This window comes from Streptomyces sp. NPDC040610 (assembly GCF_055594065.1).
The window spans coordinates 1-57671 of sequence record NZ_JBVIXA010000023.1 but is presented as its reverse complement, the minus strand read 5'-3'; the positions used below and the strand labels follow the sequence as shown (position 1 = coordinate 57671).

The following is a 57671-nucleotide window of genomic DNA, read 5'->3' as shown; positions in this document are numbered from 1 at the left end:
ATGGTGAACAGGCCGGGGATGACCAGGCCGAGGCGTACGCCGCGCAGGCCCAGCATCGGGTTCTGCTCGTGCAGCCGGTGCACGGCCTGGAGGAGGCGCAGGTCGTTCTCGTTGTGGTCCTTGCGGGACTCGGCGAGGGCGACGCGCACCGAAAGCTCGGTGATGTCGGGCAGGAACTCGTGCAGCGGCGGGTCGAGGAGGCGGACGGTGACCGGCAGGCCGTCCATCGCCTCGAACAGCTCGATGAAGTCCTTCTTCTGGAGCGGCAGGAGCTCCTTGAGGGCGTTCTCGCGCTCCTCGTCGGTGTCCGCGAGGATCAGGTGCTCGACCAGCTCGCGGCGCTCGCCGAGGAACATGTGCTCGGTGCGGCACAGGCCGATGCCCTGGGCGCCGAAGCGGCGGGCGCGCAGCGCGTCCTCGGCGTTGTCGGCGTTGGCGCGCACCCGCAGGCGGCGGACCCGGTCCGCGTACGCCATGATCCGGTGCACGGCCTTGACCAGCTCGTCGGCGTCGTCGGCGCCCGCGTGCATGCGGCCCTCGAAGTACTCCACGACCGGGGACGGGACGACCGGGACCTCGCCCAGGTAGACCTTGCCGGTGGAGCCGTCGATGGAGACGACGTCGCCCTCCTCGACGACGTGGCCGTTGACCGTCAGGCGGCGGCGCTTGGTGTCGACCTCCAGGTCCTCGGCGCCGCAGACACAGGTCTTGCCCATGCCGCGCGCCACGACGGCCGCGTGGGACGTCTTGCCGCCGCGGGAGGTCAGGATGCCCTCCGCGGCGATCATGCCGTCGAGGTCGTCGGGGTTGGTCTCGCGGCGGATCAGGATGACCTTCTCGCCGGAGCGCGACCACTTGATGGCGGTGTACGAGTCGAAGACGGCCTTGCCGACGGCGGCACCCGGCGACGCGGCGATGCCACGGCCGAGCTGCTCCACCTTCGCGTCCTCGTCGAAGCGCGGGAACATCAGCTGCGCGAGCTGCGCGCCGTTGACGCGCTGAAGGGCTTCGGCCTCGTCGATCAGGCCCTGGTCGACGAGCTGCGTGGCGATGCGGAAGGCCGCGCCCGCCGTGCGCTTGCCGACGCGGGTCTGGAGCATCCACAGCTGGCCGCGCTCGATGGTGAACTCGATGTCGCACAGGTCCTTGTAGTGCGTTTCGAGCGTTTCCATGATCTGCATGAGCTGGTCGTACGACTTCTTGTCGATCTGCTCCAGATCGGCGAGCGGAACCGTGTTGCGGATGCCCGCGACGACGTCCTCGCCCTGCGCGTTCTGCAGGTAGTCGCCGTACACGCCCTGCTGGCCGGAGGCCGGGTCGCGGGTGAAGGCGACGCCGGTGCCGGAGTCGGGGCCGAGGTTGCCGAAGACCATCGAACAGACGTTGACCGCGGTGCCGAGGTCGCCGGGGATGCGCTCCTGGCGGCGGTAGAGCTTGGCGCGGTCGGTGTTCCAGGAGTCGAAGACCGCGTGGATGGCGAGGTCCATCTGCTCGCGCGGGTCCTGCGGGAAGTCGCGCCCCGCCTCGGTCTTGACGATCTTCTTGAACTTGGTGACGAGCTTCTTCAGCTCGGCCGCGTCCAGGTCGGTGTCGACCGTGACCTTCTTGGCCTGCTTGGCCTTGTCCAGCGCGTCCTCGAAGAGTTCGCCGTCGACGCCGAGGACGGTCTTGCCGAACATCTGGATGAGACGGCGGTAGGAGTCCCACGCGAAGCGGTCGTCGCCGGACTGCTTGGCGAGGCCCTGCACGGACTTGTCGGAGAGCCCGATGTTCAGGACGGTGTCCATCATGCCGGGCATGGAGAACTTGGCGCCCGAGCGGACGGAGACGAGGAGCGGGTCGTCGGCCTGGCCGAGCTTCTTGCCCATCGCCGTCTCGAGGGCGGAGAGGTGCGCACTCACCTCGTCACGCAGTGCCGCGGGCTCGTCGCCGCTGTCGAGGTAGACCTTGCAGGCCTCGGTGGTGATGGTGAAGCCCGGAGGCACGGGGAGGCCCAGGTTGGTCATCTCGGCGAGGTTCGCGCCCTTGCCGCCGAGGAGGTCCTTGAGCTCCTTGTTGCCCTCGGTGAAGTCGTAGACGAACTTCACGCCCTGAGTTCCCTGAGGTACGTGGGGATCTTTGTTTTCCGACACGGGTCTCGACTCCTCGAGGACGCGGTGGCTGCCCTGACGGCGAGGAACATACCCAGATCGAAGGCGTCTGGGTACGTCCACTTGTGGGTCGCCCGGGCGTAACCACCCGTCCGCCGCTAGATCGAAAGTGACTCGGGAGTAGCGCAGGTGGCGCAATTGAGTTCAAGAGTTGAACGCACAGCTCTCGATCCACCGCCATTTCGCTCAGATGAGCGGAGTGAACTCAGATGTGAGTTCAGGTCATAAATGATCGAGCGATGGCACTCAGTGCCACCCCTTGGAGAAGTGCAGCCATCCGGAATGCGCTCATCTGAGCGCAAGGCCAATCAAGGGTGGCGAGAATCACGCCGTTTGAAGCGGCCGGATCCGGGCCCGGTCTCGGCATCCGGGCACCTCCGCACCCACCCGCCGACGACCCCGCGCATCCCCCGCGCGCCCCCTCACACCCCGAGCGCCGCGAGCCGCTCCTCCACCCGCTCCGGCGCGTACAGGTGCTCCACCACCAGCGCGCCCGCCCCGATGAGCCCCGCGCGCGAGCCGAGCCGCGAGGTGACGATCTCCAGGTGGGCCGTGGAGCGCGGCAGGGCCCGCTGGTAGAGCAGCTCGCGCACGCCGGTGAGGAAGGGGGTTCCGGCCAGATCTCCGGCGATCATGAGAACGCCGGGGTTGAGGAGCGTCACGACCGTGGCGAGGACCTCGCCGACCTGCCGCCCGGCGTCCCGCGCGAGCCCCACCGCCTCCGGGTGCCCCGCGGCGAGCAGCTCCCGCACGTCCGAGCCCGACGCGGCCGGCACCCCCGCCGCCGCGAGCCGGGCCGCCACCGCCCGCCCGCTCGCCACCGCGGCCAGGCAGCCGTACGAGCCGCACTTGCACAGCGCGGCGGCGCTCCCCGGCACCCCGGGCACCCGGATGTGCCCGATGTCGCCCGCGCCGCCGTCGATGCCCCGGTAGAGGGAGCCGTCGACGACGACGCCCGCACCGATCCCGGTGGAGACCTTGACCAGCGCGAACGCCGAGCAGTCGGGGTAGTGGGCGCGCTGTTCCGCGTACGCCATGAGGTTCGCGTCGTTGTCGACGAGCACCGGCACCGGGGCGGCCGCGTGCCCAAAGCGCTCCGTGGGCTCAGGGCGCTCTGCGCGTTCCGTGCGCTCCGTGTGTTCCGTGAAGGCGCGGCGCAGTCTGCCCCGTATGTCGTAGCCGTCCCAGCCGGGCATGATCGGCGGCTGCACCACCCGGCCGGTGCCGGAGTCGACCGGGCCCGGCACGGCCAGGCCGATGCCGCACACCGCGGCCGGGTCCCGGCCGCTCTCGCGCAGCAGCTCGCCGAAGACCGCGCCGAGCCGGTCGAGGACCCGCTCCGGGCCCTCCTCCACGCGCAGCGCACCGCCGCGCTCGGCGACGACCTCACCGGCGAGGGTCAGCAGGGCCGTGCGGGCGTGCCGGGTCTCCAGGTCGGCGGCGAGGACGAGGGCGTGCGCGTCGTCGAACTCCAGGCGCACCGAGGGGCGGCCGCCGAGCGGCGAGCTGACCGGGGTGCCCGCGCCCTCCCGCAGCCAGCCCGCGCGGAACAGCCGGTCCAGGCGCTGGCCGACGGTGGCCCGGGACAGACCGGTGACCCGTTGCAGCGCGCCGCGCGTGGTCGCGCGGCCGCTGCGGACCAGGTGCAGCAGGTCGCCCGCGCTCGCCTGGGCGGCGGCCGGACGTGCCGGAGTCCCGTTCCTCATGCCCACTCCCTGCTCATGCGCCGCCCCACTCCCCTGTACGCCCCGCGCGAGCCCCGGGCCCGCCTGCCGCCCGACCTGCGCCCGCGTCGTGCCCGTGCCGTGCCTGACCCTGCCTACCTCTTGGGTGCCCACGCACCAAGGCGGACAGCCTCTTGCGCTCGTCAACTCGGCGTTACATATTGAGTTTTGCGTGTTGCGCAGACGTAACTCTATGGTGGATGGATCCAAACTGACAGGCTGTCGGGCGCGACTTCGGTTCGCCGCTCCCCCAGCCCCGGGAGTGCCGCGTGGACCGTACGACCACGACGAGGGCCGCGATCCGGTCCCCTGCCGCCAGCACCGCCGGGCCATCGGCGCGGCGCGGCGCGGGCCCTGCGCCCCCACCGCACACCCCCCGGCCCCCAGGGGCCCCACCGGCCGCCCCCGCCGCGCTCCGCGAGCGCGCCGCCCGGGTCCTCGGCGCCAACTGGACCGGCACCTCCACCGTCCCCTCCCGCGCGCTGTACCCCCACCAGTGGTCCTGGGACTCCGCGTTCATCGCCATCGGGTTACGTCATCTCTCGCCGCTGCGCGCCCAGTTGGAACTGGAGACGCTCCTGGCCGCGCAGTGGGCCGACGGCCGCGTGCCGCACATCGTGTTCAACCCGGCCGTCCCCCTCGACGCCTACTTCCCGAGCCCCGACTTCTGGCGCTCCACCACCGCCGGGCGCGCGGCAGGCGCGCCGGACGCCGTGCAGACCTCCGGCATCGTGCAGCCCCCGGTGCACGCGCTCGCCGCCTGGCTGGTGCACCTGGCCGACCCCGGCCTCTCCCGGGCCCGCTCCTTCCTGCCCCGTCTGCACCCGCGCCTCGCCGCCTGGCACCGCCATCTGCTGCACCACCGCAACCTCGGCGGCGCGGGCCTCGCGGCCGTCGTCCACCCCTGGGAGCAGGGCATGGACAACAGCCCCTGCTGGGACGGCCCCCTGAGCCGCGTCCCACCCGCGCGCCCGCGCAGCTACCGCCGCGCCGACCTCGACCACGGCTCGCCCCAGGACCGGCCGACGGACCTCGACTACGGACGGTATGTGCGTCTGGCGACGGAGTACCGGGACGGGGGGTACGGGGCCGGGGCGAGGGTGGGCGCCGGAGCGTCCGGCAGCGGGCCCGGAGTGTCCGGCAGCGGGCCCGGTGGGTTCCGCTTCGCCGTCGAGGACCCCGCCTTCAACGCCCTCCTCATCGCCTCCGAACACGCCCTCGCCCGCATCACCCGCGAGCTGGGCGCGCCCGCGACGGCCCGCCACGACCGCGCGGAGCGGCTGACGCGGGTGCTCGTGGAGCGGCTGTGGGACGGGGAGGACGGGATCTTCCGGTGCCGGGATCTGCTGGCCGGGGGCCACGCTCCCGGGGCCGAGGGCCTCGCGCGGGGTGAGTCCGGCGCCGGGGGCGCGCTCGTGGGCGAGCGCGGGGTCACCGGGCTGATTCCCCTGGTCGTGCCCGGGCTGCCCCGGGGCGTCGTCGCCGATCTGGTGCGGACGGCCCGCGGACCGCACTTCGAGCTCGGCGGCCGGGCCCGCCTGGTGCCGAGCCACGATCTGCTCAGCCCCGCGTTCGACCCGCGGCGCTACTGGCGCGGACCCGCCTGGTTCAACACCAACTGGCTCCTGGAGCGCGGGCTGCGGCTGCACGGCGCGCGGGAGCACGCGGACGCGCTGCGCGCCGCGCTCCTCGACACCGCGGTGGCGTCGGACTTCGCCGAGTACGTCGATCCGTACACCGGAGACGGCTGCGGCGCCCGCGGCTTCAGCTGGAGCGCGGCGCTCGCCCTCGACCTGGGCGTGGCCGCGGCCCACGACCTCGACCCGGGCGCGACCGCGGCGCCCGGTCCCGACGTGAGCGGGATGACGACAGCGGGGCCTGGTTCGGACGAAGGGGCTCGGAATGACTGACCGGGAGCATCGACTGCTGGTGCGGGGTGCGACATTCGCCGCCGTCGGCGCGGGCGGCGACATCCGGGGCGTGCCCGGCGGCACCGCCCCCGACGGGCTGTTCGTGCGCGACGCCCGCCATCTGAGCCGCTGGCAGCTGACGGTGGACGGCGCCGTGCCCGAAGTGCTCACGCCCGCCACCGCGTACGGCCCCGCCGCCGACGACGCCGCCGATGTGGCGCGCTGCGTGCTCGTGCCGCGCGGCGGGCGCCAGGAGCCGCCCGCGTACACCCTCTTTCGCGAACAGGCCGTCGTGGACGGCTCGTTGGTGGAGGCGCTGCGGATCACCAGCAACCGGCCCGTGCCGACCACGCTGCTGCTCGCACTGACCGTCGACGCGGACTTCACCGACCAGTTCGAGCTGCGCGCGGACCACCGTACGTACGCGAAGACGGGGGCCGTGCGGTCGCGGCGGGTCCTGACGGCGCCGGACGACGGCGCGGCCGGGCCCGACCGGGGCACCGCCCAACCCGCCGTCCTCGGCGTGGAGTTCGGGTACCGCCGGGGCGACTGGCTGGCCCGTACCACCGTCACCACCGAGCCCGCCCCGGACACCGTCGAGGAGACCGGCACCGGCGCGCGCCGCATGGTGTGGACCCTGGAGCTGGCCGCGCACGGGTCGGCCGACATGGCGCTGACCGTCGCGGCGGGGCCGCACGGCGGGCCGCCGCTGCCCGCACCGCCCCGCTCGCCGGGCGCCGCGCTGCGCCAACTCACCGAAGCCCAGCACGAGTTGACGTCCTCCGTGACGCTTCCCGGAAGCTGGCCGGAGCTGGCCGCGGCCTGTACGCGCGGCCTCGCCGACCTCGCCTCGCTCCAGGTGCCCGCGCGCGGGCCCGACGGCGAGGAGCTGAGCGTGCCCGCCGCCGGAGTGCCGTGGTTCCTCACCCTGCTCGGCCGGGACGCGCTCCTGACCTCGCTGTTCGCGCTCCCCTACGTACCGCGTCTGGCCGCCGCGACGCTGCCCGCGCTCGCCGCCACCCAGGCCGGCGAGCACACCGAGGGCCGTGTCGCCCAGCCCGGCAAGATCGTGCACGAGGTGCGGCACGGGGAGCTGGCCCACTTCGGCCAGGTCCCCTTCCGGCGGTACTACGGCTCGGTCGACGCGACCCCGCTGTTCCTCGTGCTCCTCGGCGCGTACACCGAGCAGACCGGCGACACCGCCCTCGCCCGGCGCCTGGAGCCGCACGCGCGGGCCGCCGTCGGCTGGATGCTCGACCACGGCGGGCTCACCGCCCGCGGCTATCTGGTGTACCGCGCGGACGAGGGCGGGCTCGCCAACCAGAACTGGAAGGACTCCCCCGGCGCGATCTGCGACGCCGACGGGACCCGGACGCTCGGACCCGTGATGGCCGCGGGGGCGCAGGGGTACGCCTACGACGCGCTGCGGCGCACGGCGTGGCTAGCGCGGACCGTGTGGGACGACGAGGTGTACGCGGCGCTGCTCGCGCAGACGGCCGCGGATCTCCGTGACCGGTTCCAGCGGGACTTCTGGATGCCCGCGCGGTCGTTCCCCGCGCTGGCGCTGGACGGGAGCGGCGGGCAGGTCGACGCGCTCGCCTCCGACGCGGGGCATCTGCTGTGGTCGGGGCTCCTCGACAAGGAGTACGGGGAGGCGGTCGGCCGTCGCCTGCTCGAAGCGGACTTCTTCTCCGGCTGGGGCGTCCGTACGCTCGCGGCCGGGCAGGGCGCCTACCACCCGCTCTCCTACCACCGGGGCTCCGTCTGGCCCCACGACAACGCCCTCATCACCCTCGGCCTCGCCCGCTACGGCCTCCACGACGAGGCCCGCGCCGTCGCCCACGCCCTCGTCGACGCCGCCACCACGGCCTCGGGCCGCCTCCCCGAAGTCCTCGCGGGCTACGAACGCGGGGCGTACCCCGTGCCCGTCCCGTATCCCCACGCCTGCGTGCGCGAGTCGCGCTCGGCGGCGGCGCCGCTGGCGCTGCTGACGGCGGTGGGGGGCGCGTAGTCCGACGTGCCCGACCCTGGGGAGGGGCGGGTCAGCCGCCCGACGTGTCCAGTTCCGCGTCCGGGGAGATGCCCGCGCAGTCGTACGGGTCCTTCAGCCAGCCGTCCGGGAGGACCACGCGGTTGTTGCCGGAGGTGCGGCCGCGAGGGCCGTCGGCGCCGGTGGGCCACGGCTGGTCGAGGTCCAGCTCGCCGAGGCCGTCCTCGAGTTCGGCGAGCGAGGACGTGATCGCCAGGCGCTTGCGCATCTCGGAGCCGACCGCGAAGCCCTTCAGGTACCAGGCGACGTGCTTGCGGAAGTCGATGACGCCACGGGCCTCGTCGCCGATCCACTCGCCGAGGAGGGTGGCGTGCCGCAGCATCACGGCGGAGACCTCCCGCAGGGAGGGAGCCGCGGGCGCCCCCGTGCCCTCGAACGCGGCCACGAGATCACCGAAGAGCCAGGGGCGGCCGAGGCAGCCGCGGCCCACGACGACCCCGTCGCACCCGGTCTCCCGCATCATCCGTACCGCGTCGTCCGCCGACCAGATGTCGCCGTTGCCCAGCACGGGGATCTCCGGGACGTGCTCCTTGAGCCGGGCGATGGCGTCCCAGTCGGCCGTGCCGCCGTAGTGCTGGGCGGCGGTGCGGCCGTGCAGGGCGATGGCCGTCACGCCCTCCTCGACCGCGATGCGGCCCGCGTCCAGGAACGTGATGTGGTCGTCGTCGATGCCCTTGCGCATCTTCATGGTGACCGGCAGGTCCCCGGCGCCGCTCACGGCCTCCTTGAGGATGGCCCGCAGCAGCGGCCGCTTGTACGGCAGCGCCGAGCCGCCGCCCTTGCGCGTCACCTTCGGGACGGGGCAGCCGAAGTTCAGGTCGATGTGGTCGGCCAGGTCCTCCTCCGCGATCATGCGGACGGCCTTGCCGACGGTGGCGGGGTCGACCCCGTACAGCTGGATCGAGCGGGGCGTCTCGCTCGCGTCGAAGTGGATCAGCTGCATGGTCTTCTCGTTGCGCTCGACCAGGGCGCGGGTGGTGATCATCTCGCTGACGAAGAGGCCCTTGCCGCCGCTGAACTCCCGGCACAGCGTCCGGAACGGCGCGTTCGTGATCCCGGCCATGGGCGCGAGCACGACGGGCGGCCGCACCTCGTGGGGGCCAATCGACAGTGCCGACAGCGACTGCGTGAGCTGGGACATCGGGCGGCTCTCCGGGAACGTACGAGAAGGGGGCAAGCCTCCATTGTCCCTCACGCGCCGGACAGCTCCGCCAGCCGTCCCAGCCGCTGCTCCGTCTCCTCGTCGGCGGGGACGTACGCCACCAGGCGGTGCGCCCGCGGCTGCGGGGCCATCCAGAGGTTGCGGTGCTCCAGGCTCAGCAGCCCCACCTCGGGGTGCCGGTACCGCTTGACGTGCGGCGACATCGTCGCGACCTCGTGCCGCCCCCACAGCTCGCGGAACTCCGCGGACTCCGTGAGCAGCCCGTCGAGCCGCTCCTTCCAGGCGGGCTCGGCCCCGTGCTCGGCCATGCCCACGCGGTACTTGGCGATCAGGTCCCGCAACATCTCGTCCCGGTCGAGGAACGTCTCCCGCCAGCGCTTGCTGGTGGTGAGCAGCCACAGGCAGTTGCGCTCGCGCGGCGGCAGTTCGGTGAGCTCGCCGAAGACCTGGGCGAAGGGGCGGTTGTGGGCGAGGACGTCGTAGCGGGCGTTCTGCAGGGTGGCCGGGTAGGGCGCGATGGTGTGCATCAGGCGCAGCGCGGTCGGGGAGAGGAGCGGGCAGTCGTAGTCGGGGCGCCGGTCGACGACGCCCGCGAGGACGAAGAGGTGGCCGCGCTCGGTCGGGTCCATGAGGAGCGCGCGGGCGATGGCGTCCAGGACCTGCGCGGAGACGCGGATGTCCCGGCCCTGCTCCAGCCACGTGTACCAGGTGACGCCGACCGCGGAGAGCTGTGCGACCTCCTCGCGGCGCAGGCCCGGCGTGCGGCGCCGCGCCCCGCGCACGAGTCCCACCTGCTCCGGCGAGACGCGCTCGCGGCGGCTGCGCAGGAAGGCGGCCAGCTCCTGGCGGCGGATGTCGGGGGCCGTCGCGAGGGCTCCTGCGGGGGCCGCCGCGGCGACGGGCTCTGCGGTAACGGTCACACCCCCAGGCTGCCGCACCCCTCACCCCGTTGCCAGGTGCGCCCACTACCAGGATAAAGAGACTCTGGTACCCCCCTGGGGCGGCCATCCATCGTCGTACCCGTGACTCCCACGACCAACGGCACCCCGCCCCGTACGCGTACCGCTCCCCCGTCCCCGACCGCCCCGGAGACGCCGGCGCCCCCGAAGGGCGCGGCCCTCACCCCCCTGGGCCTGATCACCATCCTCCTCGGCGCCGCCCTGCCGATGATCGACTTCTTCGTCGTCAACGTGGCGCTGTCCGACATCGAGGCCGACCTGAACGCCCCCGCCGCCACCCTGGAGATGGTGGTCGCGGGCTACGCCGTCGCGTACGCCGTGCTGCTCGTGCTCGGCGGCAGGCTCGGCGACACGCACGGCCGCCGGAGGCTGTTCCTGTGGGGCGTCGCGGCCTTCGGGCTGACGTCGCTGGCCTGCGGGCTCGCGCCGACGGCCTGGTGGCTGGTGGCTGCGCGGGTGGCGCAGGGTGCGGCGTCCGCGCTGATGCTGCCGCAGGTCCTCGCCACCATCCACGCGACGACCGGCGGGGAGCGGCGCGCGCGTGCCGTCTCGCTGTACGGCTCCGTGGGCGGGGTCTCCATGGTGCTCGGGCAGATACTCGGCGGCGTCCTGGTCGCCGCCGACCTCGCGGGCACCGGCTGGCGCATGGTGTTCCTGGTGAACGTGCCGGTGGCCGCGCTTGCCCTGGTGTTCGCGGTCCGCGCGGTGCCGGACAGCCGGGCGGAGCGTCCGGCGCGCGGCGACCTCGCCGGGACGGTCCTGTTCGCCGCGGGCCTGACCGCGTTCCTGCTCCCGCTCACCGAGGGCCGGGCGGCGGGCTGGCCGCTCTGGTCGGTCCTCACCCTCGCCGCCGCGCCCTTCCTGATGTGGGCGTTCGCCGCCGTGGAGCGCCGCGCGGAGGCGAGCGGCGGCAGCCCGCTCCTGCCGCCGTCGCTGACGCGCGAGCCGGGCGTCCGCCGGGGCCTGCTCATCGGCCTGCCGATCTTCATCGGGTTCAGCGGCTGGATGTTCGTGAGCGCGGTGACCCTGCAGGAGGGCCTCGGGTACGGCGCCCTCAAGGCGGGCCTGACCCTGATCCCCATGGGCGTCGCCCAGTTCACCGCGTCCCTGCTCGCGCCCCGCCTGATGAACCGGCTCGGCAGCCGCGCCCTGACCCTGTGCGCGCTGGTCCACGGCGCGGGCGTCGCCGTCCTCGCCCTGACCGTCCTGTGGGCGCCGTGGTCCGCGCTCACCCCGCTCGCGCTCGCCCCGGGCCTGGCCCTGTGCGGCTTCGGCCAGGGCCTCCAGCTCCCGCTGTACTTCCGCGTCCTCCTGTCGGCCGTACCCGCCGCGCGTGCGGGGGCGGGCAGCGGCCTCGCGGCGACGGCCCAGCAGTCGTGCCTGGCCGTGGGCGTGGCGACCCTCGGCTCCCTGTTCCTGGCCCTGCACTCCGGCGTCGGCCTGCGGGCGGCGTTCTCCACGGTCCTCGCCGTCCAGCTCACCGGCCTCCTCGCCCTCGCCGCCCTGAGCCTGCGCCTGCCGCGCGACCTCGGGTGAGGCGGGGGTGTGCTCCTGGGGGCCGGAGCCCGGCCGAGGCGGCGCGCACCGCCTGGGGATACCGTCGACCGTATGCCCGAGCTGAGTCACCGGCGCCGGATGCTCGTGCTCGCGATCTGCTGCATGAGCCTGCTGATCGTGAGCCTCGACAACACCGTCCTGAACGTGGCGCTGCCCACCATGCGCCGCGAGTTCGACGCCGGGGTGTCGGGGATGCAGTGGACGATCGACGCCTACACCCTCGTCCTCGCCTCCCTCCTGATGCTCGCGGGGTCGACCGCCGACCGCATCGGCCGCCGCAAGGTGTTCCAGGCGGGCCTGCTGGTGTTCACGCTCGGCTCGGTCCTGTGCTCCCTCGCGCCCAATCTGGAGTGCCTGGTGGCGTTCCGCATGGTCCAGGCCGTCGGCGGCTCGATGCTGAACCCCGTCGCCATGTCGATCATCACGAACACGTTCACCGAACCGCGCGAGCGGGCCCGCGCCATCGGGGTGTGGGGCGGCGTCGTCGGCATCTCCATGGCGGCGGGCCCGCTGGTCGGCGGGCTGCTGGTGGACTCGGTGGGCTGGCGGGCGATCTTCTGGGTCAATCTGCCGGTGGGTCTCGCGGCCCTCTTCCTCACCGCCCGCCACGTCCCCGAGTCGCGCGCACCGAAGCCCCGCCGCCCCGACCCCGTCGGGCAGCTCCTGGTCATCGGCGTGCTCGGTGCCCTGACGTACGCGATCATCGAGGCGCCCACGGCGGGCTGGACCTCGCCGCTGATCATGACGTTCGCGGCCGTCGCGGCCACCGCCTTCGCGGGTCTGCTCCTGTACGAGCCCCGCCGCGCCGAACCCCTCATCGACCTGCGGTTCTTCCGCTCGGCCCCGTTCAGCGGGGCCACCGTGATCGCCATCGCGGCGTTCGCGTCCCTCGGCGGCTTCCTGTTCCTGGCCACCCTCTACCTCCAGGACGTACGCGGCCTCGACGCGCTGCACGCCGGGCTGTGGATGCTGCCGATGGCGGCCATGACGCTGGTGTGCGCGCCGCTGTCGGGGCGGCTGGTCGGCGCCCGGGGGCCGCGCCCTTCGCTGCTGATCGCGGGCGTGGCGATGACGGCGTCCGGGGTGCTCTTCGCGGCCTTCGAGGCGGAGAACGCGGTCCCGAGCCGCGTCCTCGCCTACGTCCTGTTCGGCCTCGGCTTCGGCTTCGTCAACGCGCCCATCACCAACACGGCCGTCGCGGGGATGCCCCGCGCCCAGGCGGGCGTCGCCGCCGCCGTCGCCTCCACCAGCCGCCAGATCGGCCAGACCCTCGGCATCGCGGTGATCGGCGCGGTCCTCGCCTCGGGCGTCGCGGCGGCCCACACGGATTCGTACGCGGCCGACTTCACCGAGGCGAGCCGCCCCGCGTGGTGGATCATCGCGGGCTGCGGTGCCGCGGTCCTGGCCGTCGGGGCCCTGACCAGCGGGGCGTGGGCGCGCGGGACGGCGCGGCGGACGGCGGAGCGGCTGACCACGGAGGAGCCCACCGCGTGGGTTTCAAGTGACAAATAACAGATGACAGATTTCAAAACTTGAAATCTGTCAGTCGAGGGTGCATGGTGGAGACACGGCGCGGTCGCGCCGTGGTCGCGGCGACCGCTCGCCGCCCCCTACCCAGCACACGCCCAGGAGCCCTCATGCGCACCCTGAAGCTCGGCACCACCGGCCCCACCACCTCCGCCCTCGGCCTCGGCTGCATGGGCATGTCCGCGCTGTACGGCGAGGCCGACCGCGCGGAGTCCGTCGCGACGATCCACGCCGCTCTCGAAGCGGGCGTCACACTCCTCGACACCGGCGACTTCTACGCGATGGGCCACAACGAGCTCCTCATCGGCGAGGCCCTGCGCAGCGCCCCCGCCGCGCACCGCGAACAGGCCCTGACCAGCGTGAAGTTCGGCGCCCTCCGCGACCCGGACGGCGGCTGGTCCGGCTACGACGGCCGCCCGGCGGCGGTGAAGAACTTCGCCGCGTACTCGCTGCAGCGCCTCGGCGTCGACCACATCGACGTCTACCGCATCGCCCGCCTGGACCCGGACGTCCCCGTCGAGGAGACCGTCGGAGCGATCGCCGAGCTGGTCGAGAAGGGCCATGTCCGCCACATCGGCCTCTCGGAGGTCAGCGCCGAGTCCCTGCGCCGCGCGGCGGCCGTCGCCCCCATCTCCGACCTGCAGATCGAGTACTCCCTGATCTCCCGCGGCATCGAGGCCGAGATCCTGCCCACGGCCGCCGAACTCGGCATCGGCGTCACCGCGTACGGCGTGCTGTCCCGCGGCCTGATCTCCGGGCACTTCGAGCGCGACCGGCAGCTCGCCGCGAACGACTTCCGCGGCATGAGCCCCCGCTTCCAGGGCGACAACCTGCAGCGCAACCTCGACCTCGTCGACGCCCTGCGCAAGATCGCCGAGAGCAAGGGCGTGAGCGTCGCGCAGACCGCGATCGCCTGGGTCCTCGCGCAGGGCCCGCGGTCCGGCGCCGCGATCGTGCCGCTGGTCGGCGCCCGCCGCCGGGACCGGCTCACCGAGGCGCTCGGCGCCCTGGACGTCACGCTCGACGACGCCGACCTCGCCGCGATCGAGCAGGCCGTCCCCACCGACGCCGTCGCGGGCGCCCGCTACCCCGAGTCGCAGATGGCGCACCTCGACAGCGAGCACTGACATGACCGGGCACCGGCGCCGCCCGCACTGCCCGCACTGCCGGGGTTGGCAGGGCCGGCAGGGTTGTCAGTGGCGACAGGTACCTTCTTGACCATGGCTACGACCGAGACTCTGACCGCCGAGCGCATCCTCGCCGCGACCGAGGAGGTGCTGCGCCGGCACGGCGCCGCCAAGGCGACCGTGGTGGACGTGGCCCGTGTGCTCGGCGTCAGCCACGCCAGTGTGTACCGCCACTTCCGCACCAAGGCCGCGCTGCGCGAGGCGGTCACCAAGCGGTGGCTGGACCGGACGTCCGACGCCCTGTCCGGCGTGGTCGACGCCGACGGGCCCGCCGAGGACCGGCTGCGGCGCTGGCTGGCCGGGCTCTTCGAGGCCAAGCAGCACAAGGCGGGCGACGACCCCGAGCTGTTCGGGACGTACACGGTCCTGGTCGGCGAGGCCAGCGAGGTCGTCGACGAACACATCGCCGACCTCACCGGACAACTCGCCGCGATCGTCCGACAGGGCGTCGAGGGCGGCGAGTTCGCCCCCTGCGACACCGACGTCACGGCCCGCGCCCTGTTCGAGGCCACGGCCCGGTACCACGACCCGGTGTACGCGCCGGACTGGTCGCGCGCGGACGCGAAGGACGCCTTCGACTCGCTGCTCGACCTGCTCGTCCGGGGCCTGCGCCCCTGACCGCGCGTTCGAAAGGGCGCCCGATTCCCCTGTTCCGCTGACTCGCCCCCGCCCCTCCTGATTCCCTGAACCCCGGCACACCCGTGGGACACAGGAGGCGTGAAGTGGCTTCAGAGACAAGCGAGTTGGCGGGGTCCGGGCGGGTCGGAGCCGAGGTCGAGGCCGACTACATCGTCGTCGGCGCCGGGTCGGCCGGATGCGCCGTCGCCGCACGGCTCAGCGAGGACCGGGGCGACGGGTCCGGGGCCCGCAGCGTGCTGCTGCTCGAAGCGGGTCCCCGCGAGACGAAGGCGGACCTCGCGACGCCCTCCGCGTGGCCCTCGCTGTTCGGCTCGGACGTGGACCACGGCTACGCGTCGGTGCCCCAGGGCGGGCTCGGCGGGGTCGCGCCGCCCTGCCCGCGCGGCCGCGCCCTCGGCGGCTCCAGCGCCATCAACGCCATGGTGTTCCTGCGCGGCCACCGCGCCGACTACGACGCGTGGGCGGCGGCGGGGTGCGACGGCTGGGGGTTCGACGACCTGCTGCCGTACTTCCGGCGGATGGAGTCCGTGCCGGGTGCGGGTGCGGGCGCCCGGGCGGGTTCTGGTGCGGGTGCGGGGTCCGGTGCCGGTACGGGTGCGGGGTCCGGTGCGAACTCGGGTGCGGGCACCGGCTTTCGCGGCGACTCCGGCCCCCTGCGCCCCTCCCCCGTCCCCGCCGCCGACGTCAACCCGCTCTCGCGGACGTTCGTCGCCGCCGCGGCCGCCGCGGGCCACCCCCTCACCGACGACTTCAACGGCCCCCACCAGGAAGGCGCGGGCCTGCACGACCTGTCGGTCCTCGACGGGATCCGGCAGAGCGCGGCCGACGCCTATCTGCACCCCGTCACCGCACACCGCCCGCACCTGACGGTCTCGACCGACTCCCGCGCGCACCGGCTGCTCTTCGACGGCGACCGCTGCACCGGCGTGGAGTTCACCCGCGACGGCGGCACGGTACGGGCGTACGCGCGCGCCGAAGTGATCGTCAGCGCGGGAGCCGTCGACTCGCCCCGGCTCCTCATGCTGTCCGGCATCGGCCCGGCCGACGAGCTGCGCCGGGCCGGGGTGGCGGTGCGCCACGACCTGCCGGGCGTGGGCCGGAACCTCCAGGACCATCCGCTGTGCGGGCTCGTGTACGCGGCCGAGAAGCCGATACCGGCGGGCCGCGCCAACCTCTCGGAGGCGTCCCTGGCCTGGCGCAGCGACGCGTCCCTGCCGGGCCCGGACATGCAGCTGATGTTCATCCACGTGCCGTACCACCCGCCGACGATGACGGCGCCGGAGAACGGCTTCACCCTCGGCGTGGCCACGGTCCCGCGCGCCCGGGGCTCGGTGCGGCTCCCCGACGCCGACCCGGAATCGGCGCCGCTGATCGACCCCGGTTATCTCGGCGACGAGTCGGACGTGCGGCGGATGCTGCACGGCCTTGAGGTGGCGCGGGAGATCGCGGCCGCGGACCCGTTCGCGGAGTGGGGGGTGCGGGAGGTGCTGCCGGGCGCCGGGGTGACCGACGCGGCGGGGCTGCGGGGGTTTCTCGCTGCGGCGACCGGGCCGTACTTCCATCTGGCGGGCAGTTGCGCGATGGGGAAGGGTCCGGATGCGGTGGTGACGCCTGACCTCAGGGTGCGGGGGGTCAGGGGTCTCAGGGTTGCGGACGCGTCGGTGATGCCGTCGATCGTGTCGGTCAACACGAATGCCGCTGCGCTGGTGATCGGGGAGAAGGCGGCCGACTTGGTCCGCGGCGCCGAGTAGTGCTTCTTCCTCGCGCCGTGCCGGTGTGGTTGCGGATTCGGGGGCGGGTGCCTTGTGGCTGGTCGCGCAGTTCCCTGTGCCCCTAGGGGGCTCGGGGCTTGCCTATGAGCCCGCGGAACCCGACGGATCCACCGTCGCCTGATGCTCCTGCGCCAGATGTTCCTCCGCCTTGAGCCACGGCAGGAACTGGGCCTTGCGGCTCCAGCCGCAGGTGTCGCAGGTCAACTGCCGCTGCACGCCCGCCTTTTGCACATGGACGACATGTTCGCGCCCGTGCTGGTCCCATCTGCTGACCTTGCTCGTGGTCGTCGAAGGCATGGCGCCCAGTGTGCAGCAAAGGCCCCCGGTTCCGTGGCCGGAACCGGGGGCCTTCGTGCCAAGAAAGCGTGAACGTCAGCAGCCGACGAGACGCGTCGCCAGGTAGCCCTCGATCTGGTCGAGGGACACCCGCTCCTGCTTCATGGTGTCGCGCTCGCGCACGGTCACCGCGTTGTCCTCCAGGGTGTCGAAGTCGACCGTCACGCAGTACGGCGTGCCGATCTCGTCCTGGCGGCGGTAGCGGCGGCCGATGGCGCCCGCGTCGTCGAACTCGATGTTCCAGTTCTGCCGGAGCGCCGTCGCGAGGCCCTTGGCCTTCGGGGACAGCTCCGGGTTGCGGGACAGCGGCAGGACGGCGACCTTCACCGGGGCGATGCGGTGGTCGAAGCGCATGACCGTGCGCTTCTCCAGCTTGCCCTTGGCGTTGGGGGCCTCGTCCTCGACGTAGGAGTCGAGCATGAAGGCGAGCATCGTGCGGCCGACACCGGCGGCGGGCTCGATGACGTACGGAGTCCAGCGCTCGCCGGCCTCCTGGTCGAAGTAGGAGAGGTCCTGGCCGGAGGCCTTGGCGTGCGCCGACAGGTCGTAGTCGGTGCGGTTGGCGACGCCCTCCAGCTCACCCCACTCGGAGCCGCCGAACTGGAAGCGGTACTCGATGTCGGCGGTGCGCTTGGAGTAGTGGGAGAGCTTCTCCTTCGGGTGCTCGTACCACCGCATGTTCTCCTCGCGCAGGCCCAGGCCGGTGTACCAGTTCCAGCGCTGCTCCATCCAGTACTCCTGCCACTTCTCGTCCTCGCCCGGCTTGACGAAGAACTCCATCTCCATCTGCTCGAACTCGCGGGTGCGGAAGATGAAGTTGCCGGGCGTGATCTCGTTGCGGAAGGACTTGCCCATCTGGGCGATGCCGAACGGGGGCTTGCGCCGGGAGGTGGTCTGGACCTGGGCGAAGTTGGTGAAGATGCCCTGGGCGGTCTCGGGCCGCAGGTAGGCGACGGAGCCGCTGTCCTGGGTGGGGCCGAGGTGCGTGGACAGCAGACCCGAGAACTGCTTGGGCTCGGTGAACTGGCCCTTGGTGCCGCAGTTGGGGCAGTTGATGTCCGCGAGGCTCTCCGGGGCGCGGCCCTTCTTCTCCTCGAAGGCCTCCTCCAGGTGGTCCGCGCGGAAGCGCTTGTGGCAGGAGGTGCACTCGGTGAGCGGGTCGGTGAAGGTCGCGACGTGGCCGGAGGCCTGCCAGACGTCGGTGGCCAGGATCACGGACGAGTCGATACCGACGACGTCTTCCCGCGAGGTGACCATGTAGCGCCACCACTGGCGCTTGAGGTTCTCCTTCAGCTCGACGCCCAGGGGTCCGTAGTCCCAGGCGGCGCGCTGGCCGCCGTAGATCTCACTGCACGGAAAGACGAAGCCTCGGCGCTTGCTCAGGCTGACGATGGTGTCGATCTTGTCGGCGGCCACGGTGCTCTCTTCATTACGACGACGGCGAAGCCACGCTTCGGGGCTGACGAAGCGCATGCCTCAGGAGCGAATGCTTCAGATTACCGGCGGCCGTACCCCTCGGATCAAATCGGTTGTGCTCGCGACGGGTTCCGGCCGTGCGGGGCGGGGCGCGGCGGCGATGGGTGGGTCGTACAGCCATCGCTCAGCGCGAGCGGTTGTGTACAGATCGGCACTTTGTTGACAACGGTTTCCAATTTTGTTGAAAATGACTGTCATGAACGTACGACGCCTCATACCCACCGCCGCCCTCGCGACCGCCACGGTCCTGGGCGTCACCGCCCTGTCCGGCTGCTCCTCCGACGCCGCGGACAAGAACAACGAGGGCAAGCTGGACGTGGTGGCGTCGTTCTACCCCATGGAGTTCCTGGCCAAGGAGATCGGCGGCGACGACGTCGAGGTGACGACGCTGACCGAGCCCGGCCAGGAGCCGCACGACCTGGAGATCAGCGCCAAGCAGACGGCGCAGCTGGAGAACGCGGACGCCGCGCTCTTCCTGAAGGGACTGCAGCCCTCCGTCGACGAGGCCATCGGCCAGTCCGGCATCAAGACCAAGATCGACGCCGCCTCGCTGACCAGCATGGAGAAGCACGGCAACGAGGTCGGCGGACACCCCGACAAGCACGAGGAGCACGACGAGCACGGCTCCGAGGAGGAGCACGGCGAAGAGGGCCACGAGGGCCACAGCCACGAGACCCCCGGCGGCAAGGACCCCCACATCTGGCTGGACCCGGTGCGCTACGCCGAGGTCGCCGAGGGCGTCGGCAAGGCCTTCGCGAAGGCCGACCCGGACCACAGGGCCACGTACGAGAAGAACACCGCCGCCCTGGTGAAGCGGCTCAAGGGCCTGGACACGGACTTCAAGAACGGCCTGAAGAACACCGCGTCCAAGTCGAAGGTCTTCATCACCACGCACGCCGCCTTCGGCTACCTCGCCGAGCGCTACGGCCTCACCGAGGAGGCCATCTCCGGCCTGGACCCGGAGAGCGAGCCCAGCGCGAACCGCGTCAAGGACCTCCAGGAGATGGCGAAGGCCGACGGCGTCACGACCGTGTTCTACGAGACGCTGGTCAGCGACAAGACCGCGAAGACCCTCGCGAAGGACGCGAAGCTCAAGACGGCCGTGCTCGACCCGATCGAGGGCATCACGGACAAGTCGAAGGGCGACGACTACATCGAGGTGATGCGGTCCAACCTCGCCGCCCTCCAGAAGTCCCTCGGCGCCAAGTGACCCCCGCCACCAGCCCGTCACCGTCACGGAAGGCATCCGCCATGGCCGACGCCAAGAGTGAGCCCGTCATATCCCTGCGCGCGGTGACGGCGGAGCTGGGCGGCCGCCCGGTGCTCCGCGGCATCGACCTCACCGTGGCGCGCGGCGAGGTGGTCGCGCTGCTCGGCGCGAACGGCTCCGGCAAGTCCACGGCCGTGCGCACGGTCATCGGGCAGGTCCCGGTCACCGGCGGCGCGGTCGAGATCTTCGGTACGCCGCGGCGGCGGTTCCGGGACTGGGCGCGGGTCGGCTACGTCCCGCAGCGCACCACGGCCGCGGGCGGCGTCCCGGCCACGGTCACCGAGGTCGTCACGTCCGGGCGGCTCTCGCGGGCCCGCTTCGGCGTGCTGCGCAGGGCCGACCGCGAGGCCGTGGCGCACGCCCTGGAGCAGGTCGGCATGGCGGACCGCGCCAAGGACTCCGTGAGCGCCCTCTCCGGCGGCCAGCACCAGCGGGTCCTGATCGCCCGCGCCCTGGTCTCCGAGCCCGAGCTGCTGATCATGGACGAGCCGATGGCGGGCGTCGACCTGGCCAGCCAGGAGGTCCTCGCGGCCACCCTGCGCCGCCAGGTCGAGCAGGGCGCGTCGGTCCTGCTCGTGCTGCACGAGCTGGGCCCCCTGGAGCCGCTCATCGACCGCGCGGTCGTCCTGCGCGACGGCTGCGTGCTGCACGACGGCCCGCCGCCCAAGGCCGTCGGCCAGCACGCGCTGCCCGGCCACGACCACGTCCACCCGCACGACGCCGACGCGGCCCCGGTCCGCACCGGCCTGCTCACCTGAGGACCCGGCGATGGAATTCCTGAACTACGAATTCATGCAGCGGGCGCTGCTCGCCGCCGCCCTCGTCGGCGTCACGGCGCCCGCGGTCGGCATCTATCTGATGCAGCGCCGCCAGGCCCTCATGGGTGACGGAATCGGCCATGTCGCGATGACGGGCGTCGGCCTCGGCTTCCTGCTCTCCACATCCCCGGTGTGGATGGCGACGGCGGTCGCGGTGGTCGGAGCTGTCGCGATGGAGCTGATCCGCTGGTACGGCAAGACGCGCGGCGACATCGCCCTCGCGATGCTGTTCTACGGCGGCATGGCGGGCGGCGTGATGCTGATCAACCTCGCGCCGGGCGGCTCGAACGCCAACCTGAGCTCCTACCTCTTCGGCTCGCTGTCGACGGTCTCGGAGGAGGACGTGACGGCGATCTGTCTGCTCGCCGCGTTCGTGGTCCTCGTCACGGTCGGTCTGCGCCGCCAGTTGTTCGCGGTGAGCCAGGACGAGGAGTTCGCTCGTGTGACGGGTCTGCCGGTGCGGGCCCTGAACCTCCTGACGGCCGTCACGGCGGCGGTCACGGTCACCGTCGCCATGCGGGTCGTGGGCCTGCTGCTTGTGTCGGCGCTCATGGTGGTGCCGGTGGCGGCGGCGCAGCAGCTCACCCGGAGCTTCGCGGCGACGTTCGCGATCGCGGTGGCCATCGGGATCTCCGTGACGCTCGGCGGCACGGTCACCTCGTACTACCAGGACGTGCCGCCCGGAGCGACGATCGTGCTCCTGACGATCGGGGTGTTCATCGTGCTCACGCTGCTCGCGACGCCGCTGGCGCGCAGACGGGCACGGGCCTCCGCGGCACGCGACGCGGCCTGCACGGCGGATGTGCCGGGTGCGCGGGGGGCGTCGGACGAGGTCACTGTCTGAGATCACTCTGGTCACCGTCCGGCAGCGACCTGGCACAATGGCCGGGCGAGAGACGACGCACCACGAAGTGCGGACGAGTCCTTACGAGTGCTAGGAGGCACCTGTGACGACCGCTGCGGGACCCCCCGTACGAGGCCGGTCCACCCGGCAGCGCGCCGCTGTGGCGGCCGCGCTCGACGAGGTGGACGAGTTCCGCAGTGCGCAGGAGCTCCACGACATGCTCAAGCACCGCGGTGACTCCGTGGGCCTGACGACGGTCTACCGCACGCTCCAGTCCCTCGCCGACGCCGGCGAGGTCGACGTGCTGCGCACCAACGAGGGCGAGTCGGTCTACCGCCGCTGCTCGACCGGCGAGCACCACCACCACCTGGTCTGCCGTGTCTGCGGCAAGGCCGTGGAGGTCGAGGGCCCCGCGGTGGAGAAGTGGGCGGAGGCGATCGCCGCGGAGCACGGCTTCGTGAACGTGGCGCACACGGTGGAGGTCTTCGGTACGTGCGAGGACTGCGCGGCGCAGGCCTGAACAGCCCGCCCGTGGTGGGCCCGCACTCCCCACCCGCCCGCCCTTTCAGGTGATGGGGGGGCACTTCGTGCCCCCCCATACCCCCTGATCAGCTGTTGGCGATCTGCTCCTCGTTCGGGATGGCCCCGCCGAAGCGGCGGTCGCGGGAGGCGTACTCCAGGCAGGCGCGCCACAGGTCGCGGCGGTCGAAGTCGGGCCACAGGACGTCCTGGAAGACCATCTCGGCGTAGCTGGACTGCCAGATCAGGTAGTTGGACGTGCGCTGCTCGCCGCTGGGGCGCAGGAAGAGGTCCACGTCCGGCATGTCCGGGTAGTACATGTACTTCGCGAAGGTCTTCTCGTTGACCTTGCCCGGGTCGAGCCTGCCCGCCGCGACGTCCCGCGCGATGGCCTGGGCGGCGTCCGCGATCTCCGCACGCCCCCCGTAGTTGACGCAGAAGTACAGCGTCATGGCGTCGTTCTTGACGGTCTGCTCCTGGGCGACCTGGAGCTCCTGGACGACGGACTTCCACATCTTGGGCATACGGCCCACCCAGCGGATGCGGATGCCCAGCTCGTCCATCTCGTCCCGGCGGCGCCGGATGACGTCCCGGTTGAAGTTCATGAGGAAGCGGACCTCTTCGGGCGACCGCTTCCAGTTCTCGGTGGAGAAGGCGTACAGGGAGAGGTTCTTGACGCCCATCTCCAGGCAGCCCTTGAGGACGTCGAGGACGACGCCCTCGCCGACCTTGTGGCCCTCGGTGCGCGGCAGGCCGCGGTCCTTGGCCCACCGGCCGTTGCCGTCCATGACGACGGCGACGTGCTTGGGGACCAGCTCGCCGGGGATCTTCGGCGGGCGCGCGCCGGAGGGGTGCGGCTCGGGCGCCTTGTACTCACGGCGGCTCCGTCCGAGGATTCCGCGTCGTGCCACTGCCATCGGGGGCTCTCACTCCTAGCTGAGCTCGGTCAGTTCTTCTCTACGTACCGCGTACCGCGTCAGTTCTTCTCCACGTACCGCAGCGAGCGCAGGCCGCGCTCCATGTGCCAGTGCAGATAGGCCGATACGAGCCCGCTGCCCTCGCGGGCGTGCCGGGCCTCGCAGGAGTCGGCCGTCGCCCAGTCTCCGGTGAGCAGCGCGCCGAGGTGCGTCAGGGTCTCCGCCGACGGCACGACGCTGCCCGGCACCCGGCAGTCGGCGCAAATCGAGCCGCCCGCGGCGACGGAGAAGAAGCGGTTGGGGCCGGGCAGGCCGCACTTCGCGCAGTCGTTGAACGTGGGCGCGTAGCCGTTCACGGCGAGGGAGCGGAGCAGGAACGCGTCGAGGACGAGGTGCGGTTCGTGCTCGCCGCGGGCGAGGGTGCGCAGGCCGCCGACGAGCAGCAGATACTGCTGCACCGCGGGCTCGCCCTCGTGGTCGGTGAACCGCTCCGCCGTCTCCAGCATGGCCGTCCCGGCGGTGTACCGGGCGTAGTCCGTGACGATCCCGCTACCGTACGGAGCGATCGTCTCACTCTGCGTACACAACGGGAGCCCGCGGCCGACCAGTTCGCTGCCCCGCGCGAAGAACTGCACGTCCACGTGCGAGAAGGGTTCCAGGCGCGCCCCGAACTTGGACTTCGTCCGCCGCACCCCCCGGGCCACGGCCCGCACGCGTCCGTGCCCGCGCGTGAGCAGCGTGATGATGCGGTCCGCCTCACCCAGCTTCTGGGTGCGCAGCACCACACCGTCGTCACGGAACAGGCTCATGGGCCCATTCTCCCGTACGCCGCCCCCGCGACGGCCCCGGGTTCAGGGCGGGGCGCCCGCCCCCCTGCCGAGCGGGCGCCGACCGCCCTCCGTCAAGGCACCTCGCCGCGGCTTCGCGCGTTCGCGTACGCCGTCGCCGCGCGCAGCCGCTCCGCGCTCGTCGCCGTCCTCAGGGCCTCCGGGACGCAGTCCCACTCGCGGCCGCCCCCGTACGGCCGCAGCTGTACGTACGGGCCCTCGTGGCCCATCACCCGGCCCACCTTGCCCGACCTCGTGTCCACCGCGTATGTGCCGATCGGCAGCCTCATGCGGTCACCGCCCCACGGCCGTGCCCGGCCGCTTTCGCCGGAGAAATTCCCGTCCGACCCGGGGCGGCGCGCAATTCTTCCACTGTTTCCTCCACCTCTTCGAGGCAACCCGCGGAGTGCCGGTGGCCTGCGGCGTTAATCGCCGTCACGTGGCTCCCCTTTGCCATCGGATTTCACGCTTCTTGTCTCCACGATGACGCGGTCCGCCTACACTCGGCAGGAGTCTGTGCGCTACAAGTGCGAGGCTGAGGAGGGGAGTTCATCCATGGCCAAAGGTGCTCATGGATCCCGGCAGGCCGCGTGGGAGTTCTTCGGCGCCGAACTCAAACGACGGCGCGAGGAGGCCGCGTTCACGCAGGTGGAGCTGGGTGCGCGGGTTTTTGTGTCGGGCGGGTACATCGGCCAGTTCGAACAGGCTATTCGTAAGCCGCAGTTGGATGTGGCCCAGCGGATTGACGCAGTTCTGCAAACCGCGGGCTTTTTCGAGCGCATGTGGCGCAAGCTGATCGATGACAAGCGGTATGCCGATTATTTCGCCGAAGTCGTCGAGCTGGAGCGGACGGCGACCAAGATCTGCCAGTTCGCGCCGTCGGTGATCCCAGGACTGCTGCAGACCGCCCCCTACGCGCAGGCGGTCACACTCGCTGCCAATCCGTTCGTCACGGACGAGCACGTGAACGAGCGGGTATCCGCGCGGTTGGAGCGGTCCCACATCCTGAAGGACGCTACAAGGCCCGAGTATTGGGCGATCCTGCACGAGAACGCGCTGCTCGTGCCCGTCGGCGGACCCGTTGCCATGGCAGAGCAGTTGGAGCACATCGCCACGTTGGCGCGGGAACGAACGGTGCTGCTGGCTGTGGTCCCCCGCGCACACGGAGCGTGTGCGTCGATGGCAGCAATGCTCCAGCTGATGGAGTTCGATGACGCGCCGCCGACCCTCTATACAGAGACGTCGTTTTCAGGCGACTTGCTGGACGATCCGGCGGTGGTGAAGCGGGCACAGCGCGCATACGATCTGCTCAGGGGCGCCGCGCTGTCGCCGGAGGTGTCCCTCGCCCTGGTCGAGTCGGCGGCTAAGGACTTCAGACGATGCGCGAGTACGACCTGAGCAACGCCTGCTGGCGCAAGAGCAGCCACAGCAACGGCGAAGGCGGCGAGTGCGTCGAAGTGGCCGCCGGGCTCCCCGGCCTCGTCCCCGTCCGCGACAGCAAAACCAACCCCGACGACGGCCCCGTCGTCCTCATAGGCGCCCCCGCCTGGACCACCTTCCTCACCGCTGTGTGCGGCGGCGGCGCCAGTACGCCCAGGTGACCGCCCCCAGCAAGGGCCCCCACAGCAACAACGGCGCGTAAGTCACGTAGAGGGCCGCGGCCTGCCACGGGCCCTGGCGGGTCGGGTAGTCGTCGGAGAGCTCCTCCCCCGTGATCGTGACCCCCGCCGCCTCCGCCACGAACGCGCCCGTCCACAGTGCCGTGACCAGCACGGCGCCGATCGCCGCCGGGACGACCGCCGCCATCGTCGGCACCGCCCGCCCGCGCAGGAACGGCACCCAGCGCGGGAACACCTCGCCCCACCGCGTGACGAGCCCCACCGCCGTGAAGGCGAGCAACTCGGAGACGAGGGACAGGAACAGCATGTAGGACCACCCGGGCACCCACGCCGGGAGGTCACCCCGCTTGTCGTGGCTGCTCTCGTCGAGGAACCAGCCCACGATGCGCCAGACACCCGAGGGCAGCACGGTCAGCGGTACGGCGAGCGCGGCCAGCCACGCCCACTGGGGGACGCCGTCGGCGCGGGCGTGGGCGGCGGCCCAGCAGGTGCGCAGCCGGCCGGGTGGGGGCGGGAGTTCGGTACGGGTGACTTCGGTAGGGGTGTCGGTCGTCGTCATGGGACCAGCCTGGCGATCACGCCCCGCCGCCCGGATCGCCCACCGGGGCGAAGCGCCTCCGCCGCGCGGCGGACCCGGGGTCAGCCCAGGAGATCGACGCGCGCGCCGACGCCGAGCCGTTCCGCCTCCCGGAAGGCGAGCCAGGACAGGGCGAGGTCCTGCCAGGGCAGGCCGACGGGCGCGTAGACGGAGCGGACGGCCGGGGTGCCGTCCGCGTGGGCGGCGGGCCGCTCGCCGCGCAGCACCTCGCCGAGGGTGGCGTCGGCGGCCGAAGCGGGCAGCCCGGCGGCGGCCAACGCGCCCATGGACGCCGCCAGTTCACGGTCGTCCACGACGAGGTGGGCGTCCCGCAACAGGCCCCCGGCCAGCTCCTGCTTGCCGGGCTCGTCGGCGCCGAGGGTGGTGAGGTGCTGGCCGGGGCGGGTGTCGGCCGGGCCGAGGAGGGGGGTGCGGGACCAGGTGGCGAGGAGGACCACGTCGGCGAGGGCGGACACGTCGGCGGCGGACGCGGACACCTGGCCGCCGTGGCGGGCGGCGAAGTCGGCGGCGCGGTCCGCGTCCGTGTCGTACACGGCAAGGCCACTGAAGCGACGCAGCGCACGCAGCCCGCGCACCATCAGCTCCGCCTGCGCGCCCGCGCCCACCACCCCGAGCACCGCGGTGCCCGAGGGGTCGGGGGCGGCCAGCGCGTGCGTACCGAGCGCGGCCGCGAGGCCCGTGCGCCACGCGGTGACCGTCGCCGAGTCGATGAGCGCCAGCAACTCGCCGTCCGCGCCGCTGTACAGACAGATCACCCCACGCAACGCGGGCCGCGCGGCGGGGAACTTGGCGTTGACCTTCACGGTGTACGCGTCGACGCCGGGCAGGAGCCCGGGGATGAGCGCCGTCGCCGTACCGGGAAACGGCAGGTCCGTACGCACCCGCTGCCCGGCGATCGACACCTCGTCCGCCACCCGGAAACCGTCCGCGAGCGCGTCGAGGCAGGCGGCGGGGTCGAGGAGGGCGGTGAGGTCGGAGTGGGTGAGGACGCGGGTCATGCGTCGATCGTGCCAGGAGAGCTGTCGAGGAGGGGGAGGGTCACGCAGGTCACGACAGCCAGGGCCGCCGCGGCGGTCAGGGTCTGCGGGGGTGTGAGGGGCGTGTGGTCCGTGAGGAGGGTGACCGCGTAGGGGGCGAACATGCCCGTGTACGCGGCTGTCCAGAAGTAGGACGTGAGGCGGGCCAGGCCGTGCGGCGGCGCGGCGGCGGCGACCTGGGTGAGGCCGTGGGTGAGGGTGAAGCCGTAGCCCGCGCCCAGGACGGCCGCCGCGGCCATCCCCCACGGCTGGGAACCGGTGTGGGCCGCCCAGGCGGCGAGGACGAGGCCGAGGGTGATGGCCACGAGGCCCGCGGTCGCGGCTCCATGGCGGCTCGCCGCCGCGCGGCGGGCAAGGGGCTGGACCAGGAGGCCGGTTCCCGGGACCACGGCGGTGGCCGCGCCGGTGTAGAGGAGGCCCGCGTGCACGAGCCCGGGGAGCGTGACGAAACCCAGCGTGGGTGCCACGAAGACCCAGGGGGCGAGGGAGAGCACGGTGCGGCGGAGGCTCCGCGGGACACGGGGGGACTCGGCGGCGGCCGGGGGCCGGGCCCCCGCGTGGGTCTCCGGTGCGGTCCGCGCCGCCAGCCACGCACCCGTGGCCAGGAGTATGTGGGGAACGTACGCCGTCACCATCGGGTGTGGGGCCCACTGTGCGATGAGGGCTGCTGCGAGGCCGCCCGAGGCGAAGCCCGCTGAGACGTAGAGGCCTGCTCGGCGGGAGGCTGTCGATGCGGAGGTGTCCGGGGCGGCGTACGGCGGGGACGACAGCTCCTTGATCCAGGCGCTGCCCGCGGCGAGAAGGACACCCGCGCTCACGCCGGTGAGGAAGCGCCCCGGCAGCAGCCACCCCGTGGCCCCCGCCCCCAGGGTCAGCAGCAGCGTCGACAGCAGGTTCAGGGCCAGCGCGCCCAGCGCGATGCGGCGGCGGCCCCGGCGGTCCGCGAGGGGCCCGGCGACGAGCAGGCCGGGGATGAGGCCGACGACATACACCGCGAACAGCCCCGTGACCGCCGACTCGGAGAGGCCCAGCTCGGAGCGGTAGGCGCCGAGGAGCGCCGAGAACTGGTTGGCGCTCCAGCCGGAGGCGAGCATCATCCAGGCGGCGCGTGCCCCGTACCGGGAGGTGCCCGGGCGGGCGGCGGGCGGCGCCGGGGGCGACCCCGGCCCTGCTGTCGCGGGCGCGGGTGTTCGCGCAGGTGAGACGGCGGATGCTTCAGTGCTCATGCACCCAGTTCTAGGCGCCCCCGCCAGCCCCGCGCCGCCCCCGTTCACGATTCCTGAACGCCACCGGGGCACCCCGCCGGAAGCCGCCTACGCTGGAAGGCATGACCTCCTCCCCCCTCGACCTGCGGCTCCTCGCGTCGTTCCTGGCGGTCGCGGAAGAGGGGCACTTCGGGCGGGCCGCGGCCCGGCTCTTCCTGTCGCCCCCGGCGGTGACCGCGCATGTGCGGCGTCTGGAGAGCGACCTCGGCACCCTGCTCCTGTACCGCGCCCCGGTGGCCCCCACCCCGGCAGGTGAGCGCCTCGCCGGGCACGCCCGCACGCTCCTCGCGGCGTCCAACGCGGCCCTCGACGACCTGGCCGACCTGACCTCCCCGGCCGACATCGGCCCGACCGGCGCCGCCCGCGCGGCCGAGCGCCCCTTGCGCGTCGGCATCATGGGCCACGGCTCCGCCGAGCTGACCCCGGCGGCCATCAACGCCTACCGCCGGGCCCGGCCCGAAGTCCCCGTCGAGATCAGCCAGTTGGACTTCACGGAGCACTCGTCGGCCCTCGTCGAGGACCGCGTCGACGTCGCCTTCGTGCGGCCCACCCCGGACGACGAGCGCGTCACCGCGGACGTCCTCACCACCGAGCAGCGCATCGTCGCCGTCCCCGCGCACGCGGCCCTCGCCGACGCCCACGCGACCGGCGTCACCGTCGCGGACGTCGCCGACCTGCCGTTCGTACGCGTCCCCGGGCACACCCCGCGCCCCTTCACGGACTATCTGTACTTCGACGAGGCGGGCAGCCGCCGCGGCCCCGACTTCGCCGTCACCCCGCAGGAGGTCCTGACCAGCGTCATCATGGGCCGCGCGGCGGGCTCGGGCCTGAAGTCCTTCGCCCGCTACTACGCCTGGCCGGGCGCCGTCTTCGTACCCGTGCTCGACGCCCCCTGGGAGAGCAGCTACCTCGCCGTCCGCGCGGCCGACGACAACCCGGAGGTGCGGATCTTCCGGGCGCTCGCGGTGGCGCTGGCGCGGGAGTGGGGGCCGACGATCCGCTGATGACGCTCCCCCCGGAGCGGATCGCCGGCCGGTCTTCGGATGCCCCGGGGCCGGAGCCCCGGGCGCCCCTAGATGTGGGCGATGTACAGATAGCCCCGCGCCCACGAGGCCGTCTTCACCCAGTGCGTGCCCTTGGAGCTGACGCACCGCTCGGTGTAGAGGACCTTCTTGCCCTTGGGGACCATCACTTTGACGTGTGCGCGCTTCGACATTCCCACTCGGATGGGAGCCTTCCGCTTCGTCTTACCGTACTTGCTGCCTACGTACTCGCACCGGAACGAGGCGGCCGCCGGGTCGGCCCCGGGGGTCGACGCCGACGCCGACGCCGCACGCTGGGGCGCAATCGTCTGGTGGTTGTCCGCGAGCGCCGAGCCCGCCGAGAACGTGAGCATCGCCGTGGCGACGGCGCAGACGGCCACGGCCTCCAGCGACTTCCGTCCGTACCCGTACCTCATCAAGGCCCCTTCGTCGTGTGTCCCCGTCGGCTCACTAGTGTTCTCGGGACGGTTGGGCGAATCGCTGGGCGGCGCACTGGGCAGTCGCCGATACACGGCGACTCGAACGCGACGCGGAAGGTGTTCCGTTGGGATCGGATGACTTAGAGGAGGCCGGGCGGTTGCGGTTCGCGCTCCTGGGGCCCGTCCGGGCCCGGCGGGGCGATCGGGCCCTGGACCTGGGGGCGCCGCGGCAGCGATCCGTCGCCGCCGTGCTGCTCCTCGGGAGGGGCCGCCCCGTCGCCCGCGACCAGCTCGTCCGGGCGGTCTGGGGCGAGCCCGCCCCGGCGTACGCGGTCCCGCAGTTGCAGAAGTACGTCTCGGCGCTGCGCCGCACCCTGGAACCCGAGCGCGGCCCCAGGTCGCCCTCGGGGGTCCTGAACTGGTCCGACAGCGGATACGTCCTCGACGTCGGCCCCGACGACGTCGACCTGGCCGCCTTCGAGCGCGGGGTCGGCCGGGGCCGCGCCGCACGGGCCCGCGGGGACGCGGCACGGGCCGCGGAGGAGCTCCGCGCGGCCCTCGGCCTGTGGCACGGCCCGGGCACCCCCGCCCTCGCCGACGTGTCGAGCGTCTTCCTGGACGCGGAGCGCGAGCGGCTCGCGGAGCTGCGGGCCGCCGCCCTGGAGGAACGGATCCAGGCCGACCTGGACCTGGGGCGCCACCAGGAGGTCGTACCCGAACTGATGCGCCTGGTCGGCGACTTCCCGCTGCGTGAGCGGTTCGCGGCGCTGCTGATGCTGGCCCTGTACCGGTGCGGACGGCAGGGGGACGCCCTCGGCGCGTACCAGCGGATGCGGCGTGGGCTGCGCGAGGAGCTGGGGGTGGACCCGGGGGCGGAGGCGCAGGAGCTGCACGGGCGGATCCTGGCGTCGGCACCGTCCTTGGCCTGGCCGGGCGCGGCCGCGGACCAGGCCACCACGGACACCACGGACACCGCCCAGGAACCGCGCCCCGCCCTGGACGCCGTCCAGGCGCTGCGCCAACTCCCCATGGACCTCCCGGAGTTCACGGGCCGCGAGGCGGAGCTGCGCGCGCTGTGGGAGCTGGTGGACGGCCGGGGCGCCACCGACGGCACCGCCGACCCGGGCCGCACCGGCGTGATCGTCGCGGTCGTCGAGGGCATGGCGGGTGTCGGCAAGACCCGCCTCGCCGTCCACGCCGCCCATCGGCTCGTCGCCCAGGGCCACTTCGCGGACGTCCAGCTGTGGGCCGACCTGAAGGGATTCTCACCGGACCGGGCCCCCGCCGACCCCGCCCGCGTCCTGGAGGACTTCCTGCGCCTGCTCGGCGTACCGGGAGACCTCGTCCCCGAGCAGCTCGACGCCCGGGCCGCCCTGTACCGCGACCGGCTCGCGGGCCGACGGGCCCTGGTGGTCCTCGACGACGCGGCCGACGAGGAGCAGGTGCGGCCCCTGCTGCCCGGCACCGGATCGTGTCTGCTGCTGATCACGAGCCGGCGCGTCCTCGGCGGGCTCGACGGCGCCCGCAGCACACGCCTCGCCCCCTTCAGCCCGAAGGAGGCCGCCGCGCTGATCGACCGCGTCGCGGAACGGGATCGGCCCGGGGCACCCCTCTCGGAGCACCCCGGGACGAAGCCCCCGACGGACTCCGGGTCCGGCGACGCGCTCCTGCGGATCGCCGAGCTCTGCGGCCACCTGCCGCTGGCCGTGTCCCTGGCCGGGCGCCGCCTGCGCACCCGGCCGTCCTGGTCCACGGCGGACCTGGCCCGGCGCCTGGAGGCCGACGAGGGCAGGCTGCGCCGACTCGCCGTCGGCGGGCGGACGGTGGACGCCGCCTTCGCGCTGTCGTACGAGTCGCTGACCGAGCGCCCGCGCCGGGCCTTCCGCATCCTCGCCCTGCACCCCGGCACCGACTGCACCCCGGAGTCGGCCGCCGCGCTGCTCGGCACGGACCGTGACACGGCCGAGGACCTCCTGGAGGCCCTCCTCGACGAGCATCTGCTGCAGAGCTACGCGCACGGCCGCTACCGCCACCACGACCTGCTGCGCCTGTATGCGCACGGCCGCACCCACGCCGAGGACTCCGAGGAGTCCCGTACGGCCGCCGTCCTGCGGCTCGCCCGGTGGTACTGCGACGCCGCCGAGGGCGCGCGGCGGCGGCTCGAACCCTGGCGGGGGGCCGCGGCCGACGGGCCGCGGCCCCCCGGGCCGGAACCGGCCTCGGCCGCGGCGGCCCTGGAGTGGCTGGGACAGGAACGCGCCAACCTGACGGCGGTCACCGAGGAGGCCGCGCGCCGCGACTGGCACGACTGCACCTGGCGGCTCGCCGCCGCGGCCCACTCCTTCCTGGGGCTGCACGCCTACGGGACGGACAGCCTCGCGGGCCTCCGCCTCGGCCTGGCGGCGGCCCTGCGGTCCGGTGACCTCGCCCGGCAGGCCCGCTCCCTGCGCGACATCGGCACCGTGTACGACGGCCTCGGCCGGCACGACGAGGCGGCGGAGCAGCATCTGCGTGCCCTTGCCGTGTCCGAGGAGGCCGGTGACGCGCACGGGGCGGCCGAGGCGCGGTGCGCCCTCGGCCGGACGCACGGGGCACGCGGGCGGCACCGGGAGAGCGCGGAGCAGCACCACCTGGCGCTCTCGGTGTTCCGGGAGACGGGCGACCGGCACGGCGAGGCGTGCTCGCTCGCGGGGCTCGGCCTGAGCGACTGGTTCACGGGCCGGACACATCACCGCAGCGCGGCCCAGCACCGGCGCGCCCTCGCGCTGTTCCGGCGACTCGGGGACGTACGCAGACACGCCATCGAGATCAGCAACCTGGGGTTGGCGCACTGGGCCTTCGGGAACTACGGGGAGTGCGCCCGCCACCACCGGCGCGCGCTCGCGCTGTTCGAGGAGATCAGCGACCGGCGCGGGCAGGCCCTCGCGCGCGGTGGGCTCGGCCTCGCCGAGTGGCACCTCGGGAGGCCGGAGCAGGCCCGCGAGCACTGCCTGCGCGCACTGGCCGCCTTCCGGGACACCTGCGACCGGCAGGGCGAGGCCGCGCTGCTGCAGCGGCTCGGGTATCTGCACTGGGTCACGGGCCGGTACGGCCGCGGCGAGGCCGAACTGCGCGAGGCGCTCGCCCTGTGCGCGGGCACCGGCAACCGCAACACCGAGGCGTGGTCGCTGACCTCACTCGGCCATCTGTGCCTGCGACTGCGCCGCGACGACGAGGCGGCGGGCCTGCTGCGCCAGGGGCTCGGCCTGTCCCGGAGCCACGGCGACCGGCACTGCGAGTCGAGCGGGCTGCTCGGGCTCGCCCTGGTCGCCCTCAACCAGAGCGACGCGGCCGCCTGCGAGCGTCTCGCCCGGGAGTCGCTCGGGCTCGCGCAGGCCATCGGCAATCCGCACGGGGAGGCCTGGGCGATGATCGCCGTGGGCCTCGCGCTGGTCCATGGCGGGGACGGCGTCGGTGGCGGCGTCGGTGGTATCGACGGCTGCGGCGGGGACGGCGTCGGCGTCGGTGGTGTCGACGGCTGCGGTGGGGACGGTCAGGAGGCGGGCGAGGTCTGGTTCCGGCGGGCCGCCGCCGTCGCCGAGCGGATCCGCGAGCCCCACACGGAGGCCATGGCCCGGCACGGGATGGGCTGCGCCGCGGCGCACCTGGAGCGCCCGGAGGAGGCCGAGCGGCACCTCCGCGCAGCGCTCGCCCTCCGTCGGCGGATCCTGGACCGGCACGGCGAGGCCGAGACGCGCACGGAACTGGCCGCGCTGCTGCGGGACACCGGGCGGCCGGAGGCGGCTCGGGCGGAGGAGGAGGCGGCCTCGGCGCTGTACGCGGAGATACCCCTGCACGGCCGGACCCCGCGCTAGCGCAGCACCTTCCCCACGTACTCCCCGAGCCGCCCCCGGATCTCCTCCCCCGACATTCCCTCCACCGCCACCAAGTGCTCGACGAGGTCCGCCCGCACGGCCGCGAGCAGCGCGTGGGAGGCGTAGTCGGCGTCGGGCACCGTCGCCGTCGCCGCGAGGGCGTCCCGCAGGACGCCGTGCCACCAGCCGTAGTGCTCCGCCTCGTACGGGCTGCCGCCGCCCGACTCCTCCAGGGCCAGGGACAGATGGCGGTTGCCGAGCTTGAAGTCGAGGAGGGCGTCCAGGAGGGCGGGCACCCGGTCGTGGGCGGGGCCGCCGGGGCCGAGCGGCGGCGGGCCCGACCCGACGGCGGCGCGCAGCGCCTCGCTGCGGGCCGTGAACACCGCGCGGATCAGGCCGGTGCGGTCGCCGAAGCGGCGGAACAGGGTGCCCTTGCCGACGCCCGCCGCGGCCGCGACCTGCTCCATGGACACCCCGCGCGGGCTGTCGCTGCGCGCGAACAGCTCGTCGGCGGCGGCGAGTACGGCCTCGCGGTTGCGCGCCGCGTCGGCGCGCGCCTTGCGTTCTGTCATGGGGACACCTTTACAAAGCGGACCGGCGGTCCGTATCGTTAAGCGGACCGACAGTCCGAATCGTAGAGGACGGCACCTTCCCATGCCCACTGGCACCTCTCCCGCCCCCACCCCCGCCGAGCTGTTCCGCGACGGCATCCAGCTCCTGCTCGCCAACGACATGGACCGCTGGGTCGAGCTGTTCGCCGAGGACACCGTCGCCGAGTTCCCCTTCGCCCCGGAGGGCTATCCGCGCCGCGTCGAGGGCCGCGCGGCCCTCGGCGCGTACCTGCGCGGCCTCGGCGCCCACGTCGAGTACCGCTCCTTCCCGTACCTGGACATCCACGAGACGACCGACCCGGAGACGATCGTGGTCGAGTTCGCCGCGAAGGGCCGTGTCGTCGCGACGGACGACCCCTTCGACATGACGTACGTCGTCGTGGTGACCGCCAAGGACGGCCGCTTCACGCACTACCGCGACTACTGGAACCCCCTCGCCACCCCCGACTCCCTCAAGGAGGCCGTCGGTGCCTGAGCGACACACCGTCCTGGTGACGGGCGCCACCGGCACCACCGGCAGCCGCCTCGCCGCCCGCCTGGCCGCCCTCGGCCACACCGTGCGCGCCGCGAGCCGCTCGGCCCGCACCCCGCACCCGGGGGCCCGCGCGGTCCGCTTCGACTGGTACGACGAGGCGACGCACGCGCCCGCGCTCCAGGGGGCCGACCGCGTCTATCTGGTGGCGCCGGTCGGCGACCCCGACCCGGCCGCCGTCGTGCTCCCGTTCCTGCGGCGGGCCCGCGCGGCGGGCGTGACCCGGGCGGTCCTGCTGAGTTCGTCGGCCATCGAGGCGGGCGGTCCCGTCCTCGGGCAGATCCATCAACTCCTCGCCGAGGAAGGGCTTTTCGAGGAGTGGGCCGTGCTCCGCCCGTCCTGGTTCATGCAGAACTTCACCGCCGACCACCTGCACGCCGAGAGCGTCCGCACCGACGGCGTCCTGGCGACCGCCACCGGCACGGGCCGGGTGCCCTTCGTCGACGCCGACGACATCGCGGCGGTGGCCGCGCACGCCCTCACCGCCGTGCCCGCGCCCGGGCACGACCTGGTGATCACCGGCCCGGAGGCGCTGACGTACGACGAAGTGGCGGCGACGCTCACCGACGCCACCGGGCACACCGTCACCCACCACGCCGTGTCGGCCGACCGGCTCGCCGACCGGCTCACGGAACGCGGCCTGCCCGCCGAGTTCGCCCGCGTCCTCGCCGCCCTCGACGACGCCGTCCGGGGCGGCGCCGAGGACCGCGTCACGGACACCGTGGCCCGCCTCACCGGCCGGGCGCCCCGCTCCTTCGCGGACTACTGCCGGGAGGCCTGGTCGCCCTCGACCGTCACCGCCCCGTCGCGGTGATCGAGGCGCAGCCGGACCCTCTCCCCCGCCGCCGTCACCCGCGTCCGCACCTGCACGCCGTCGGGGAGGCCCGCCACGACGGGCGACACCCCGGCCTCCGCCCGCACCCGGTCGAGCAGTTCGCGCATCGTCTTGGGGTCGGGGCCGAGGCCCAGGTACCAGGCGGTGCCCCGGCCGTAGTCGTGCCGGGTCACGGCGGGGCCGCCCCCGTCCTCGTAGGCGAGGATCCGCTCGGCGCCCTCCAGGCGGATCTCCTCCGCCCAGGTGCCGTCGGGGCGCGGGTCGAACTCCTCGACGGTCAGACCCAGGACCTCGCGGAGCGGCCCGGGGTAGCCGCCCAGGTGCACGCGGTCGTGTTCGTCGGTGATGCCGGAGAAGTACGACACGACGAGCGTGCCGCCGTCCCGCACGTAGGCGGTGAGGCGCGCGGCCGTGTCCAGCGACAGGGCGTACAGGTGCGGCACGAGCAGCAGTCGGTACGCCGCCAGGTCCCCGTCGACCGGCACCACGTCGCACGCCACCGACGCGTCGTACAGCGCCTTGTGGTGGGCGAGCGCCCCGTCCAGGTAGTCGATGGGGGCCGGGTGCGCGTCCGTCTCCAGGGCCCACCAGTTGGGCCAGTCGAGGACGAGGGCCGCGTCCGCCCGGTCGGGACGTGACCTCAACAGGTCGGGGTGCGCGGCGAGTTCGGCGCCGAGCTCCGTCACCTCGCGGAACACGCGGGTCTCGCGGCCCGCGTGCGGCACCATCGCCGAGTGGAACTTCTCGGCGCCGCCGCGCGACTGGCGCCACTGGAAGAACAGCACCGCGTCCGCGCCGTGCGCCACCGCCTGCCAGCTGTCCAGGCGCATCCGCCCGGGCGGCTTGCGGCCGTTGTGGGCGCGCCAGTTGACAGCCGAGGGGGCCTGTTCGAGGAGCAGCCAGGGCTGTCCGGCCTTCAGGCCGCGCATCACGTCGTAGGAGAAGGCGGTGCGCTGGGCGGCGTCCGGGTCGTGCGGGTCGGGATAGGAGTCGTACGAGACGACGTCCAGGTGCGGGGCCCAGCGGAACAGGTCGAGGGTCTTGGCGACGGGCACGAAGTTCGTGGTCACGGGGGTGTGCGGGGTGACGCGGGCGAGGACGTCCTTCTCCGCCAGATAGCAGGCGAGGAGTTCGTCGGAGGAGAAGCGGAGGAAGTCCGCGCGCTGGGCCGGGTTGCGGAAGGAGGGGGCGGCGCGCGGGGTGTGGATCTCCTCCCAGGTGCTGTAGCGCTGCGACCAGAACGTCGTCGACCAGGCGTCGTTCAGCACGTCCAGGGTTCCGTACCGCTCGCGCAGCCAGTCGCGGAACGCCGCCGTGGACACCTCGCAGTGGCAGTGGCGCGAGATGTGGCAGCCGTACTCGTTGCCGATGTGCCACAGGGCGAGCGCCGGATGGTCCGCGTACCGGGTCGCGAGGCGTTCCGTCAGGCGGACCGCGTGGCTGCGGAAGACAGGGCTCGATGGACACCAGTGCTGGCGGGAGCCGGGGTGCAGGCGGGTGCCGTCCTCCATCACGGGGAGGGTCTCGGGGTGCAGGCGGGCCAGCCACGGGGGCGGGGACGCCGTCATCGTGGCCAGGCACACGGCGACGCCCGCTTCGGCGAGGCGGTCCAGGTGGGTGTCCAACCAGGTGAAGTCGTAGGCGCCGGGGGTCGGTTCGGTGGTGGCCCAGCCGAAGATGCCGAGCGTCACCAGGTTCACGCCCGCCGCGCGCATCAGCTCGATGTCCTCGGCGTGGACGTCGGGGCCCCACTGCTCGGGGTTGTAGTCGCCGCCGTACGCGGGGGACGCCAGCTTGTCGTAGAAGCGGTCCAGATTGCCGCCGCCACCGCCGTCGCCGCTGCCGCCGGTGCTGTCGGGGGTCATCCCACACCTCTCGATTCCTGTCCCGCCCGCGCCTCGATGCCGCGGAAGTGGTCCGCCATCGCCCGCTGCGCCGCGCCCACGTCGCCCGCGCGCAGCGCCGCCACTATGTCGCGGTGCCTGCGCACGGTGACGTCGGGCGCCGGGTCCCGCGACCAGCCGCGGACGCCCGCGACCCGGTGGAAGACGTGCCAGAACGCGCCGAGCAACTGGGTGACCAGCGCGTTGCCGAGCGGTCGGTACAGCGCCTCGTGGAACTCGCGGTCCAGGTCCGGGAAGGCCTCCCCGGCCGCCGCGGCCGCCTCCATCCGCCGCACCAGGTCCTCCAGGCCGCTCAGCTCGGCGTCGCTGAGCACCGCCGCGACCTCGCGCACGAGCCCCTCCTCCAGGACCGCGCGGACCTGGAGGATCTCGGCGAGCGCGTGCGAGTCGTCGGCGAGCTGGACCAGGGTGCGGAAGGTCAGGCCGTCGGCGAGGGGGGTCAGGGAGGCCTGGCCGACGTAGGTGCCGTAGCCGTGCCGGATCTCCACGATGTCGAGGGCCTGCAGCGCCTTGAGGGCCTCGCGCACGGAGTTGCGGCTGACGCCCAGCTCCTCCATCAGCTCGGCCTCGGTGGGCAGCAGGGCGCCGGGGCGCAGCCGCCGGTCCAGGATCAGCTGCGTGACCTCGCGCTGGACCTGGCCGCTCACACGCCGTTCACCGGACCGCCTTGGGGCGGGCCCGGGCCGTTCACGGATGGGCTCCTGAGGCATGCGCCACATCGTAGGCACGGATGACATCCCACGTCCCACCTCTGGACGAGACTTCTGTGCGCGCGGCGGCCGGCGGGGGCCTGAGGGTTGCTCAATTCCGATCCGGGAACAGCGGGTTCTGATCCGTGCGCGTTCTCTTGACCGGCACTCCCGGCCCTCTTATGGTCGCCACGCCAGCATGACGTAGGACGTGGGATCTCCCACCGGTAGCACTGCACCTCCCTCTCACCCGGCACTTGGGGAGCAGGCCTCCCCACTCCTTCATGGAGGCACTGTGAGCCACCTGATCCCCGTGACGCGCGACGGCGGGCACGGCCCCGACCGCCGGTCCTTCCTGAAGTACACCGGCGCCCTGGGCGCGGCGGCGGGTCTCACCGGCACGCTCGCGGCCTGCTCGGGACCGGAGTCGACGAACGACACCGGTGGCGGCGGCAAGGACGGCGGCACCCTGACGGCCGTCATCGGCTATGGCAACGACGGCAGTTGGGACCCGACGCAGACGGCGTCGGCGTTCGCGATGGCGGGCAACGAGCACATCTACGAGGCGCTGCTCGGCACCGACCCGATCAGCAGGGAGCCCTACGCCCAGCTCGCCACGGCGGTGCCCGCCGACCTGAAGGCGACGACCTGGAAGTTCGAGCTGCGCGCGGGCTCCACGTGGCACGACGGCAAGCCCGTCACCGCCGACGACGTGGTGTTCGTGTTCGACCGGATCCTGGACCCGAAGACGCAGACGCTGGCCAAGGGCTTCTTCGAGAGCTGGCTGAAGGAGGTCAGGAAGGTCGACGCGCGGAACGTGGAGCTGGTCCTGAAGTTCCCCTTCCCGGACGGCGCGGCCCGGCTCACCCTCGCCAAGATCATGCCGAAGCACGTCTACTCCAAGCCGGGCGCCTGGGAGGACGCGACCAAGGGCAAGGCCATCGGCTCGGGCCCGTACCGGCAGACCGCCCACCACCCGAAGTCGAACACGACGTTCGAGGCCTTCGCCGACTACAACGGCCCGCGCAAGGCCGCCTTCAAGAAGATGAACTGGCTGACGATCGTCGACGCGGCCCCGCGCGTCGCGAAGATCTCCGGCGCCAGCGCGGACGCCGAGATCTCCGACAACATCCCGTACGCCAACATCGAGCAGCTCAAGAAGGGCGGCATGACGGTCGAGGGCGGGGCCGGCATGAACAACCTCTTCCTGATGTTCAACACCGCGCACAAGCCCTTCGACGACGTGCGGGTGCGCCAGGCGCTGCACTACGCCATCGACCGGGAGAAGATGATCGAGGTCGCCCTGAAGGGGCACGGCAAGGCCGCCTCGTCCTTCCTCAACGAGGGCAACCCCAGCTACCGCCCGGCGAAGACCGTCTACGCGTACGACCCGAAGAAGGCCAAGGCGCTCCTGAAGGAGGCCGGGGTCGAGGACCTGAAGATCAACATCATGGCGGTCAACGTCAGCTGGATCGTCGACTGCCTGCCCACCATCAAGGCGTCCTGGGACGCGATCGGTGTGGAGACCACGCTCGACCCGCAGGAGACCACGGCCGTCTTCACCAAGATGGACCAGAAGAAGGACTACCAGGTCGTCGCCGCCGCCTCGAACCCCAACCAGTTCGGCATCGAGGCCGACCTGATCATGCATTACAACTACGGGCCCGACAACCTGTGGATGGGTTACGCCCGCTGGGCGAAGGACGCCCGCGCCAAGGAGTTGTTCCGGCTCATGGACCGGGCGACACGCGAGCCGGACGCCACCCGGAAGAAGACGATGGTGCAGGACTACATCGACATCGTCGCCGAGGAGGCCGTGCTGTACCCCGTGGTGCACAACGAGCTGATGACCGCGTGGGACCCCAAGCAGCTCACCGGTGTCCGCGCCCAGCCCTACCCCGGCATCAACCTCCTGCAGTCCAAGTGGGCCTGAGCGACTTGAGGAACCCGTACGCCGTGAGCGACCCGAGGAGCCGTACGCCGTGAGCGATCCGAGGAGGTCGTACGCCGTGAGCGACCAGAGGAGCGTCAAGCAGTGACCGCGATCCTGCGTATCCTGGCCCGCCGCATCGCCCTGCTCGTGCCGCTGCTGCTCGGCATCGTGCTCTTCGTGTTCCTCGTGATGCGGTTCTCCGACATCGACCCGGCGTCGGCGTTCTTCCAGGGCGCGAACCCCACCCAGGAGCAGCTCCACCAGTTCCGCGAGGACAACGGCCTGCTCGATCCGCTGCCGGTGCGCTACGTCGACTTCGTGGGCGACCTCATCGGCGGCGACATGGGCATCAGCGTCCTGACCCGGTCCCCCGTCATCGACCAGATCACCACCGCGCTGCCGCTGACGATGCAGCTGACCTTCCTCGGCCTCGGCGTCGCGGTGCTGCTCTCCCTGCCGCTCGGCGTGCTCGCCGCGATCTACCGCGACCGGCTGCCCGACCAGATCATCCGCGTCGTCTCCCTGACCGGCGTCGCGGCGCCCGGCTTCTGGCTGGCCCTGCTGATGATCCAGTACCTGGCCGTCGACCTGGGCTGGTTCCCGACCGGCGGCTACGTCAACCCGGCCGACTCCTTCACCGGCTGGCTGAAGACGATGACGCTGCCCGCCCTCGCCCTGTCCCTGCCGGTGGCCGCGCAGATGACCCGCATCGTGCGCACCGCCGTCGTGGAGGAGCTGGACAAGGACTACGTCCGCACGGCCGTCGGCAGCGGTCTGCCACCGGTCGTGGTGGTCGGCCGCAACGTCCTGCGCAACGCCCTCATCAACCCGCTGACCGTGCTCGGCCTGCGCGTCGGCTATCTGCTGGGCGGCGCGGTCGTCATCGAGACGATCTTCTCGCTGCCCGGCATGGGCAAGCTCATGATCGACGCGGTGAAGAACGGTGACCCGGCCGTCGTGCAGGGCGTCGTCATCACCACGGCCGTCGGCTTCGTCGTGGTGAACCTGGTGATCGACATCCTCTATCTGCTGGTGAACCCGCGCCTGAGGGGAACCTCCTGATGCTCCAGTCGCGCAAGAAACTCACCGAGCGCCTTGCCGTGCCCGGCATCCGGCTGCGGGCCCTGGCGAAGCTGCCGGTCCTCTCCCGCATCTCCCTCGGCGTCGTCTCCGTCGTCGTCCTCGTCGCCCTGTTCGCCCCGCTCATCGCCCCGCACGACCCGCTCGACCAGCAGTCCCTCGTCGACGGCACCGGCCATCCCTCCGCCGACCACTGGATGGGCCAGGACAGCCTGGGCCGGGACATCCTCAGCCGGCTGATGTACGGGGCGCGCTGGTCCCTCGCCATCGGCCTGGGCGCGACGACGCTCGCGCTGATCGTCGGCGCGGTCATCGGCGCGATCGCGGCGACCTCCCGCAAGGCCGTCGACGAGACGCTGATGCGCTGCCTGGACGTCGTCATGGCGTTCCCCGGCATCGCGCTCGCGGCGGTCCTCGTCGCCGTCTTCGGCGGCGGCATCACCGTCCTGATCTGCGCGATCGCCTTCCTGTTCACCCCGCCGATCGCCCGTGTCGTCCGCGCCAACGTGCTCGATCAGTACGGCGAGGACTACGTGGTCGCCGAACGCGTCATCGGCGCCCGCACCCCGCACATCGTCATCAAGCACGTCGCCATCAACTGCGCCGCCCCGGTCCTGGTGTTCTGCACCGTCCAGGTCGCCGAGGCGATCGTGTTCGAGGCGTCCCTGTCGTTCATCGGCGCGGGCGTGCGGCCGCCGGACCCGTCCTGGGGCAGCGTCATCGCCGACGGCAAGAACATGGTCCTCATCGGCGGCTGGTGGGCGACGGTCTTCCCCGGCCTCCTGATGCTCCTGACCGTGCTCTCCCTGAACGTGCTCTCCGAAGGTGTCTCCGACGCCTGGGCCGCGCCGTCCGGCCGTGACGTCACCGGCCCCGGACGCAAGGACGACCCGGTCGAGGCGCCCGAGCCGGGCAGCGGCGAGGTCCTTGAGCTGCCGGGCCTGACCGAGGCGGCGGCGCGGCTGCGCGCACGGGCCCGGCCGCTGCCCGCGGGGGCGCCCGTGCTCAGCGTGCGGGACCTGGCCATCGGCTTCGAGGAGCGGCACTCCGGCGTCGACATCGTCGACGGCATCAGCTTCGAGGTCCGGCCCGGGGAAGTCCTCGGCCTCGTCGGCGAGTCCGGCTGCGGCAAGTCCCTGACCGCGCTCACCGTCATGGGCCTGGAACCCAAGGGGGCCCGGGTGCGCGGGCACGTCACCTTCGACGGGCGGGAGCTGATCGGCCTGCCCATGCGGTCCCGGCGGCGGCTCCTCGGCCACGACATGGCGATGATCTACCAGGACGCCCTGTCGTCCCTGAACCCGGCGATGACGGTACGCGCCCAGCTGGGGCAGGTCGTCCGGCGCGGCGGCCACCGCTCCCCCGCCGAACTCCTCGCCCTCGTCGGCCTCGACCCCGACCGCACCCTGCGCAGCTATCCGCACGAGCTGTCCGGCGGCCAGCGCCAGCGCGTCCTCATCGCCATGGCCCTGTCCCGCGACCCCAAGCTGATCGTCGCCGACGAGCCCACCACCGCGCTCGACGTGACCGTGCAGGCCCAGGTCATCCAACTCCTGCTGCGGCTGCGCGCCGAGCTGGGCTTCGCCCTGATCCTGGTCTCGCACGACCTGGCGCTGATCGCCGACGTCACCGACCGGGTCGCGGTCATGTACGGCGGCCAGATCGTCGAGACCGGCGTGACCGCCGACCTCGTCGAGGCTCCCACCCACCACTACACGCGCGGCCTGCTCGGCTCCGTGCTGTCCCTGGAGTCCGCCGCCGAACGCCTCACCCAGATCAAGGGTGTCGTCCCCTCACCGGCCGACTTCCCCGCGGGCTGCCGCTTCGCCGACCGGTGCCCGCTCGCCGACGCCCTGTGCCACACCACCGCCCCCGAACTCCTCGGCGAGAGTCGGCACCGGACGGCCTGCCACCATCCCGCACCCGTCGTCGAGACAGCGGAGCCGCGGCTCCCAGGAAGCGAGGCGGTCCGTGACCGTGGCTGAGGCTGTTCCCCCCGGCGACCTGCCCGACGACGACCCCACCGCCCTGGTCACGCTGCGCGACGCGCACGTCGTCCACAAGGCCCGCACCGGCGGCCTGTTCTCCCGCGACCGGGTGTACGCCCTCACCGGCGCCGACCTCACCATCGCCCCCGGCGAGACCGTCGGCGTCGTCGGCGAGTCCGGCTGCGGCAAGTCGACCCTCGCGAAGGTCCTCCTCGGCATCCAGCCGCCGACGTCCGGGCTCGTCGCGTTCCGCGGCCGGGACCTGTGGGGGATGGGCGCCGCCGAGCGCCGCACCACGATCGGCACCGGCACCGCCATGATCTTCCAGGACCCCTCCACGGCCCTCAACCGCCGCCTGCCCATCCGGCAGATCCTGCGCGACCCCCTCGACGTGCACCGCCGCGGCACCCCCGCCGAGCGCACCGACCGGGTGCGCGAGCTGATGAGCCTCGTCGGCCTGCCCACCGTCCTCGCCGACGCCCTGCCCGGACAGCTCTCCGGCGGCCAGCGCCAGCGCGTCGCCATCGCCCGCGCGCTCGCCCTCGAACCCGAACTCGTCGTCGCCGACGAGCCGACCAGCGCCCTCGACGTCTCCGTACGCGCCCAGATCCTCAACCTGCTCCTCGACCTCAAGGAACGCCTCAACCTGTCCCTGGTCTTCGTCTCCCACGACATCCAGACCGTCCGCAGGATGAGCGACCGCGTCATCACCATGTACCTCGGCCGGATCGTCGAGGAGTCACCGGCCGCCGAGATCCTCGACAACGCCCGGCACCCGTACACCCGGGCGCTGTTCTCGGCCACACCCGGACTGCTCGACCCGATCGACCCGATTCCGCTCGTCGGCCCGGTACCGTCGGCCACGCGGCCGCCCAGCGGGTGCCCCTTCCGCACCCGGTGCTGGAAGGCCGACGAGGTGTGCGCGACGGCCATGCCGGACGTCGCGGACGCCGGTGCCGAGCATCGGTACCGGTGCCACCACCCCGTACTGGCGGGCGAGTCCACCCGGGACCTCGTCAGCCAGTCGTCCGCAGCGACGGCCGCCGCCACGGCCACGTCCAAGGAGACACCGTGACCCTGCCGAACCTTCCCTCCCCGTTGACCGGTGTCGTCCCTCCCGTCTGCACCCCCCTGACCCCGGACAACGAGGTGGACGTGGCGTCCCTCGAACGCCTCGTGGACCATCTGATCGACGGTGGCGTCGACGGCCTCTTCGTCCTCGGCTCGTCCTCCGAGGCCGCGTATCTGCCGGACGGGCACCGCAGGGTCGTCGTGGACCGCGTCGTCCGGTACGTCGGCGGGCAGCTGCCCGTCCTCGCCGGGGCCATCGACATGGCCACCCTGCGCGTCCTCGACCACGTCCGGGCCGCCGCCGACGCGGGCGCCGACGGCGTCGTCGTCACCGCGCCCTTCTACACCCGCACCCACCCCGCCGAGGTCGCCCGCCACTTCCGCCTCGTCGCCGCCCGCGGGGCGCTGCCCGTCTTCGCCTACGACCTCCCCGTCTCCGTCCACACCAAGCTCGACGCCGACCTCGTCCTCGAACTCGCCGCCGAGGGTGTCCTCGCCGGGCTCAAGGACTCCAGCGGCGACGACGGAGGGCTGCGCCGCGTCATCCTCGGCGCCCGCACCCGCACCGGCCTGCCCTCCTTCTCCGTCCTCACCGGCTCCGAACTCACCGTCGACTCCGCCCTCGCCATGGGTGCCGACGGCGTCGTCCCCGGCCTCGGGAACGTCGATCCGCACGGCTACGTACGCCTCTTCCGCTACGCCCGCGAAGGCGACTGGGCGCGGGCCCGCGCCGAGCAGGAACGGTTGTGCGCGCTGTTCCGCATGGTCGGCGTCGGCGACCCCCTCCGGATGGGGGCCAGTTCCTCCAGCCTCGGGGCGTTCAAGGCCGCGCTCCACCTCCGCGGCATCATCGACTGCCCCCTCACCGCGGCCCCCCAGATCCCGCTGTCCGAGGCCGAGACGGAGCAGGTGGGCAAGCATTTGGCCGCGGCGGGGTTGCTGTAGGCCTCGCGGGTGCGCCCCAGTCCCACCCCTTCCCGAACTGGGGCTCCGCCCCAGACCCCGCTCCTCAAACGCCGGAGGGGCTGAAACACAGCCCCGGGCGAGCTGAAGCGCAGCCCCCGGACACGCTGAAGCACAACCTTGGGTGAGCTGAAGTGCAGCCGTGCAGGGGCTGAAACGTGCCCGCGCATTCCAGCCCGCTCAGGCAACGTCTCAGCCCGTCCGGCGTTTGAGGACGAGGCGCGGAGCGCCGATTCGGCGGGGGGCCGTCCCACCCGCACGGGACAGCCACCCGATTCCAGCCCGTCCGGCGTTTGAGGACGAGGCGCGGAGCGGCGACAAGCGGGGGGCCGGGGGCGGCAGCCCCCGGGTTCGGGAAGGGGTGGGATTGGGGAGCCCCGCAGGGTTAGACCGTCACCCGGCGCCAGACCACCCGCTCGTACGTTCCGGCGACCCCCGTCTCGTACAACAGGCCGACCGTCCCGGGCCCCACCTGGACCAGGTCCGAGTAGCCGGCCCGGTCCTGGGACAGGGTGAGGAGCTTGGCGAAGGTCCGCCCCCCGTCGCGGCTGCGCCAGAGGGCCATCGCCTGCCGGGCAGTGGGCACGGAGGGACCGGAGAAGAGCAGCGGCTCCCCCCAGCCCCGAAGCTGAAGCAGCCCACCCTGCACGACGGGCACGTCGTTGAGGGTGGGCTGAACGGCGTAGGGCCGGTCGAGGCTGCGCCCCCCGTCGCTGGAGTAGCTGTCGAGCCGATTGCCCACGGCCACCCCGTGCTGATCCCGCGAGCTGAGGTACAACCGCCCGTCGGGAAGCTGCGCGACGGCGGACTCGTTGGAGTTGTGCTCCCCGTCGTAGGAGTCGTCGACGAAGCCGATGCGCCAGCTGAGCCCGTGGTCGTCGCTGTAGAGGGCGTGCCCGCCGTAGTACTTGGGCTCCTGCCCGGTGTCGGAGGACCCGGGCGCGGGCGCGGCGGAGTGGTTGGCGGGCACGACGAGCCGCCCGGCGTACGGCCCGCGGGTGAGCGCGACGGCGTGCCCGGGCCCGGTCGCGTACCACCGCCAGTGGGGCCGCTTCACGGCGGCGGTGATCTCGCGCGGCGAGGAGAACGTACGACCGTCGTCGGCGCTGCTCTGCACGAAGGCGCGCCGGCTCTGCGCGGCCGTGACCTCACCGCGCATGATCTGTCCTTCGGTGACGGCACCGCTGTTGTAGGAGGTGAGCAGGACGACGCGCCCGGTCACGGGGTCGACGACGGGCGCCGGGTTGCCACGGGTGTCCCCGCGCCCCGCGGCGACGACGGCGAGGGGCCCCCAGGTGCAGCCGCCGTCGGTGGAGCGCCGCAGGACGACATCGATGTTGCCGGTGTCGGAGGCGCTGGCGCGCCGCCCCTCGGCGAAGGCGAGCAGGGTGCCGCGATCGGTGCGGACGACGGCGGGGATGCGGAAGGTGTCGTAGCCGTTGGTGTCGGCGGTGTACGGCACGGAGGTGGCGCAGCCGGGGAGGAGGGGGGCGGGGGCGGCGCCCGGGCGGCTGAAGGCGGTGAGCGCGAGGGCGGCGGAGAGGGCGAGGGCGGCGGCGGTGAGGCGAGGGCGGCCGCGGCGGGGGGCTCGGAGGCTTCGGAGGCCCGGGAGACCCCGGAGGCCCGGGAGACCTTGGTGTCCCGCAGGGCCCTGACGGCCCTCGCCGGCCTCCCCGTCCCGGCCCGACAGCATGCTCCGAACGGGTGGACGTCGTCTCTGGATCACGCGGCTCGTACGGCTCATACGGCTCCTCACGACGGGACGTGGGACGTAGGACGTCGCGCGTGAAGCTAATGCGCCTCGGGCGGTACGACAATACCCCTGTGTGACGACGGAGTTGACGCTGTGTTGACGCATGAGAGTGACGGGAGCGCTTCGGGGCGGGTGTCCCCGGCCCGAGGGAGGGCGTGACGCCGCCGGGGCCGAGGCGCCCTACAGCCCCCTAACCCCCCGCCCCCGGCGTCACCAGCCCCGACTCGTACCCCACGATCACCAGCTGCGCCCGGTCCCGCGCCCCCAGCTTCCCCATGATCCGGCTGACGTGGGTCTTCGCGGTCAGGGGGCTGAGCCCGAGCGCCTCCGCCACCTCGGTGTTGTTCAGGCCCCGTGCGACCAGCGTCAGGACCTGGCGTTCGCGGTCGGAGAGGGCGCCGAGCGCGGCGGGCGCGGGGGCTTCGGCGTGCGGGGGCTGCGGCTGGCGCAGCACCCGGGCGATGAGGCGTCCGGTGGGGCCCGGCGACAGGAGCGACTCGCCCGCGGCGACGGTACGGATGGCGTCGAGCAGCTCCGCGGGCTTGGTGTCCTTGACCAGAAAGCCGGACGCGCCCGCGCGCAGCGCCTCCACCACGTGCTCGTCGGTGTCGTACGTGGTGAGCATCAGGACCTTCACACCCGCCAGGTCCTCGTCGGCGGCGATCAGGCGGGTGGCCTCGATGCCGTCGAGGTCGGGCATGCGGACGTCCATGACGACGAGGTCGGCCCGCTCGGTCCTGGCCAGGTCGACGGCCTCACGGCCCGACCCGGCCTGCGCCACGACCTCCATGTCCCGTGCGGACTCCACGAGCATGGCGAAGGCCGCCCGTACCAGCGCCTGGTCGTCGGCGAGCAGTACCCGGATCACTCGGCTCACTCGGCTCTTCTCCCCTCGCCCAGCGGCAGCACCGCCACCACCTCGAACCCCCGGCCCGCGCCCGTCCGCGGCCCCGCCTCCAGCGTCCCGCCCACGCTCCGGGCCCGCTCCCGCATCCCGATGAGCCCGAACCCGGGCGCGTCCCCGGTCCCTGTGGGTCCGGCGCCGCCCCGGGCCGGGGATACGGCCCCGGGGCCGGACGGGGCCGTATCCCCGTCCCGGGACACGACGACGCCCCACGTGGCGGGCGGCGGCCCTCCGTTCACGGTCGCCGTCCCGCCCGGAGCCGGGCCCGCCTTCCCGCCCGCAGACGTACCAGCGGCCGAAGCAGCCGAAGCCCCCGCCCGCCCGGCGGAGCCCGAAGGCACCCCGGTGTCCCCCGGCACGAACCGCCCCCCGGCGACCCCCGCCCCGGCGCCCCCGAAGCTCCCGAAGCCCTCGGCACCCTCGGCGCCCTCCGTGCCCCCCGAACCCCCGTCGTCCCGCACCGTCACCCTCAGCTCCCCGCCTTCCTCGCCTATCCCCACCGCCACGCTCGGCCCCGGCCCGCCGTGCCGGACCGCGTTCGTCAGGGCCTCCTGGACGATGCGGTACGCCGCCGCGCCCACCGCGGGCGGCACCGGGGGGTCGGGGAGGCTGACCGCGAGGTCGACCTTCGCGCCCGCCGTGCGGGCCGCGTCCGCGAGGTCGACGAGGCCGTCCAGGCCGGGGAGAGGGCCGCGGGACTCGTCGGGGGCGTCGGCGGGTCCCGGGCCCGCGGTGCGCAGGACCTCCAGGGTGGCCCGGAGTTCGCCGCGCGCGGTGCGGCAGGTCTCGGCGATGTCGTCGAGGGCGCCGGCGATGGCGGCGCGGTCGAGGCGGTCGGGGTCGGCGGCGAGGACGTGCGCGGCGACCGAGGTCTGCACGCCGACCAGGGTGATGCTGTGCGCGAGCAGGTCGTGCAGATCGCGGGCGACCCGAAGGCGCTCCTCGGCGACGCGCCGCCGCGCCTCCTCCTCGCGGGTGCGTTCGGCGCGCTCGGCGCGTTCGACGACGGAGGCGACGTACTGCCGGTGGACACGGACGTACGTACCGAAGACCAGCACGGCGACGATCCAGCCGGTGATCCGCACGACCTCGGTGACCGGGTCCCCGCCGACGCCCGAGTTGACGACGAGGATGATGCCGATGATGTGGACGCCGGTCAGGAGGGTGCGGCGGGGGCGGCCGGAGACGGCGACGGAGTAGAGGGCGACCATGCCGACGTGGGTCGCGGCCGCGTGGTCGTAGTCCAGGGCGTGGTACGGGCCGATGAACGCCATGACGGCGAGCAGCACCGTCATGGGGCGTTCGCGGCGCCAGATCAGCGGGACGTGGGCGGCCAGGAGCAGCGTCCAGCCGAGCGGGTCGGGGGTCCGGCCGTCCTGGAGGACCTGGGCGAGCACGGCGGCGAGGGCGGCGAGGAGCGCCGCGAGCAGCGCGTCCTCGCGCAGGGCGCGCCGCGACCCCGGTGCCGCTCCGGAGAACGGCCACCAGGGGCGCGAGGCGGACGGCGGGTTGGGCACGTCGTCGGCTCCCCCTTCTCGTACACGCGTCGCGGGTACGCCCATGTGTGGCCCTCATCTTCCTGTAGGGCGGCGCCCCTCCGACAGGGAGGGGCGCCGGACGGACGGGTTCAGCGGGCGCCGGGAGGTCAGGGGGCGCGGACCAGTTCCGGGGCGCTGGGCTCGGGGGCCGGTGGCGGGGTCCGCCGCTTGGACAGGGGTCCCGGCCACCAGACCTTGTCGCCGAGGGCGAGGCTCGCGGACGTCACCAGGTACGTCCGCACCAGGAAGGTGTCCAGGAGCACGCCGACCGCGATGACGAAGCCCAGTTCGACGAGCTGGACCAGCGGCATGTTGGTGAGGACGGCGAACGTCGCGGCGAGGACCAGGCCCGCGGAGGCGATCACGCCGCCGGTGGTGCGCAGCGCGGTGAGCGCGGCCGTCCCGGTCTCCGCCCCGGCCAGGCACTCCTCCCGCATGCGGTGCATGAGGAAGATGCCGTAGTCGACGCCGAGGGCGACGAGGAAGCAGAAGGACAGCAGGCCGAGGCCCGGGTCGGTGCCCTCGAAGCCGAAGACGGGGCCGAAGACGAGTCCGGCGATGCCGAGCGAGGCGCCCCACACGGCGACGACCGCGAGCAGCAGCAGGAGCGGGGCGATCAGGGCGCGGAGCAGGACGACGAGGATGAGCAGGACCGCTGCCAGGACGATCGGGACCACCACCCACATGTCCCGGCGGTTGGTGTCCTTCAGGTCGATCTGTTCGGCGCTCGGCCCGCCGACGTACGCGCCTCCTGGGTCGAGCTTGTCGCGGAGCTTCTCGATGGTCGTGGTCTCCGCCGCCGTCTGCGGCGGGGCCTTGGCGACGACGGAGATCTCGGTCCACTGCCGCGAGCTGCGGCCGCGCTCGGCGCTGTCGACGCCGGGCACGCCCCGTGCGTCGGCGAGCACGCGGTCGGCGCTGTCGGTGGGCGCGATGACGCTGATGGGCTGGGTGCCGCGTTCGGGGAAGGCGGTGGCGAGGGTCTCCATCGCGGCGATGGAGTCGGGCTTGTTGGTGAAGGTGTCCTCCTGCTTGATGTTGCCGGGCAGGGCGAAGGCGCCGAGGGCCAGGGCTCCGAGCAGGACGCCGCCGGACACGAGCACGGTGAGGGGGCGGCGTCCTGCGGACGAACCCATCGACTGGAACAGGGACTTCCGCTTCTTCGGCTCGCTGCCGAACGCGGGCACCAGCGGCCAGAACACCCGCCGCCCGAAGAGCACGAGCAGCGCGGGCAGCAGCGTCAGCATGGCGACGAGCGCGCACAGCACGCCGACGGCGCCCAGCGGCCCCATGCCCCGGCTGCTGTTGAGGTCGGCGGCCAGCAGGCACAGCAGGCCCGCGGCGACGGTGCCGGAGGAGGCGATGACGGCGGGCCCGCAGCCGCGCAGGGCGGTGCGCATGGCGTCGTACGGCCGCTCGAAGCGGCGCAGTTCCTCGCGGTAGCGGGAGACGATCAGCAGGGCGTAGTCGGTGCCCGCGCCGAAGACGAGGATGGTCATGATGCCCGAGCTCTGGCCGCTGACCGAGGTGTCGAAGGCCTGGTTGAGGCCGTAGGCGACGCCCATGGAGAGGTAGTTGGCGACTCCGGCGACGGCGAGCGGCACCAGCCACAGGAGCGGGCTGCGGTAGATCAGGATGAGCAGGATCGCGACGACGCCGACGGTGGTGTAGAGCAGCGGGCCGTCCAGGGAGCCGTAGACCTCGCTGGCGTCGGTGGCGAGCGCGCCGGACCCTCCGACGTCGACCTTCAGGCCGTCCGCGTTGCCGGGGCCACTGGGAGCCTTCACGATGTCCCGCACGTCGTTGACGAAGGCGTCCCGCTTCTCCTCGTCCGTGCCCGGCGCGTTGGTCGCGACCGGGTACATGAGGGTCGCCCCGTCCTTCGACGCCACCCCCGTGGGCGTCGCGACGAGCTTGAACTCACGTCCCACGGCGGCCGCTTGCTCCGCCGCCGTCTTCCGGTCGGCCGCGCCGAGGCCGCCGTCGCGGTGGTAGACGAGCACCAGCTCGGTGGTCTCGCCGCCGGGCAGCCGCTCCTGGACCTTGGCGACCTGCGTGGAGTCGGCGCTCGCGGGCAGGTAGTCCACGGCCCGGTCGCGCTGGACGTCCTCGAGCTTCCCGGCGAACGGACTGGCGAGCGCGAGCACGGCGACCCACAGGCCGAGCAGCACCCAGGGCACGGCACGTGGCCGTCGGCGCTTCGTCGTTGATGCGGCCCCCATCGGTGGGCCTCCCTCCGTGACGGTGTCTGGTGGCTTGCGCCTTCCAGACTTCCGCCGCGAGGGGGGTGATTCGTCGCGCCCGAGAGCGAGTTGGAGGTTACGCCCGGGGGTGGTGCCGGGCGTTCGTTACTCCCTGGGGAGTACTCAGCGGGGCGTCCGCGCCGCCGCCACCAGCAGCCGTGCCACGTCGTCGGGGTCGATGGTCAGCGCGCAGCCCGCGGTGGCGAGCACATCGCGTTCGGCGGGCGTGTACGGCCCGTCGGCGAGCGCGATCCGTGCGCCCTGCAGGAGCAGCGCCTCACGTCCGGCGGGGGCGAGGTGCGGGGCCAGCGGGCCGAGCGCCTCGTGGAGTTCGATGGCGAGGCCGGGCACGCAGTCGGGGTCGCCGAGGCGGCCGGTGTCGGCGGCGAGCGCCTCGATGAGGGCGGCGAGGCGCTCCTCGGTGCAGTCGTCGAAGCCGGCGCCGCGCAGGGTGGTGACGGCCGCGTCGAGGGCGGTACGGGAGGTGCTGCCGCCGCTGGTGAGGACGGCGAGGACGACGGTGTGCACGGCGTCGCGGAGCATCGCGGAGAGGCGGACGGTCGTGGGGTGGTCGAGGGCGTCGACGCCGAAGTGGTCCTGGCAGGCGGCGCATTCGACGACCGGCCCGGCGTCGCCGCGGGAGAACAGCGGCACGCCGAGGAGCACGAAGCGGCGGCGGCCGGTGCGGCGCTGGTAGTTGCGGTCACCGCCGCAGCCGGGGCAGAAGAACTCGCCGTCGCAGACGGTGGTCCAGACGGTGCGGGTGCCGATCAGGCGGGGGCCGCGGCCGCGGTGCGCCAGCCGCGCGAAGACCCGGGGGCGGCCGGGGTCGCGGGCGCCCGGATCGCCCAGTGGTGCGGTTCTGCCGAAGATGCGGGATTCCCGGCCTTTTCGTCCCCGATCTGGCAGCACCACGCACCTCCATGACGCCGCGGCAGCCCTGCCGCGTTGGCGTGATGTTAGCCACATCCGTGATGCCGCGTCAGTACCCCGTACGGGAGATGGCCGGTTGCTGGCCTGGACCAGCCCCCGGACACGCGGCGGCCCCGCCCGCCACGAGGGCGGACGGGGCCGAGAAAGCACCGGTCGAACGGGAGTCCGGCGGGATCAGCGGGCCGCGCGGTTGACGGCGGAGACGACGGCCTTCATGGAGGCACGTGTCGTATTCGCGTCGATGCCCACGCCCCACAGGACGCGGTCGCCGATGGCGCACTCGATGTAGGAGGCGGCCTGCGCGGAGGCGCCCTCGCTCATCGTGTGCTCCTGGTAGTCGAGCAGGCGCAGGTCGATGCCCACGATGGACTGCAGGGCGTTGAAGAACGCGGAGATCGGGCCGTTGCCGGAGCCGGTCAGGGTGATGTCGGCGCCGTCGACGGTGGCCTCGACGGTGAGGGTGTCGGTGCCGTCGACGTCCGTGATCGTCTGGCCGTTCTTGACCTGGATGCGGCCCCAGGGCCTGTCGGGGTTGGGCAGGTACTCGTCCTGGAAGACGCTCCAGATCGCGTCCGGGGTGACCTCGCCGCCCTCGCTGTCGGTCTTCGTCTGGATGATCTTCGAGAACTCGATCTGCATGCGCCGCGGCAGGTCCAGCTTGTGGTCGTTCTTCAGGACGTACGCGACGCCGCCCTTGCCGGACTGGGAGTTGACGCGGATGACGGCCTCGTAGGAGCGGCCGACGTCCTTGGGGTCGATGGGCAGGTACGGCACGGCCCACTCGATGTCGTCGACGGTCTTGCCCGCGGCGGTCGCCCGGGCCTCCATCGAGTCGAAGCCCTTCTTGATGGCGTCCTGGTGGGAGCCGGAGAAGGCGGTGTAGACCAGGTCGCCCGCGTAGGGGTGGCGCGGGTGGACCTCCATGCGCGTGCAGTACTCGTACACGCGGCGGACCTCGTCGATGTCGGAGAAGTCGATCTGCGGGTCCACGCCCTGGCTGAACAGGTTCATGCCCAGCGCGACCAGGTCGACGTTGCCGGTGCGCTCGCCCTGGCCGAACAGGCAGCCCTCGACGCGGTCGCCGCCCGCCATCACGGCGAGTTCGGCGGCGGCGATGGCGGTGCCGCGGTCGTTGTGGGGGTGGATGGACAGGCAGACGTACTGGCGCCGGGACAGGTTCCGGGACATCCACTCGAAGCGGTCCGCGTGCGTGGAGGGCGTCGAACGCTCCACGGTGGCGGGCAGGTTGAGGATGATCTCGCGGTCGGCGTCGGGCTGCCAGACGTCCATGACGCCCTCGCAGACCTCCAGGGCGAAGTCCAGCTCGGTGTCGGTGAAGATCTCCGGGCTGTACTGGTAGCCGAACACGGTGTCCTGGTCGAGGATCTTGTCGGCGTACTCCATGACCAGGCGCGTGCCGTCGACGGCGATCTGCTTGACGGCGTCGCGGGAGCCGCGGAAGACCACCTCGCGCCAGACCGGCGCGGTGGCGTTGTACAGGTGCACGTTGGCGCGCTTGGCGCCCTTCAGGGACTCCACGGTGCGCTCGATCAGCTCTTCGCGCGCCTGCGTCAGGACGGAGATCGTCACATCGTCGGGGATGGCGTTCTCGTCCTCGATGATGGAGCGCACGAAGTCGAAGTCGGTCTGCCCGGAGGACGGGAAGCCGACCTCGATCTCCTTGTAGCCCATGCGTACCAGCAGGTCGAACATGGCGCGCTTGCGGGTGGGCGACATCGGGTCGATGAGCGCCTGGTTGCCGTCGCGCAGGTCGGTGGACAGCCAGCGGGGGGCGACCGTGATGCGCTGGTCGGGCCAGGTCCGGTCGGGGATGTCCACCTGCTCGTACTTGCCGTACTTGTGGATCGGCATGGAGCTGGGGCGTTGGAAGTTCGGCATGGTGTGCGGGGCTCCTCGGGAGGTCCGGAAGGACGGCCGACGGTCTAGCACAGCACCGAACTCCGCGGGGAGGGGGTCGGCCTGCTACAGGCCCTCGCCGCGGCAGCTAAGGAGAAGCAGCCCGAAACGCATGATGCGAGGCAGCCTAGCCGAGGTCCGCGGAATGCGCGGGCGCGTATCAGTATGCGGGACCGTAGGGACGTAACGGACAAAACGTGCCGTATATCACCTGGAGAGGATGACGTAGGCCCGTATACGTCTATTTCACCAATCATGGTGGCAGCTAGTGACAGCGGCATGACCCAGTGCCACATTGCCGCACATGACCGCCAACCCAGCGGGCTTCGAGCCCGTTTTCTGCACGATCGTGCCACCCATCGTCCTGGACAAGCTCGCCCAGTCCTCGGACCCCGCGCTCTCCCAGGCCGCCCGCCGCACCCTCCAGCGCGACGCCTACGAGCGCACCCAGCGTCGTCTGACCACGGTCATCGGCGCCCCCTCGATCACCGCGCCGAAGGGCGCCGAGGCGGGCAAGCCGCACCGCACCATCCACGACGCCAAGCACAGGACGGACCTGCCCGGCCGCAAGGTGCGCGGCGAGGGCGACAAGCCCGGCAAGGACGCCACCGTCAACCGCGCGTACGCCGGCCTCGGCGCGACCTTCGAGGTGTTCTTCAAGCACTTCGAGCGCGACTCGATCGACGGCGGCGGACTGCCGCTGAACGCCACCGTCCACTACGGCGAGGACTACGGAAACGCCTTCTGGAACGGCGAGCAGATGGTGTTCGGCGACGGGGACAGGGAGATCTTCCTCGACTTCACCATCCCCGTGGACGTCATCGGCCACGAGCTGACCCACGGCGTCGTCCAGTACACCGCGAACCTCACGTACTTCGGCCAGCCCGGGGCCCTCAACGAGTCCATGGCGGACGTCTTCGGCTCGCTGATCAAGCAGTACACCCTCGGCCAGACCGCCGACCAGGCCGACTGGCTGATCGGCGCGGGCCTGCTCGCCGAGCGCGTCACCGGCAAGGCGTTGCGCTCCATGAAGGAGCCCGGCACGGCGTACGACGACGACGTGCTCGGCAAGGACCCGCAGCCCGCCGACATGGACCACTACGTCCGCACCGGCCGCGACAACGGCGGCGTGCACATCAACTCCGGCATCCCCAACCGCGCCTTCTACCTCCTCGCCGACGCCCTCGGCGGGCACGCCTGGGAGCGGGCGGGGCAGATCTGGTACGCCGTCCTGACCGGCGGCGAGCTGGCCCAGGACGCCTCCTTCACGGACTTCGCGAAGCTGACGGTGGCGGCGGCCCGCGCCAAGTACGGCGACGGCGAGGAGCTCAAGGCCGTCCTGGACGCCTGGTCCCAGGTCAAGGTGCCCGCCACCTGATCCGGCCGTGACCGGCGGCCCGTCTGGCGGGCCGCCGGTGCCTGGAGTAGACAGGACCCATGCGTATCCAGGTGAAGCGCACCGGAGGTTTCGCGGGCATCGACCGGCACGCGGAGGTCGACACCACCGCGCGGCCCGATGCCCAGGAGTGGCACGCCCTGGCCGAGCGGGCGGCGGCCGACGGCCGGGGCACGCCCCCCGTGGGGGTGCCCGACGGGTTCAGCTATCAGATCACCCTCGACGACCGGACCGTGTACTGCTCGGACCCCCGGCTCACGGAGGACCAGCGGAAGCTGATCACTCGGGTGCTCAAGGAGGGCTCGTAGCGGTACCGGATGCCGGGAAGCAGCGGTACCTGGCGCCGGGAAACAGCGGCAGCGGGCGCCGGAACGCAGCGATACCAGGCGCCGGGAAACCGTCTGCCGCACGGGCGTTGACTTCCGTACCGGCCGGTACGGATGATCGCGCGCATGGCGACGACGCGCGCACCGCTGCCCCGCTTCCCCCACGACTTCCTCTGGGGGGTGTCCACATCGGCCCACCAGATCGAGGGCGCCGCCGACGAGCGCGGCCCCTCGGTGTGGGACGCCTTCACCGCCCGGCCCGGCACCGTCAAGGACGGCACGACGGCCGCCGTGGCCTGCGACCACGTCCGCCGCTACCGCGAGGACGTCGCCCTGATCCGTGACCTCGGCGTGGGCGCGTACCGCTTCTCCGTGTCCTGGCCGCGGGTGCTGCCGCAGGGCAGCGGCGAGGTCAGCGAGCGGGGCCTGGACTTCTACGACCGGCTCGTGGACGAGCTGTGCGCCGCGGGCATACGTCCCGTGCCGACGCTCTTCCACTGGGACACGCCGCTCGCCGTGGCGGACGCGGGCGGCTGGCTCGTCCGGGACACCGCGCACCGGTTCGCGGAGTACGCCGCCGTGGTGGCCGCCCGCATCGGGGACCGCGTAGCGAAGTGGATCACGCTGAACGAGCCCGCCGAGCACACCCTCCTCGGCCACGCCCTCGGGCAGCACGCCCCCGGCAAGCAGCTCCTCTTCGACGCCCTGCCCGCCGCCCACCACCAGCTCCTCGGCCACGGGCTCGCGGTGCGCGCGCTGCGGGCCGCGGGCGCGGCCGACATCGGGGTGGCGAACTCCCACGGGCCGACCTGGGCCGCCTCCGACGCCGCCGCGGACCGCGAGGCCGCGGACCTCTACGACGTGCTCCTCAACCGGCTGTTCTCCGACCCGCTGATCGCCGGGCGCTACCCGGAAGTGATCGCCGAACTCCTCGGCGCCGAAGTCCCCGACCTGGACGGTGACTTGAAGGTCGTCGCGGAGCCGATCGACTGGTACGGGATCAACTTCTACCAGCCCACGAAGGTGGGGGCGCCCCGCGCGGAGCCCACCCCTACGGAGTTCTCCGGCCTCACCCTGCCGCCCGAACTCCCCTTCTCCCCGCGCCCGATCGACGGCTACCCCACCACGTCCTTCGGCTGGCCCGTCGTCCCCGACGCCCTCACCGAGCTCCTCCTCACCCTCCGCGACCGCTACGCCGACCGGCTCCCGCCCCTCGTCATCACCGAGAACGGCTGCTCCTACGACGGCCTGGACGACCAGGAGCGCATCAGCTACCTCGACGGGCATCTGCGCGCCCTGCACCGCGCCCTGGAGGCCGGGGTCGACGTCCGCGGCTACTTCGTGTGGTCCCTCCTCGACAACTTCGAGTGGGCGGAGGGGTACGCGCAGCGGTTCGGGCTCGTCCATGTGGACTACGCCACGCAGAAGCGGACGCCGAAGGCGTCGTACGGGTGGCTGCGGCAGGAGTTGCTCGCGCAGAACGCCCCAGACCCCGCTCCTCAAACTCCCCCAAGCTCTTAAGGAGCAGGGGGGACCCCCACGAGGGGCTATAGATAGCCCGTCCGGCGTTTGAGGA

General features: G+C 72.8%; 47 protein-coding genes (1 of these 47 running past the window's edge). 25 read left to right on the top strand and 22 right to left on the bottom strand.

From position 1 onward, the window contains the following. Both ppdK and ACZ6AA_RS39825 read right to left on the bottom strand, forming a co-directional pair. Positions 1-2087: the 5' portion of a pyruvate, phosphate dikinase gene (gene ppdK, locus ACZ6AA_RS39830; RefSeq protein WP_468449621.1), read on the bottom strand. The gene continues 604 nt to the left of window position 1, outside the view; the window shows 2087 of its 2691 coding nt (coding positions 1-2087); the start codon lies at positions 2085-2087; its stop codon lies beyond the left edge, outside the window. Positions 2088-2572: 485 nt separating this feature from the next. Beyond that, positions 2573-3856 (bottom strand): ROK family protein, encoded by a 1284-nt coding sequence (locus ACZ6AA_RS39825; protein WP_471463352.1) that lies wholly within the window; start codon positions 3854-3856, stop codon positions 2573-2575. Between the two features lie 287 nt (positions 3857-4143). Between ACZ6AA_RS39825 and ACZ6AA_RS39820 the strand changes: the two genes are divergently transcribed. Continuing rightward, positions 4144-5784, top strand: a complete 1641-nt coding sequence (locus tag ACZ6AA_RS39820) for an MGH1-like glycoside hydrolase domain-containing protein (protein WP_471463350.1) — start codon at positions 4144-4146, stop codon at positions 5782-5784. Beyond that, positions 5777-7795, top strand: coding sequence for an amylo-alpha-1,6-glucosidase (locus ACZ6AA_RS39815; RefSeq protein WP_471463348.1), 2019 nt, complete (start codon positions 5777-5779; stop codon positions 7793-7795). The genes ACZ6AA_RS39820 and ACZ6AA_RS39815 overlap by 8 nt, the downstream gene beginning before the upstream one ends. 31 nt (positions 7796-7826) lie before the next feature. On the opposite strand, the gene dusB is transcribed toward ACZ6AA_RS39815, so the two are convergent. Continuing rightward, positions 7827-8975 carry a tRNA dihydrouridine synthase DusB gene (dusB, locus tag ACZ6AA_RS39810; RefSeq protein WP_471463346.1) on the bottom strand — a complete coding sequence of 383 codons (1149 nt, stop codon included), beginning with the start codon at positions 8973-8975 and terminating at the stop codon, positions 7827-7829. A 50-nt stretch (positions 8976-9025) separates the two neighbouring features. Beyond that, positions 9026-9916, bottom strand: a complete 891-nt coding sequence (locus ACZ6AA_RS39805; protein WP_468449626.1) for a helix-turn-helix transcriptional regulator — start codon at positions 9914-9916, stop codon at positions 9026-9028. Between the two features lie 102 nt (positions 9917-10018). Here ACZ6AA_RS39805 and ACZ6AA_RS39800 point away from each other — a divergent pair, with 102 nt between their 5' ends. The 5 genes from ACZ6AA_RS39800 to ACZ6AA_RS39780 all read left to right on the top strand — a co-directional run bounded on the left by ACZ6AA_RS39800 (position 10019) and on the right by ACZ6AA_RS39780 (position 16616). After that, positions 10019-11491, top strand: coding sequence for an MFS transporter (locus ACZ6AA_RS39800; RefSeq protein WP_471463344.1), 1473 nt, complete (start codon positions 10019-10021; stop codon positions 11489-11491). Positions 11492-11563: 72 nt separating this feature from the next. Beyond that, a complete protein-coding gene (locus tag ACZ6AA_RS39795) occupies positions 11564-13024 on the top strand; it encodes an MFS transporter (RefSeq protein WP_471463342.1) in 1461 nt (486 codons plus the stop codon). A gap of 125 nt (positions 13025-13149) precedes the next feature. Continuing rightward, complete coding sequence (locus ACZ6AA_RS39790; protein WP_468449629.1) at positions 13150-14166, top strand: aldo/keto reductase; 1017 nt, start codon at positions 13150-13152, stop codon at positions 14164-14166. Between the two features lie 93 nt (positions 14167-14259). After that, positions 14260-14844 carry a TetR/AcrR family transcriptional regulator gene (locus ACZ6AA_RS39785; protein ID WP_468449630.1) on the top strand — a complete coding sequence of 195 codons (585 nt, stop codon included), beginning with the start codon at positions 14260-14262 and terminating at the stop codon, positions 14842-14844. A 104-nt stretch (positions 14845-14948) separates the two neighbouring features. Next, on the top strand, positions 14949-16616 hold the full coding sequence (locus tag ACZ6AA_RS39780; RefSeq protein ID WP_471463340.1) for a GMC family oxidoreductase: 1668 nt from the start codon (positions 14949-14951) through the stop codon (positions 16614-16616). 102 nt (positions 16617-16718) lie between these two features. Here ACZ6AA_RS39780 and ACZ6AA_RS39775 read toward each other — a convergent pair whose 3' ends face one another. Both ACZ6AA_RS39775 and ACZ6AA_RS39770 read right to left on the bottom strand, forming a co-directional pair. Beyond that, positions 16719-16934 (bottom strand): hypothetical protein, encoded by a 216-nt coding sequence (locus tag ACZ6AA_RS39775; RefSeq protein ID WP_468449632.1) that lies wholly within the window; start codon positions 16932-16934, stop codon positions 16719-16721. Positions 16935-17009: 75 nt separating this feature from the next. After that, on the bottom strand, positions 17010-18389 hold the full coding sequence (locus tag ACZ6AA_RS39770) for a glycine--tRNA ligase (RefSeq protein ID WP_030357666.1): 1380 nt from the start codon (positions 18387-18389) through the stop codon (positions 17010-17012). Between the two features lie 256 nt (positions 18390-18645). Between ACZ6AA_RS39770 and ACZ6AA_RS39765 the strand changes: the two genes are divergently transcribed. From ACZ6AA_RS39765 to ACZ6AA_RS39750, 4 genes are all read left to right on the top strand, one after another. Beyond that, positions 18646-19659: a metal ABC transporter substrate-binding protein gene (locus ACZ6AA_RS39765; protein ID WP_471463338.1), complete on the top strand. Its 1014-nt coding sequence runs from the start codon at positions 18646-18648 to the stop codon at positions 19657-19659. Between the two features lie 41 nt (positions 19660-19700). Then, a complete protein-coding gene (locus ACZ6AA_RS39760) occupies positions 19701-20477 on the top strand; it encodes a metal ABC transporter ATP-binding protein (RefSeq protein ID WP_468449634.1) in 777 nt (258 codons plus the stop codon). Positions 20478-20487: 10 nt separating this feature from the next. Further along, entirely contained in the window at positions 20488-21381 is an 894-nt protein-coding gene (locus ACZ6AA_RS39755) for a metal ABC transporter permease (protein ID WP_471463336.1), read from the top strand. Positions 21382-21484: 103 nt separating this feature from the next. After that, positions 21485-21901: a Fur family transcriptional regulator gene (locus ACZ6AA_RS39750; RefSeq protein ID WP_468449636.1), complete on the top strand. Its 417-nt coding sequence runs from the start codon at positions 21485-21487 to the stop codon at positions 21899-21901. 88 nt (positions 21902-21989) lie between these two features. On the opposite strand, the gene ACZ6AA_RS39745 is transcribed toward ACZ6AA_RS39750, so the two are convergent. The 3 genes from ACZ6AA_RS39745 to ACZ6AA_RS39735 all read right to left on the bottom strand — a co-directional run bounded on the left by ACZ6AA_RS39745 (position 21990) and on the right by ACZ6AA_RS39735 (position 23934). Next, positions 21990-22811, bottom strand: a complete 822-nt coding sequence (locus tag ACZ6AA_RS39745) for an isoprenyl transferase (protein WP_468450181.1) — start codon at positions 22809-22811, stop codon at positions 21990-21992. 65 nt (positions 22812-22876) lie between these two features. Next, positions 22877-23626, bottom strand: a complete 750-nt coding sequence (gene recO / locus ACZ6AA_RS39740; protein ID WP_030357672.1) for a DNA repair protein RecO — start codon at positions 23624-23626, stop codon at positions 22877-22879. Between the two features lie 92 nt (positions 23627-23718). Further along, on the bottom strand, positions 23719-23934 hold the full coding sequence (locus ACZ6AA_RS39735; RefSeq protein WP_468449637.1) for a hypothetical protein: 216 nt from the start codon (positions 23932-23934) through the stop codon (positions 23719-23721). A 265-nt stretch (positions 23935-24199) separates the two neighbouring features. On the opposite strand from ACZ6AA_RS39735, the gene ACZ6AA_RS39730 reads away from it, so the two are divergent. Both ACZ6AA_RS39730 and ACZ6AA_RS39725 read left to right on the top strand, forming a co-directional pair. Next, positions 24200-25042, top strand: coding sequence for a helix-turn-helix domain-containing protein (locus ACZ6AA_RS39730; RefSeq protein ID WP_468450183.1), 843 nt, complete (start codon positions 24200-24202; stop codon positions 25040-25042). Further along, the gene (locus tag ACZ6AA_RS39725) at positions 25024-25245 is read left to right on the top strand and encodes a DUF397 domain-containing protein (protein ID WP_471463334.1); all 222 of its coding nucleotides are present in this window, start codon (positions 25024-25026) and stop codon (positions 25243-25245) included. The genes ACZ6AA_RS39730 and ACZ6AA_RS39725 overlap by 19 nt, the downstream gene beginning before the upstream one ends. On the opposite strand, the gene ACZ6AA_RS39720 is transcribed toward ACZ6AA_RS39725, so the two are convergent. The 3 genes from ACZ6AA_RS39720 to ACZ6AA_RS39710 form a co-directional block, all read right to left on the bottom strand. Beyond that, positions 25205-25822, bottom strand: a complete 618-nt coding sequence (locus ACZ6AA_RS39720) for a hypothetical protein (protein ID WP_471463332.1) — start codon at positions 25820-25822, stop codon at positions 25205-25207. The genes ACZ6AA_RS39725 and ACZ6AA_RS39720 overlap by 41 nt on opposite strands. A gap of 80 nt (positions 25823-25902) precedes the next feature. Then, positions 25903-26859, bottom strand: coding sequence for an ornithine cyclodeaminase family protein (locus ACZ6AA_RS39715; RefSeq protein ID WP_471463330.1), 957 nt, complete (start codon positions 26857-26859; stop codon positions 25903-25905). Further along, the gene (locus ACZ6AA_RS39710) at positions 26856-28124 is read right to left on the bottom strand and encodes an MFS transporter (protein WP_471463328.1); all 1269 of its coding nucleotides are present in this window, start codon (positions 28122-28124) and stop codon (positions 26856-26858) included. The genes ACZ6AA_RS39715 and ACZ6AA_RS39710 overlap by 4 nt, the downstream gene beginning before the upstream one ends. 101 nt (positions 28125-28225) lie before the next feature. Between ACZ6AA_RS39710 and ACZ6AA_RS39705 the strand changes: the two genes are divergently transcribed. After that, complete coding sequence (locus tag ACZ6AA_RS39705) at positions 28226-29167, top strand: LysR family transcriptional regulator (RefSeq protein WP_471463326.1); 942 nt, start codon at positions 28226-28228, stop codon at positions 29165-29167. A 68-nt stretch (positions 29168-29235) separates the two neighbouring features. Here the strand turns inward: ACZ6AA_RS39705 and ACZ6AA_RS39700 are convergent, their stop codons facing one another. Continuing rightward, positions 29236-29622, bottom strand: a complete 387-nt coding sequence (locus ACZ6AA_RS39700) for a hypothetical protein (RefSeq protein ID WP_471463324.1) — start codon at positions 29620-29622, stop codon at positions 29236-29238. A gap of 128 nt (positions 29623-29750) precedes the next feature. On the opposite strand from ACZ6AA_RS39700, the gene ACZ6AA_RS39695 reads away from it, so the two are divergent. Beyond that, positions 29751-33479: an AfsR/SARP family transcriptional regulator gene (locus tag ACZ6AA_RS39695; RefSeq protein ID WP_471463322.1), complete on the top strand. Its 3729-nt coding sequence runs from the start codon at positions 29751-29753 to the stop codon at positions 33477-33479. Here ACZ6AA_RS39695 and ACZ6AA_RS39690 read toward each other — a convergent pair. Beyond that, complete coding sequence (locus ACZ6AA_RS39690; RefSeq protein ID WP_471463320.1) at positions 33476-34051, bottom strand: TetR/AcrR family transcriptional regulator; 576 nt, start codon at positions 34049-34051, stop codon at positions 33476-33478. The two genes, ACZ6AA_RS39695 and ACZ6AA_RS39690, sit on opposite strands and share 4 nt — an antisense overlap. A gap of 82 nt (positions 34052-34133) precedes the next feature. Between ACZ6AA_RS39690 and ACZ6AA_RS39685 the strand changes: the two genes are divergently transcribed. Both ACZ6AA_RS39685 and ACZ6AA_RS39680 read left to right on the top strand, forming a co-directional pair. Then, positions 34134-34565, top strand: coding sequence for a nuclear transport factor 2 family protein (locus ACZ6AA_RS39685; RefSeq protein ID WP_468449642.1), 432 nt, complete (start codon positions 34134-34136; stop codon positions 34563-34565). Beyond that, on the top strand, positions 34558-35436 hold the full coding sequence (locus ACZ6AA_RS39680) for an ergot alkaloid biosynthesis protein (protein ID WP_471463318.1): 879 nt from the start codon (positions 34558-34560) through the stop codon (positions 35434-35436). Before ACZ6AA_RS39685 ends, ACZ6AA_RS39680 begins: the two co-directional genes overlap by 8 nt. Here the strand turns inward: ACZ6AA_RS39680 and ACZ6AA_RS39675 are convergent. Both ACZ6AA_RS39675 and ACZ6AA_RS39670 read right to left on the bottom strand, forming a co-directional pair. Continuing rightward, on the bottom strand, positions 35385-37322 hold the full coding sequence (locus tag ACZ6AA_RS39675; protein WP_471463316.1) for a beta-galactosidase: 1938 nt from the start codon (positions 37320-37322) through the stop codon (positions 35385-35387). The two genes, ACZ6AA_RS39680 and ACZ6AA_RS39675, sit on opposite strands and share 52 nt — an antisense overlap. Continuing rightward, positions 37319-38080, bottom strand: a complete 762-nt coding sequence (locus ACZ6AA_RS39670; protein ID WP_471463359.1) for a FadR/GntR family transcriptional regulator — start codon at positions 38078-38080, stop codon at positions 37319-37321. Before ACZ6AA_RS39670 ends, ACZ6AA_RS39675 begins: the two co-directional genes overlap by 4 nt. A 274-nt stretch (positions 38081-38354) precedes the next feature. Here ACZ6AA_RS39670 and ACZ6AA_RS39665 point away from each other — a divergent pair, with 274 nt between their 5' ends. The 5 genes from ACZ6AA_RS39665 (at position 38355) to ACZ6AA_RS39645 (ending at position 45067) form a co-directional block, all read left to right on the top strand. After that, complete coding sequence (locus ACZ6AA_RS39665; RefSeq protein ID WP_471463358.1) at positions 38355-39983, top strand: ABC transporter substrate-binding protein; 1629 nt, start codon at positions 38355-38357, stop codon at positions 39981-39983. 102 nt (positions 39984-40085) lie between these two features. After that, complete coding sequence (locus ACZ6AA_RS39660) at positions 40086-41045, top strand: ABC transporter permease (protein ID WP_468996631.1); 960 nt, start codon at positions 40086-40088, stop codon at positions 41043-41045. Next, the gene (locus ACZ6AA_RS39655; protein WP_471463314.1) at positions 41045-43048 is read left to right on the top strand and encodes a dipeptide/oligopeptide/nickel ABC transporter permease/ATP-binding protein; all 2004 of its coding nucleotides are present in this window, start codon (positions 41045-41047) and stop codon (positions 43046-43048) included. Before ACZ6AA_RS39660 ends, ACZ6AA_RS39655 begins: the two co-directional genes overlap by 1 nt. Next, complete coding sequence (locus ACZ6AA_RS39650; protein WP_468450189.1) at positions 43041-44126, top strand: oligopeptide/dipeptide ABC transporter ATP-binding protein; 1086 nt, start codon at positions 43041-43043, stop codon at positions 44124-44126. Before ACZ6AA_RS39655 ends, ACZ6AA_RS39650 begins: the two co-directional genes overlap by 8 nt. Next, the gene (locus ACZ6AA_RS39645) at positions 44123-45067 is read left to right on the top strand and encodes a dihydrodipicolinate synthase family protein (protein WP_468449647.1); all 945 of its coding nucleotides are present in this window, start codon (positions 44123-44125) and stop codon (positions 45065-45067) included. Before ACZ6AA_RS39650 ends, ACZ6AA_RS39645 begins: the two co-directional genes overlap by 4 nt. A 403-nt stretch (positions 45068-45470) precedes the next feature. Here the strand turns inward: ACZ6AA_RS39645 and ACZ6AA_RS39640 are convergent, their stop codons facing one another. From ACZ6AA_RS39640 to leuA, 6 genes are all read right to left on the bottom strand, one after another. Beyond that, positions 45471-46547, bottom strand: coding sequence for a sialidase family protein (locus ACZ6AA_RS39640; protein WP_468449648.1), 1077 nt, complete (start codon positions 46545-46547; stop codon positions 45471-45473). A gap of 481 nt (positions 46548-47028) precedes the next feature. Next, positions 47029-47652, bottom strand: a complete 624-nt coding sequence (locus tag ACZ6AA_RS39635; protein ID WP_468480911.1) for a response regulator — start codon at positions 47650-47652, stop codon at positions 47029-47031. A gap of 59 nt (positions 47653-47711) precedes the next feature. Beyond that, on the bottom strand, positions 47712-49304 hold the full coding sequence (locus ACZ6AA_RS39630; protein ID WP_471463312.1) for a sensor histidine kinase: 1593 nt from the start codon (positions 49302-49304) through the stop codon (positions 47712-47714). Between the two features lie 83 nt (positions 49305-49387). Further along, entirely contained in the window at positions 49388-51502 is a 2115-nt protein-coding gene (locus tag ACZ6AA_RS39625; protein ID WP_471463310.1) for an MMPL family transporter, read from the bottom strand. A gap of 144 nt (positions 51503-51646) precedes the next feature. Continuing rightward, positions 51647-52324 carry a TerB family tellurite resistance protein gene (locus ACZ6AA_RS39620; protein ID WP_468450193.1) on the bottom strand — a complete coding sequence of 226 codons (678 nt, stop codon included), beginning with the start codon at positions 52322-52324 and terminating at the stop codon, positions 51647-51649. A gap of 306 nt (positions 52325-52630) precedes the next feature. Continuing rightward, complete coding sequence (gene leuA / locus ACZ6AA_RS39615; RefSeq protein WP_468480827.1) at positions 52631-54355, bottom strand: 2-isopropylmalate synthase; 1725 nt, start codon at positions 54353-54355, stop codon at positions 52631-52633. 322 nt (positions 54356-54677) lie between these two features. Here leuA and ACZ6AA_RS39610 point away from each other — a divergent pair, with 322 nt between their 5' ends. The 3 genes from ACZ6AA_RS39610 to ACZ6AA_RS39600 all read left to right on the top strand — a co-directional run bounded on the left by ACZ6AA_RS39610 (position 54678) and on the right by ACZ6AA_RS39600 (position 57616). Further along, complete coding sequence (locus ACZ6AA_RS39610) at positions 54678-55751, top strand: M4 family metallopeptidase (protein WP_468449652.1); 1074 nt, start codon at positions 54678-54680, stop codon at positions 55749-55751. Positions 55752-55810: 59 nt separating this feature from the next. Further along, positions 55811-56077 carry a protealysin inhibitor emfourin gene (locus ACZ6AA_RS39605; protein WP_468449653.1) on the top strand — a complete coding sequence of 89 codons (267 nt, stop codon included), beginning with the start codon at positions 55811-55813 and terminating at the stop codon, positions 56075-56077. Positions 56078-56209: 132 nt separating this feature from the next. Next, entirely contained in the window at positions 56210-57616 is a 1407-nt protein-coding gene (locus ACZ6AA_RS39600) for a GH1 family beta-glucosidase (RefSeq protein WP_471463308.1), read from the top strand. The last annotated feature ends 55 nt before the right edge of the window (positions 57617-57671 follow it).

Coding starts and splice junctions, on each gene's coding strand:
- leuA (WP_468480827.1), bottom strand. CDS start 54,355: ATGCCGAACTTCCAACGCCCCAGCTCCATGCCGATCCACAAGTACGGC.
- ACZ6AA_RS39675 (WP_471463316.1), bottom strand. CDS start 37,322: ATGACCCCCGACAGCACCGGCGGCAGCGGCGACGGCGGTGGCGGCGGC.
- ACZ6AA_RS39605 (WP_468449653.1), top strand. CDS start 55,811: ATGCGTATCCAGGTGAAGCGCACCGGAGGTTTCGCGGGCATCGACCGG.
- ACZ6AA_RS39670 (WP_471463359.1), bottom strand. CDS start 38,080: ATGTGGCGCATGCCTCAGGAGCCCATCCGTGAACGGCCCGGGCCCGCC.
- recO (WP_030357672.1), bottom strand. CDS start 23,626: ATGAGCCTGTTCCGTGACGACGGTGTGGTGCTGCGCACCCAGAAGCTG.
- ACZ6AA_RS39625 (WP_471463310.1), bottom strand. CDS start 51,502: ATGGGGGCCGCATCAACGACGAAGCGCCGACGGCCACGTGCCGTGCCC.
- ACZ6AA_RS39795 (WP_471463342.1), top strand. CDS start 11,564: ATGCCCGAGCTGAGTCACCGGCGCCGGATGCTCGTGCTCGCGATCTGC.
- ACZ6AA_RS39775 (WP_468449632.1), bottom strand. CDS start 16,934: ATGCCTTCGACGACCACGAGCAAGGTCAGCAGATGGGACCAGCACGGG.
- ACZ6AA_RS39715 (WP_471463330.1), bottom strand. CDS start 26,859: ATGACCCGCGTCCTCACCCACTCCGACCTCACCGCCCTCCTCGACCCC.
- ACZ6AA_RS39735 (WP_468449637.1), bottom strand. CDS start 23,934: ATGAGGCTGCCGATCGGCACATACGCGGTGGACACGAGGTCGGGCAAG.
- ACZ6AA_RS39610 (WP_468449652.1), top strand. CDS start 54,678: ATGACCGCCAACCCAGCGGGCTTCGAGCCCGTTTTCTGCACGATCGTG.
- dusB (WP_471463346.1), bottom strand. CDS start 8,975: ATGTCCCAGCTCACGCAGTCGCTGTCGGCACTGTCGATTGGCCCCCAC.
- ACZ6AA_RS39760 (WP_468449634.1), top strand. CDS start 19,701: ATGGCCGACGCCAAGAGTGAGCCCGTCATATCCCTGCGCGCGGTGACG.
- ACZ6AA_RS39815 (WP_471463348.1), top strand. CDS start 5,777: ATGACTGACCGGGAGCATCGACTGCTGGTGCGGGGTGCGACATTCGCC.
- ACZ6AA_RS39690 (WP_471463320.1), bottom strand. CDS start 34,051: ATGACAGAACGCAAGGCGCGCGCCGACGCGGCGCGCAACCGCGAGGCC.
- ACZ6AA_RS39655 (WP_471463314.1), top strand. CDS start 41,045: ATGCTCCAGTCGCGCAAGAAACTCACCGAGCGCCTTGCCGTGCCCGGC.
- ACZ6AA_RS39755 (WP_471463336.1), top strand. CDS start 20,488: ATGGAATTCCTGAACTACGAATTCATGCAGCGGGCGCTGCTCGCCGCC.
- ACZ6AA_RS39785 (WP_468449630.1), top strand. CDS start 14,260: ATGGCTACGACCGAGACTCTGACCGCCGAGCGCATCCTCGCCGCGACC.
- ACZ6AA_RS39710 (WP_471463328.1), bottom strand. CDS start 28,124: ATGAGCACTGAAGCATCCGCCGTCTCACCTGCGCGAACACCCGCGCCC.
- ACZ6AA_RS39700 (WP_471463324.1), bottom strand. CDS start 29,622: ATGAGGTACGGGTACGGACGGAAGTCGCTGGAGGCCGTGGCCGTCTGC.
- ACZ6AA_RS39630 (WP_471463312.1), bottom strand. CDS start 49,304: ATGGGCGTACCCGCGACGCGTGTACGAGAAGGGGGAGCCGACGACGTG.
- ACZ6AA_RS39765 (WP_471463338.1), top strand. CDS start 18,646: ATGAACGTACGACGCCTCATACCCACCGCCGCCCTCGCGACCGCCACG.
- ACZ6AA_RS39790 (WP_468449629.1), top strand. CDS start 13,150: ATGCGCACCCTGAAGCTCGGCACCACCGGCCCCACCACCTCCGCCCTC.
- ACZ6AA_RS39725 (WP_471463334.1), top strand. CDS start 25,024: ATGCGCGAGTACGACCTGAGCAACGCCTGCTGGCGCAAGAGCAGCCAC.
- ACZ6AA_RS39600 (WP_471463308.1), top strand. CDS start 56,210: ATGATCGCGCGCATGGCGACGACGCGCGCACCGCTGCCCCGCTTCCCC.
- ACZ6AA_RS39730 (WP_468450183.1), top strand. CDS start 24,200: ATGGCCAAAGGTGCTCATGGATCCCGGCAGGCCGCGTGGGAGTTCTTC.
- ACZ6AA_RS39705 (WP_471463326.1), top strand. CDS start 28,226: ATGACCTCCTCCCCCCTCGACCTGCGGCTCCTCGCGTCGTTCCTGGCG.
- ACZ6AA_RS39635 (WP_468480911.1), bottom strand. CDS start 47,652: ATGCTCGTGGAGTCCGCACGGGACATGGAGGTCGTGGCGCAGGCCGGG.
- ACZ6AA_RS39720 (WP_471463332.1), bottom strand. CDS start 25,822: ATGACGACGACCGACACCCCTACCGAAGTCACCCGTACCGAACTCCCG.
- ACZ6AA_RS39825 (WP_471463352.1), bottom strand. CDS start 3,856: ATGAGGAACGGGACTCCGGCACGTCCGGCCGCCGCCCAGGCGAGCGCG.
- ACZ6AA_RS39685 (WP_468449642.1), top strand. CDS start 34,134: ATGCCCACTGGCACCTCTCCCGCCCCCACCCCCGCCGAGCTGTTCCGC.